This is a genomic window from Streptomyces sp. NPDC001568, from assembly GCF_042893755.1.
Taxonomy (GTDB): Bacteria; Actinomycetota; Actinomycetes; order Streptomycetales; family Streptomycetaceae; genus Streptomyces.
In genome coordinates, this window is record NZ_JBIAVF010000019.1 from 57672 (window position 1) to 115138 (window position 57467).

The following is a 57467-nucleotide window of genomic DNA, read 5'->3' on the forward strand; positions in this document are numbered from 1 at the left end:
AGCGCCGAGTGCTGGACGAGCGAGGCGAGGGTGAGCGGCATCGGGTACCAGGTGCCTTACGCGGGAGGGGAGGGAACGGGCGGGGGAGGTACGGGGACCCGCGGGGTGGGGCGGGCATCGGGGTTTTCGACGTGTCGTATGAAGGACCCCATTCGATTCTGCCACCCCGTACGGGTCCGCTCAGCCCTTCCCGGCCAGCCGCAGCAGCAGCGGAGCGGCCCGTTCCCCGCGTACGGAGGTCAGGGACAGCACCGCGCAGCCGGGCGGTACGGCGTGCGCGAGGTCGGAGGCCGACCAGCGTTCGCGCTCCACCTGGCGCACGGTCACCGCGTCCGTCGTGACGGCCTTGCCGGTGACCAGCTTGCGGAAGGCGTGGATGGCCCGGGTCAGCGGTTGGTCGGCGAAGACCGTCCGGTGCGTGACGTCGCGGGTCTCGACCCACTCGGTGCCCCAGGCCTCGGCGAAGCGCTTGCCGTCCCAGGTGGTCACCCCGGAGAAGGCCATCCGGCAGCCGACGGCGCCGAGCAGCGGGGTGCGCAGGACCTCCGGTACGTCGTCCAGGGTGCGCAGCGTCAGCAGTACCCCGGCGTTCGCGGACCGCAGCCGCTGTACGCCGCGCACGGTCTCGGGGGTCAGGGTGTGCGAGGCGTCGTCGAGGGCGAGGAAGGCGAAGAGCGAGCGGTCGGCGCGGGCCGCGGCGGCCGCGTTGAACTGGGCGAGGAGCAGCCGGGACAGCATCCGCGAGGCGTCGGCGTGCCCGCGCTCGGGCAGGTCGACGCGGACCCGGATCGGGTGCTCCAAGGCGCGCATGGAGAAGGGCCGGCCCTGGCCGCCGGTGTCGAAGAACCCGGCGAAGGCCGGCCGGTCGAGCAGGGCGAGCCGGTCCGCGAGGGCAGGGCCGGGGTCACCGTGGGCGCCGTGCTGACGGCTCCGGGCATCGAGCTCTCGGAGCATCGCGGGCCGCCCGGCACCCTCGGCGTCCTCCAGCGCGCGGCGGAGCGCGGCGAGGGCGGGCGGCAGCCCGTCGAGCAGCTCGCGCAACTCGGGCACGGCGGGGAACCGGCCGTGGGCGACGTGGAACGGCCCCAGCAGCTGTGCGAGCGCGGTGGCGGCGCGGCGCACGTCCACCCCGGGGACGTCCCCGACGAAGGCCTCGGCGAGGAGCGTGGCGGCCTCGTCGGGGTCGGCGGCGCCGCCGTAGAGGTCGAGGTCGTAGAGGGAACCGGGGTCCCCGACGCGGACGACGACGTCGTACGCCGCGTCGGGACCGAGCTCGGCCCCTGCCGCGCCGACGGCCACGACGGCGACCTGCCCGGCCAACGCCTGCAGGGCGAGGCTCTCCACGACCGGCCGCACCAGCCGGGAGGTCTTGCCGCTGCCGGACGGGCCGACTGCGAGCAGGGAGGTCCCGAGCACCCCGGGGTCGAGGGCGAGGGCGGTGCCGCGGCGCGCGTAGGGGTTGCGCTCGCCGTCCTCGACGGTCCCGAGCAGCACCTGCCGGACCAGCAGGTCGTGCCGGGCGGCACGCACGGGCAGGTCCCGCGCCCCGGACGGGTGCACGCAGGCCCCCGCCCCCTTCTCCCGCACGGACTCGGCGAACGCCTGCCGCCGCGCCGGATCCACCCGCACGGACTCCCAGGCCCGCCGGATCCGCGCGTAGTCGACGTCATTCATCCGCCCCCCGACCACCTCCCCCTCAAGCCGATCGGCAACATCCCCCAGCCCGGCCTGTCGCACCTGCGGCCAACGCGAAGCGTCGTCGGACCCATCGGGTTCGCCGTCATGGGGCTGCGGCTGCGGGGTCTGGATCCCACGAGCACCGGGCGCAGGAACGGCCTTCGGCCGGTAGAGACCCCACCAGGCGAAGAACAGGACGACCAGCACATAGATGGCGGTTTGGGCGCTGTCGACAAGGAACTGCGAACGTTCCCGGCCGACACCTTCCACGGGAAGCACGGAAAAGACGAGACTCCGCAGCGGTACGGCATCGCCTGCTACGAGCGCGATGGTGATCAAGGCCCCCACCGCCGCGGCCACCCCTTGAAACGATCGACCACGGGCGACGATCAGGCGCCGCCAGACGGTCGGCCACGCTCCGAGCTTGCCGAATCCGTAGAGCAGGCCGATCACAACCAGCATTTCGTACACCCGCATGGCGGCGTCACCGGCCGTGCCGAGCATCGGATCCCGTCCCAGGGGTGGCCACCAATCATTCGGCGTGACCAAGCGGGGCGGGACCCTCCAGTAAGGAACGTAGTTGTTGCTCAGGAGCGACCAGATCAGCGCGCAGGCCAGCAGCGAGATGACGGCACCGCTCAGCAACGCGCGCGCAGGAGCATCCACCGACTCTTCGTCGCCGCGGGGAACGTACCCCGGCCGCCACACCCCCGGCTCCGCCGTGGGCCTCGGCTTGCGGAGCCAGTCGGCGAAAGGCGAAGCCGCACCGGACCCGCGCACGGGAGCCGGAGGCCTCGTCGGCATCGGCGGCACCCCACCCGCCTCCCCCGCCGGCCGCGGCACCCGCCCCGCGCGGGTCGCCCGTCCCTCGTACGCACCGTCGGTGTCCATGAACCCCTGCCCCCTACCCGTGCCGTACCCGTGCCGTGCGCTGCGCTGCGGCGCTCAATCTAGTGCCCGGCCCCGACCTTCGGCCGTAGCCGGGCATGATCCACGAGACATCCACCGGACACCGCCGGATTCGTTCCTATGGCCGTCACGGACAAGGACACACCGACACCACTCCCGAACGGCGCATGCCTTACCCCCTTCCCCGGACCTAACCTGCGGACAAAGACACAAGTGCGTCCGAAAACACCCCCCAGGAGCCCCCTATGACCGCTGTCCCGCAGGAGCGCCGCATCGTCACCGCGATCCCCGGCCCCAAGTCGCAGGAGCTGCAGGCCCGCCGCCTTTCGACGGTGGCCGGCGGCGTGGGCTCCGTGCTGCCCGTGTTCACGGCCCGCGCGGGCGGCGGGATCATCGAGGACGTCGACGGCAACCGCCTGATCGACTTCGGCTCCGGCATCGCCGTGACCTCGGTCGGCGCCTCCGCCGAGGCCGTCGTGCGCCGCGCCTCCGCGCAGCTCGCCGACTTCACGCACACCTGTTTCATGGTCACGCCGTACGAGGGCTACGTCGAGGTCTGCGAGGCCCTCGCCGAGCTGACCCCGGGTGACCACGCGAAGAAGTCGGCGCTGTTCAACTCGGGCGCCGAGGCCGTCGAGAACGCCGTCAAGATCGCCCGTTCGTACACCAAGCGCCAGGCGGTCGTCGTCTTCGACCACGGCTACCACGGCCGTACGAACCTGACGATGGCGCTGACCTCGAAGAACATGCCGTACAAGCAGGGCTTCGGTCCGTTCGCCCCCGAGGTCTACCGCGTCCCGGTCGCCTACGGCTACCGCTGGCCCACCGGCGCCGAGAACTGCGGCCCCGAGGCCGCCGCCCAGGCGATCGACCAGATCAGCAAGCAGATCGGCGCGGACAACGTCGCCGCGATCATCATCGAGCCGGTGCTCGGTGAGGGCGGCTTCATCGAGCCGGCCAAGGGCTTCCTCCCGGCGATCGTGAAGTTCGCCAACGACAACGGCATCGTCTTCGTCGCCGACGAGATCCAGTCCGGCTTCTGCCGCACCGGTCAGTGGTTCGCGTGCGAGGACGAGGGCATCGTCCCCGACCTGATCACGACCGCCAAGGGCATCGCGGGCGGCCTGCCGCTCGCCGCCGTGACGGGCCGCGCCGAGATGATGGACTCCGTCCACGGCGGCGGTCTGGGCGGCACCTACGGCGGCAACCCGGTGGCGTGCGCGGGTGCGCTCGGCTCCATCGAGACCATGAAGGAGCTCGACCTCAACGCCGCGGCGAAGAAGATCGAGTCCCTCATGAAGTCCCGCCTGACGGCCATGCAGGAGAAGTACGAGATCATCGGCGACATCCGCGGTCGCGGCGCCATGATCGCGATCGAGCTGGTCAAGGACCCCGCGTCCAAGACCCCGAACCCGGAGGCGGCCGGCGCGCTCGCCAAGGCCTGCCACGCCGAGGGTCTGCTCGTCCTGACCTGCGGCACCTACGGCAACGTGCTGCGCTTCCTCCCGCCGATCGTCATCGGCGAGGACCTGCTGAACGAGGGCCTGGACATCCTGGAGACCGCGTTCGCGGGCATCTGATCCACGCTCCGCCCACGGGCCCCCGGTCCACGGGCATCTGATCGAACGATGGGAACGTTCGGTCGCAACATTCCGACCCTACCGGCGGTAACGGTCGGGCACTGTGAAGAAGCTGTGCGGGGCCGATGGCGGGAGCGCGTTCCCGCTGTCGGCCCCTCTTCCGTTGGCGTACGGTTTCTGCAGATGAGTGAGACAGACCGTTCGCGGGAAACCGAGGACGACACCAGTACCGGGCTTCCCCAGCGCCGTATTGGGCATGCGTTCGCGCACACTCCTCACCGATCGGACGGCCGTCCGCCCCAAACCCCCCGGGGCGCGCGGCAACCCGATCCGGGCGGCCGTCCCGGAACCATCCCCCCTGTTCCGGGACGGCCGGCCACTCTCCTCCTCGCGGGCCTCTGCCCCCTCCTCTTCGCCCTGATCACCTGGCAGGTCCTGGTGAACGGGCCACTGCTGGATCCCGATCGGGCCCTGAGCCGCGCGCTCGTCCGCACGGTCCCCGACGCGGTCACCGAAGCCCTCGCGGACCTGGGCAACGTGCCCGTCGCCCTGCCCGTGCTCCTCGTCGCGATGGCGTACGCCCTGCGCCGCGGGGACCGCCGCGGACCGCTCGTGGCCGCCGTGGCGATGGCCCTGGTGCCGGCGCTCGTCATCCCCTTCAAGGAGTGGACCGCCCGACCGGGCCCGCTGGAGCCCTGGGCCGCCGGCTACTTCCCCTCGGGCCACACGGCCACCGCCCTGACGGCCTATGCGGGCGCGGCCCTGCTCGTCGCCCCGTACGCACGCCGCGACTGGCCCCTGCCCCTCGCCGCGGCCCTGACCGCCCTGACCGCGACGGGCCTGATCCTGCGCGGCTTCCACTGGCCCCTGGACGTCCTGGCCAGCCTCCTCCTCTGCGCGCCCCTCCTCCTCTGCGTGCGCCGGGCGGTCTTCTACCGTCGCCCCTCCCCCGGGGCCGGCCGGCCGGGCTGACCCCGCCACGGGGCCGGGGCCGCGGAAATCCCCGCCGGAACGGCCGCGGGCCGCGACCCCGTGAGGTCGCGACCCGGGCATGGCAAGGGAGGTGGGGGTCAGCCCCCGAAGTAGGCGTCGAAGTTGCGGCTGAACTCCCAGCCGCCGAAGCGGTCCCAGTTGATGGACCAGGTCATCAGGCCCCGCAGGGCCGGCCAGGTCCCGTGGGTCTGGTAGGTGCCGCAGTTCTGCTTCTTGGTGAGGCAGTCCAGCGCCTTGGTCACCTCGGCCGGGGAGGTGTGGCCGTTGCCGGCGTTCGTGGTCGCCGGGAGGCCGATGGCGATCTGGTCGGGGCGCAGGGGCGGGAAGACGCGGGCGGTGTTGCCCGCGACGGGGAAGCCGGTGAGCAGCATGTCGTTCATGGCGATGTGGAAGTCGGCGCCGCCCATGGAGTGGTACTGGTTGTCCAGGCCCATGATCGGCCCGGAGTTGTAGTCCTGGACGTGGAGCAGGGTCAGGTCGTCGCGCAGGGCGTGGATGACGGGGAGGTAGGCGCCGGCGCGCGGGTCCTGACCGCCCCAGGGGCCGGAACCGTAGAACTGGTGGCCGAGCTGGACGAAGAACGTCTCGGGGGCCATCGTCAGGACGAAGTCGGGGCCGTACTTGGCCTTGAGGGTCTTCACGGCGGCGATCAGGTTGACGATCACGGGGGTGGTCGGGGCGCGGAAGTCGGTGTCGCCGGTGGCGAGGGAGAGGGAGTGGCCCTCGAAGTCGATGTCGAGGCCGTCGAGGCCGTACTCGTCGATGATCTTGCCGACGGAGGTGACGAAGGCGTCGCGGGCGGCGGGGGTGGCGAGTTGGACCTGGCCGTTCTGGCCGCCGATGGAGATCAGGACCTTCTTGCCCGCGGCCTGCTTGGCCTTGATGGCGGCCTTGAACTCGGCCGGGGACTCCACGTTCGGGCATTCGGCGACGGGGCACAGCTGGAAGCGGATGTCGCCCGAGGTGACGGAGGTCGGTTCGCCGAACGCGAGGTTGATGACGTCCCAGGAGGCGGGGACGTCGGCCATCCGTACGTAGCCGGAGCCGTTGGCGAAGCTCGCGTGGAGGTAGCCGACGAGGGCGTGCGCGGGCAGGCCGGGGCCGCCCGGGCCGCCGCCGTCGGGGGGTGTGGTGGCGGAGGCCGGGGCACTGCGCGGGGATTCGCCCGCCGCGTTCACGGCGCTGACCTGGAAGGTGTGCGTGGTGGCGGGGGCGAGCCCGGTGACCGTGGCGGAGGTGGCGGTGGCGGTCTGCGGGGCGGCGCCCGCGCGGTGGATGCGGTAGGAGGTGGCTCCGGTGACGGGGGCCCAGGTGAGGGCCACCGATCCGGCGGAGGTTGCGGTCGCGCTCAGGCCGGTGGGGGCGGCCGGGAGCTGGGGTTGGCCCGGACCGCCGGGGTCCGGGCCGATCAGGGTGACGCCGTCGGTGTGGTGGGCGGGCTGGCCGTACCAGCCGTGGGTCCAGACGGTCACCGAGGTGGTGGCGGGACCGGTGCGGAAGGTGGTGGTGAGCTGCTTCCACGCGCCGGCGCTCTGGGTCCAGACGGCGGGGTCGGTGGTGCCGGTCCCGGTCGCGCCGAGGTAGACGTAGGCGCCCTGCACCCAGGCGGCGAGTGCGTACGTCGAGTCCGGCTTGACGGTGACGGTCTGGGAGCAGCGGGCGTTGTCCTGGCCGGCCGGGGTGGCCCGGAGCGCCGAAGTTCCGCTGTGGACGGGGGTGGTGACGGCGGCTCCGCTGCCGCCGGAGCAGCTCCAGCCGTCGAGGCCCGCCTCGAAGCCGCCGTTGCGTACGAGATCGGCGTCCGCCGCCGCGGCCGGCGGGCCCGCGGCGAGGAAGCCGGCCGCCGCCAGGGCGGCGGCCGTAAGGATGGACCAGGCTCTGCGCACAACTGCCTCCGGGGCATGGGGGGATGGAGGGGGTCAGCGGCGCCCAAGATGGTCCAGACCAATGTGCTTGTCAAGGCTTCCGTCCCTCCCCCTCCCGCGGACCGCCGGCGGCCGAGGCCGCGGCGATCGCCGCGGCCTCGTGCATGGCGAGTTCCAGGACGGCCGGGTCGGTGAGGGTTCCGCTGCCGTCCGGGACCACCAGCCAGCGGACGCCGCCGGTCGCCCGGCCGGGGTACGGGACCACGATCCAGGTGCCGGGCCCGGCTCCCCGTACGCCGGTGCCGAGCCAGCGCGAGGCCGTCCCCGGGGGTACGAAGAAGCCCACCCGGGAATCCCCGAAGTCGGCCAGTACCGGCCCCGGTCCGCCGGGCAGCCGGCGCAGGACGTCCAGCGCGGCCCGCCCCAGCTCCCCCGGGAGGATGAGCACGTCCCAGCTCCGGCCGGCCGGGAGGAGGGTGACCCCGAGGGGGTTGCGCTCCCACTCCCAGCGGCAGGCATCGGGATCCGGCGCCACCGATACCAGCCATTCCACTGCCGTCTTGATCCCCGCGAGCGTCATCGCCCGGCCTCCGTTCGTCTCGTGCGGTGAGGGGTTCTCACCGGGAGAGAGCGGGGCCGGGCCCGGGTATGACGCGGGTTGCGCTACTCGGTGGTAGTGAAGCGGGTCACACGGTGATCGCGCGTGCGCCCGGCGCACGGCGGTCGGTTCATCCGTTGATCACCCGTCACCCGTCGATCACTCCTCATCCGTCCTTCGCCCGTCCGCCCATCGCCACCGGGACGATCGACGACGGGCGGGCCCGCCGCCGGTCAGCTGTCGAAGCCGAGTCCCAGGCGGTCCATCGCCTTGAGCCAGAGGTTGCGGTGCCCGCCCTTGGCGTCCGCGCGGGCCAGCGACCACTTCGTGAGGGTGATCCCGGTCCAGGCGAACGGCTCGGGCGGGAACGGCATCGGCTTGGAGCGCACCATCTCCAGCCGGGTGCGCTCGGTGGGGACGCCGTCCAGCAGGTCGAGCATCACGTCCGCGCCGAAGCGGGTGGCGCCCACGCCCAGTCCGGTGTAGCCGGCCGCGTAGGCGACCTTGCCGGAGTGCGCGGTGCCGAAGAAGGCGGAGAACCGCGAGCAGGTGTCGATGGCGCCGCCCCAGGCGTGGCTGAATTTCACCCCTTCCAACTGCGGGAAGGCGGTGAAGAAGTGCTCCGCGAGCTTGAGGTAGGTCTCGGGGCGGTGGTCGTACTCGGAGTCGAGCTTGCCCCGGTAGGGGTAGATCGCGTCGTAGCCGCCCCACAGGATCCGGTGGTCCCGGGTGATCCGGAAGTAGTGGAACTGGTTGGCGCTGTCCCCCAGCCCCTGCCGGTTCCGCCAGCCGATGGCGTCGAGCTGCTCCGGCGTCAGGGGCTCGGTCATCAGCGCGTAGTCGTACACCGGGACCGTGAACGGCCGGATCCGCTTGACCAGCGACGGGAAGATGTTGGTGCCGAGCGCGACCCGGCGCGCGAGGATCACCCCGTACGGGGTGCGTACGGTCATCGCTGCCCCGGCCGGGGCCAGCTTCAGGCCGGGGGTGTTCTCGTAGATCCGTACGCCCAGGTCCAGGCAGGCCCGCTTGAGGCCCCAGGCCAGCTTCGCCGGGTTGAGCATGGCGACGCCGTCGCGGTCCCACAGGCCGGCGAGGAAGGTCGGCGAGTTGACCTCGGCCCGCAGGGCGTCGCCTTCCAGCCACGTGGAGCCGTCACCGAGGCCGAGGCCGAGGGCCTCCTCGTGGAGCTCGCGCAGTTCCTCGACCTGGTGCGGTTCGGTCGCCACGTCGATCTCGCCGGTGCGCTCGAAGTCGCAGTCGATGCCGTAGCGGGCGACGGCCTCCTCGATGGCGTCGAGGTTGCGGGCGCCCAGCTCCTCCAGCTTCGCGAGGTCGTCGGGCCAGCGGGCCAGCCCGTTGGCGAAGCCGTGCGTGAGGGAGGCGGCGCAGAAGCCCCCGTTGCGCCCGGAGGCGGCCCAGCCCGCCTCCTTGCTCTCGATCAGGACGACGTCCCGGCCCGGGTCGCGCTCCTTGGCGAGCAGCGCGGTCCACAGGCCGCTGTAGCCGCCGCCGATGACGAGCAGGTCGCAGCGCTCGTCGGAGGTCAGGGCGGGCTGCGGGGCGGGCTTGCCGGGGTCGTCCAGCCAGTACGAGACGGGCTTCGCTTCGGAAAGAGAATTCGCGACACTACGCATGGCGACTGGGGCCATGTCTTCCAACTCCCTACAGGGGTCTACTTCGGTTGCGCCTTCTTGCGGCGGTTGCCGACCATCTGGCCGGCGAGGACCACCAGCACCGCGATGACGAACATCGCCGTGCCGATGACGTTGATCTGCACGGGCGTACCGCGCTGGGCCGATCCCCAGACGAACATGGGGAAGGTGACGGTGTTGCCCGAGTTGAAGTTGGTGATGATGAAGTCGTCGAACGAGAGCGCGAAGGAGAGCAGCGCACCCGCCGCGATGCCCGGGGCCGCGATGGGCAGGGTGACCCGCAGGAACGTCTGCACCGGACCCGCGTAGAGGTCGCGCGCGGCTTCCTCCAGGCGCGGGTCCATCGACAGCACGCGCGCCTTGACCGCGGCGACGACGAAGCTGAGGCAGAACATGACGTGGGCGATCAGGATGGTCCAGAAGCCCAGGCGGATGCCCATGTTGAGGAAGAGCGCGAGCAGCGAGGCCGCCATCACGATCTCCGGCATGGCCATCGGCAGGAAGATCAGCGAGTTGACCGCGCCGCGCGCCCGGAACCGGTAGCGCACGAGCGCGAAGGCTATGGCGGTGCCGAGGACGGTCGCGCCGATGGTGGCCCACAGCGCGATCTGGAGGGACAGGGCCAGCGAGCCGCACAGGTCGGCGACCCCGCAGGGGTCCTTCCAGGCGTCGAGCGAGAACTCCTGCCAGGAGTAGTTGAACCGCCCGGTGGGGTTGTTGAAGGAGAACAGCGTGACGACGAGGTTCGGCAGGATCAGGTAGGACAGCGTGCACAGTCCCGCGATGACGACGAGATGGCGGCGCAGCCAGGCCAGGGGCTTGTTCATCAGACCAGGTCCTCCGTTCCCGCTCGGCGGATGTAGACGGTGACCATGATCAGCACGATGGCCATGAGGATGAAGGACAGCGCGGCCGCTGTGGGGTAGTCGAGGATCCGCAGGTACTGCGACTGGATGACGTTGCCGATCATCCGGGTGTCCGTGGAGCCGAGCAGTTCGGCGTTCACGTAGTCGCCGCTCGCCGGGATGAAGGTCAGCAGGGTGCCGGAGACGACGCCGGGCATCGACAGCGGGAAGGTCACCTTGCGGAACACCGTGGCCGGGCGGGCGTACAGGTCGCCGGCGGCCTCGTGGAGGCGGGTGTCGATGCGCTCCAGCGAGGTGTAGAGCGGCAGGATCATGAACGGCAGGAAGTTGTACGTCAGACCGCAGACCACCGCGAGCGGGGTGGCGAGGACCCGGTCTCCCTCGGTCATGCCGAGCCAACTGGTGACGTCGAGGAAACCGATGCTGTTGAGGACGCCCACCACCGGGCCGCCGTCGGCCAGGATCGTCTTCCAGGCCAGGGTGCGGATCAGGAAGCTGGTGAAGAACGGAGCGATGACGAGCACCAGCAGGAGTCCCCGCCAGCGTCCGGCCTTGAAGGCGATCAGGTAGGCCAGCGGGTACCCGAGCAGCAGGCACAGCGCGGTCGCGGTGCCCGCGTAGAGCAGGGAGCGCAGGAACTGCGGGTAGTACTCGGTGAAGGCGTCCCAGTACGTGCTGAAGTGCCAGGTGACCTTGAAGCCCTCTTCGAGGGAGCCGGTCTGCACCGAGGTGGAGGCCTGGTAGACCATCGGCAGCACGAAGAAGACGAGCAGCCACAGGATGCCGGGGAGCAGCAGCCAGTACGGGATCAGTCGCTTGCGCAGCGAGGGCTTGTGCACCGCCGGCTCCGGCGCGGCCGGGGCGGGCGCCTGGGGCGGCGCGGTGGTGGCGCTCACGCGCTCTCCTCGACGGTCTCGACGCCCATCGTCCCCGCGAGCATGGACTGGGCCGCGTCCAGTCCGAAGGTGTGCTCCGGGTTCCAGTGCAGGACGACCTCGGCGCCGGGGACCAGGCGGGCGTCGCGTTCGATGTTCTGCGCGTACACCTCCAGTTCCGGGCAGACCGGGCTGTCGATGACGTACTGGGTGGAGACTCCGATGAAGGAGGAGTCCGCGATGCGCCCGGCGATGGTGTTGCGGCCCGCGGCGATGGTGTGCGCCTCGTCCGCGTGGACCAGGGAGATCTTCTCCGGGCGCACGCCGACCAGGAGTTTTCCGCCCGTGCGGGGCGTGGTCGAACATCGCGCGGCGGGCACTTTGAGGCGGGTGCCGGCCGAGCTGAGGGTGACGTCCGCGGCGCCCGCCTCCAGCACTTGCGCCTCGATGAGGTTGGAGGTGCCGAGGAAGTTGGCGACGAAGGTGGTCCGCGGGTTCTCGTAGAGGTCGGCGGGGGCGCCCAACTGCTCGACGCGGCCGCCGTTCATCACGGCGACCGTGTCGGCCATGGTCATGGCCTCCTCCTGGTCGTGCGTGACGTGGACGAAGGTGATGCCGACCTCGGTCTGGATGCGCTTGAGCTCCAACTGCATCTGGCGGCGCAGCTTGAGGTCGAGGGCGCCGAGCGGCTCGTCGAGCAGCAGGACCTGCGGGTGGTTGATGAGGGCCCGCCCGACGGCGACGCGCTGCTGCTGGCCACCGGACAGCTGGTGGGGCTTGCGCTGCGCGAACTGGCCGAGCTGGACCAGCTCCAGCATGTCGTCGACCTGCTTCTTGACGGACTTGACGCCCCGGCGGCGCAGCCCGAACGCGACGTTCTCGAAGATGTTGAGGTGCGGGAACAGCGCGTAGCTCTGGAAGACGGTGTTGACCGGGCGCTTGTACGGCGGCAGGTGCGTGACCTCGCGGTCGCCGAGGCTGACCGTGCCGGTGGAGGGTTCCTCCAGGCCGGCGATCATGCGCAGGGTGGTGGTCTTCCCGCAGCCCGAGGCGCCGAGCAGGGCGAAGAAGGAGCCCTGGGGGATGGTGAGGTCCAGCGGGTGCACTGCGGTGAAGGATCCGTAGTGCTTGCTGATACCGGCGAGGCGGACGTCCCCGCTCGCGGTCTTGTCAGTCATGGGCCTGGGCCTTCGGTGGTGTGTCGGAAGGGGCGGGAGGCACGGTGCGGCAGGGGGGCGCCGTGCGGGAGGCGGATCCGTCAGGCGCCGATGAGCTTGGCGAACTTCTCCTCGTACGCGGTCTCTTCCTCGCTCGTCAGGGAGCGGAAGGCGTGGGCCTTGGCGGCCATCGCTTTGTCCGGGACGATCAGCGGGTTGTCCGCGAGCGCGGGATCGATCTTGGCGAGCTCTTCCTTGACGCCTTCGACCGGGCAGACGTAGCTGATGAAGGCGGCGAGCTGGGCGGCGATCGGGGGCTCGTAGTAGAAGTCGATGAGCTTCTCGGCGTTGGCCTTGTGCCGGGCCTTCGCGGGGACCAGCAGGTTGTCGCTGGAGGTGATGTAACCGGGCGCGGGGATGGCGTACTTGATGTCCGGGTTGCCGGCCTGGAGCTGGATGACGTCGCCCGCCCAGGCGAGGCAGGCGGCGAGGTCGCCCTTGTCGAGGTCGGCGGTGTAGTCGTTGCCGGTGAAGCGGCGGATCTGCTTGGTGTCCACGCCCTTCTGGAGCCGGCCTATCGCCCCGTCGAAGTCGGCGGTGGTGAACTTCGCCGGGTCCTTGCCCTGGTCGAGGAGGGTCATGCCGACGCTGTCGCGCATCTCGGTGAGGAAGCCGACGCGACCCTTGAGGGTGGGGTCGTCCAGCATCTGCGTGACCGAGTCGACCGCCCTTCCGTCGGTGGCCTTGGAGTTGTAGGCGATGACGGTGTCGATGCCGGTCCAGGGGTAGCTGTAGGAGCGGCCCGGGTCCCAGTCGGGGCTGCGGAACTGCGGGATCAGGTTGGCGTAGGCGTGGGGCAGGTTCGCGGGGTCGAGCTTCTGCGCCCAGCCGAGCCGGATGATGCGGGCGGCGAGCCAGTCGGTGACGACGATCAGGTCGCGGCCGGTGTCCTGGCCCGCGGCCAGCTGCGGGCGGACCTTGCCGAAGAACTCGACGTTGTCGTTGATGTCCTCGGTGTACTTGACCTTGATTCCGGTGCGCTTGGTGAACTCCTCCAGCGTCGGACGGGACTTCTCGTCGTCGCTGGTGTCCATGTACTCGGTCCAGTTGGAGAAGTTCAGCTCCTTCTCCTGCGCCGAGCGGTCGTCGGAGGCCTGCGCCGCGTCGCCCTCCCGCTTGGCGGGCGGGATCCCGCAGGCGGTGAGGGCGGACAGGCCTGCGAGGGTGAGCGCGCCGACTCCGGACGCGCGCAGCAGGGAGCGGCGGGTGAGGGCGCCGCGCCCGCTGGTCAGACTGCGTCGCATCGCGGCGAGTTGCGCCGCCGAGAGACGGTCGGGCTCGAACTGCTCCATGCGCGTTGCCCTTTCGGGATGGGTGTGCCGCCGGTCGGGCGGTACTCGGCTATCGGTCCCCGAAGATCGTGCGGTGCCAGTCCTTCGCGGCGACCGCGGTGTTGTCGTACATCACGTGCTTGACCTGCGTGTACTCCTCGAAGGAGTACGAGCTCATGTCCTTGCCGAAGCCGCTCGCCTTGTAGCCTCCGTGCGGCATCTCGCTGATGATCGGGATGTGGTCGTTGACCCAGACGCAGCCCGCCTTCATCTCGCGGGTGGCCCGGTTCGCCCGGTACAGGTCGCGGGTCCAGGCGGACGCGGCGAGCCCGTACGGGGTGTCGTTGGCCAGGTCGAGGCCCTCGTCGTCGGTGTCGAAGGGCAGCACGACCAGGACCGGGCCGAAGATCTCGGACTGGACGACCTCGCTGTCCTGCGCGGCGTCGGCGATCAGCGTCGGCCGGTAGTACGCGCCGTCGGCGAGCTCGCCCGTCGGGATCTCGCCGCCGGTGACGACGGTGGCGTACGCGCGGGCCCGCTCCACGAAGGCGGCGACCCGGTCGCGCTGGGCGTGCGAGACGAGCGGGCCGAGGTCGGTGCCCGGCGCGAAGGGGTCGCCCAGGCGGACGGTCTCCATCAGCTCGGCGACCCGGGCGACGAAGGCGTCGTGCAGCGGGCGCTGGACGTAGGCGCGGGTGGCCGCGGTGCAGTCCTGGCCGGTGTTGATGAGCGAGGCGGCGACCGCGCCGTGCGCGGCGGCCTCCAGGTCGGCGTCGTCGAAGACGAGGAAGGGCGCCTTGCCGCCGAGCTCCAGGTGGAGGCGCTTGACGGTGGCGGTGGCGATCTCCGCGACCCGCTTGCCGACGGCGGTGGAGCCGGTGAAGGAGGTCATGACCACGTCGGGGTGGGCGACCAGGTGCTCGCCCGCGTCCCGGCCGGCCCCGGTGACGATGTTGATCACACCGTCGGGCAGGCCCGCCTCCTTCGCCGCCTGGGCGAACATCAGGGAGGTCAGCGGGGTCAGCTCGGCGGGCTTCAGGACGATGGTGTTGCCCGCGGCGATGGCCGGGAGGATCTTCCAGGCGGCCATCTGGAGCGGATAGTTCCAAGGGGCGATGGAGCCCACGACGCCGATGGCCTCGCGGCGCACGTACGAGGTGTGGTCGCCCGAGTACTCGGCGGCCGCCTGGCCCTGGAGGTGGCGGGCGGCGCCCGCGAAGAAGGCGGTGTTGTCGATGGTCCCCGGTACGTCGAACTCCGTGGACAGTTTGAGCGGCTTGCCGCACTGGAGGGACTCCGCGCGGGCGAAGTCCTCCGCCTGCGCGGCCAGCACGGCGGCCAGCCGGTGCAGGGCGTCCGACCGCTCGCCCGGGGTGGCGCCCGACCACCCGGGGAAGGCGCGCTTGGCGGCGTCGACGGCCGCGTCGACGTCCGCCGTGCCGGCGAGTTCGTACGTGAGGACGTCCTCACCGGTGGCGGGATCGATGATGGTGTGCGAGCGGCCCGAGGTACCGGGCCTGAGCTGCCCGTCGATGTACTGCGCGCCGTCTGCGAAGCGGTCCTTGACCTGGAAGCGGTTACCCATCACGCTCTCACGCTCTCCGTAGCTACAGCTCGAACCGTAGCTACAGCTCGAATTGAGTGCCGATCCTGGCAGAGGTGTTCCCCTCCGCCAAGGGATTCCGTTGTTGCCTTTTGATTACGCGACGGAATCGGTCGACCATGTGTCGAGGCACGCCCGAAATCCCGTACGAAGTGTCCGTGGTGACTGTCAGACTCGCGTGCATGGAGATGGTCGACAAGTTGATCGAGCAGGTCAGGCGCGGTGAGAAGGTCAAGTACCTGCCGTTCTGGGGGCACCGGGCGCGGCCGGACGGACAGCTGGGGCCGAGCTGCCTGAGCCAGTGGTGGCCGTCCACCTTCACTGTGGGTGACGTCCGGTACGCCACGGCCGAACACTGGATGATGGCGGGCAAGGCTCGGCTGTTCGAGGACCCGGAGGCGGAGCGCGCCGCGCTGGAGGCCGGGAGCCCCGCGCAGGCGAAGGCGGCCGGGCGGCTGGTGCGCGGGTTCGACGACGCGGTGTGGGTGCGGGAGCGGTTCGCGCTGGTCGTCGAGGGCAGCGTCCACAAGTTCGCCTCGGACCCGGCCCTGCGCTCCTACCTGCTGGGCACCGGCACCCGGGTGCTGGTCGAGGCGAGCCCGATGGACCGGATCTGGGGCGTCGGACTCGCCGCCGACGACGAGCGGGCGCTGGACCCGGCCCGCTGGCGCGGGCTGAACCTGTTGGGCTTCGCCCTGATGGAAGCCCGGGAACGGCTGCGCGCGGGCGCCGCGTGACGGGGCCGGAGCGGCAACGGGTCGCCGCCGTCATCATCCGGGACGGGTGCGTCCTGATGGTCCGCGAGCGCGGCAGGGGGCCGTCCGGTCTGCACGACGGACCCGAGTACTGGACCCTGCCCGGCGGCGGCGTGGAGCCCGGCGAGGACCTGGTGGCGGCCGTGCGCCGGGAGGTCGCCGAGGAGACCGGCCTGCGCGCCCTGGAGGTGCGGTGGGCGTACGAGGCGCCCTACCCCTCGGGGTGGACCGTCTGCTTCCGGGTCACGGTGGCGCCCGGGGAGCCCCGGCTCGGCGTGGACCCCGACCTGGAGTGCCCCTGCCCCCGGATGGTCGGGCTCAGCTGGGTACCCCTGGCGCGGAGCGCGCCGGACGGGCCCTACATGGTGGCGACCCTGCTGTCGGCCGTCCCGGACTGACCCCGCACCGGGGCCGTCGGGAACGGGCCGGGCGCGCGTCCGCGCACGGGGTGGCAGGCGCGACGAGGTCGGACGGGCGCGGGGTTGGACGCGCAAGGGGGCAGACGCGCACGGGGACAGACGCGCAAGGGGTCGGACGGGCGCGGGATCAGACGCGCTCGCGGACGTCCGAGACCGAGGGCGGGTCGCCGCCGTCGTACCCGTCGGAACCGTCGTCGGTGGCGTCGAACACGACCAGCAGGGTCATCACCAGGCCCAGCACGATGCCCACGGAGCCCAGGATGACGCCGGCCATGGCCATGCCGCCACCGCCGGCCTGGCCGCGGCTCGCCCTGCCCCAGCCCAGCGCGCCGAAGACCACCGCGGCGATGCCCAGGGCGATCGAGCCCACCATCGTCACGCAGGCGACCACGGACAGGATGCCGAGCACCAGCGCGGTCACGGCCATGCCGCTGCTCGCCGGCGGTGCCTGGGGCGGGTACGCGTACGCCGGTTGCCCCGAGTACGCGTACCCGCCGGCCGCGGGCGCCGGGTACTCGGGGTACCCGTACCCCGGCGCGGCGGGGTACCCCCGGCCCGCGGGATCCGGCTGCGCCGGGTACCCGTAGGCCGGTGTCGCCCCGGGGCCGGACGCGGCGGGCATCGGTGTCGTCGGCGACCCGTACGGCGCGGGCGAGGCGTAGCCGGAGGGGCCGGGCGCGCCGGGTATCCCGGTCATGGTCACCTGCTCGTGCACCGGCGCCACCGGCGGTCCGCCCGGGCTCGCCGGCGCGTTGCCGGGGTACGCCGCCCGCTGCTCGGGCGGCGCCCACGGATCCCTCGGTTCTGGGCTCTGGTCGGTCATGCGGCGCCCCCCTTCTCGTACAGCCATGCTAGGCGCTGACGCCGACACCCCCCGGCGCTGCCTACGATGAAGCCGACCTGACCGCACCCGCGTCCATACGGAGGCATCCATGCCCGACCTGCACCCCTTCATCGCCGGGCTGCCCAAGGCCGAACTGCACGTCCACCACGTCGGCTCGGCCTCCCCGCGCATCGTGGCCGAACTCGCCTCCCGCCACCCCGACTCGAAGGTCCCGACCGATCCCGAGGCGCTCGCCGACTACTTCACCTTCACCGACTTCGCCCACTTCATCGACGTCTACCTGTCGGTCGTCGACCTGGTCCGTACCCCGGAGGACGTACGGCTGCTGACGTACGAGGTGGCGCGTGACATGGCCCGGCAGAACATCCGGTACGCCGAACTGACCATCACCCCGTACTCCTCCACCCGCCGCGGCATCGAGGAGAAGGCCTTCATGGAGGCCATCGAGGACGCCCGCAAGGCGGCCGAGTCCGAGCTCGGCGTCATCCTGCGCTGGTGCTTCGACATCCCCGGCGAGGCCGGACTGGAGGCGGCCGCCGAGACCACCCGCCTCGCCGTCGAACTGCGCCCCGAGGGCCTGGTGTCCTTCGGACTGGGCGGCCCCGAGATCGGCGTCCCGCGCCCGCAGTTCAAGCCGTACTTCGACCGGGCCCGCGCCGCCGGACTGCACAGCGTGCCGCACGCCGGCGAGACCACCGGACCGCAGACCGTCTGGGACGCCATCCACGAGCTGGGCGCCGAGCGCATCGGCCACGGCACCACCTCCACCCAGGACCCGGAGCTGCTGGCCTACCTCGCCGAGCACCGCATCGCGCTGGAGGTCTGCCCGACGTCCAACATCGCCACCCGCGCCGTGACCGACCTCGACGCGCACCCGGTCAAGGAGATGGTGGCCGCGGGCGTGCTCGTCACCATCAACAGCGACGACCCGCCGATGTTCGGATCCGACCTCAACAACGAGTACGCGGTGGCCGCCCGCCTCCTGGACCTCGACGAGCTCGGCCTGGCACAGCTCGCGAAGAACGCCGTGGAGGCCTCGTTCCTGGACGCGGCCGGCAAGGCGAAGCTGAGCGCCGAGATCGACACGTACACCGCGGCTTGGCTCGCGCGCTGACCCAACTGCCCTCGGCTGCCCCGAGAATGGGGGCATGAGCACCCTCACTGCCGTCGGGCACCGCGGCGACCCCTACCGTTTCCGTGAGAACACCCTCGCCTCCGTCCGCTCCGCCTTCGCGCTGGGGGCGGACGCGGTGGAGGTCGACGTACGGCTCACCCGCGACGGGGTACCCGTCCTGCTCCACGACGACACCCTCCTGCGGCTGTGGGGCCACGACGTACGGCTCGACGACGTCACGGCCCCGCAACTCAAGGAGCTGACGGAGGGCAGGGTCCCGACCCTGCGGGACGCCCTGATGGCGGCCGGGGCCGGCCGGTTGATGATCGACCTGCCCGGCGCCTCGACCGAGGCCGTGCGCGCGGTCGTCGGCCTGGTGCGCGAGTGCGGGGCGGGCGAGCGGACGTACTACTGCGCGGGGCCCGACACCATGTTGGCGGTGCGCGCCGCCGATCCGGGTGCGGAGATCGCGTTGACCTGGACGACGCTGTCGCCGCCGCGCCGGGTGCTGATCGACGCGGTGGCCCCGCGCTGGCTCAACTACCGGTTCGGGCTGGTCGACCGGGCCCTGACACAGGCCCTGCACCGGGACGGTTTGCTCGTCTCGGCGTGGACCCCGGACACCAAGCGGTCGATGCGGGCGCTCGTGGCGGCCGGCGTGGACTCGATCACCACCAACCGGCTGGACGCGCTGGCGGCCGTGCGCGCCGGCCTCGGCCGTTGACGCCCGGGTGATACGCGGGCTGACTGACCGGGTCCGGCGCGCCGATCCCCGGTGGCAGGACCTCGGACTGACCCTGCTGGTGCAGTTGGTCTCCAGCATGCCGTTCGTACTGCCGGACCAGCCGGGCGGGTCGCCCAAGAGCTGGGTGGCGTACGCGTTCACGACGGCCGGCCTGCTGCCGCTGATCTGGCGGCGGCGGGCTCCGGTGACGGTCCTGGCGGTCATCTGCGCCGTCGGCTTCGGCTACAACCTGGGGATGGACGGGCCGGGGCAACCACTGCCCTACGGTCCGCTGGTCGCCTTCTACACCGTGGCCGTGTGCTGCCCGCGGCGGACCAGGCTGGCGGTGTCCGCGGCCGTCGTGGTGGCGTCCTGCCTCGCCGTGTACTGGAACACCGGGACGGCCCGCGAGTTGGTCTTCACCCTGTTCGTGGGCGGCTCCGCGTACGCGCTGGGCCGATCGAGGCACACCCGTCAGGCGTACACGGCCGCCGTCGAGGACCGGGCGGAACAACTGGAGCGTGCGAACCGGATCGAGGCGGAGCAGGCGGCGGCGCGCGAACGGGCGCGCATCGCACGGGAGATGCACGACATCCTCTCGCACGCGGTCAGCATCATGATCGTGCAGGCCGAGGCGGGTCCGGTCGCGGTGCGCCGCGCTCCGGCCCGCGCCGAGGCGGCCTTCGAGGCGATCGCGGAGACGGGCCGGGACGCGATGGCGCAGCTGCGGACCATGTTGGGCGTGTTGCGCACGGACGAGTCGGCCCCGCGGGCGCCGCAACCGGGGATCGGGGCGTTGCCCGCCCTGCTGGACCGGGTGCGGGCGAGCGGGCCGAGGGTGTCGTACGAGCGGACGGGCACGGTCCGCGAACTGCCGGCGGCGCTGGAGGCGACGGTGCACCGGGTGGTGCAGGAGGCGCTGACCAACGTGGTCAAGCATGCCGGGGCGGCATCGGTGGACGTACGACTGGAGTACGGCCCGACGGAGCTGACGGTGACCGTCGCGGACGACGGCCGGGGCCCGGGCGGGGCGACGCCGGGCGCGGGGTCGCCGACGTCGTCCGGCTCCGGGTCGTCCGGCGGGCACGGGTTGATCGGCATCCGCGAGCGGGCGGCGGCGCACGGCGGAACGGCCTGGTCGGGGCCGGGGCCGGGCGGCACCGGGTTCCTGGTGCGGGTGGCTCTTGTAACGTCGCAGCCGGAGGTGGGGACGTGACGATCCGTGTGGTGGTGGCCGACGACCAGGAACTGGTCCGCAGCGGCTTCGCGATGATCCTGGACGTCCAGGAGGACATCGAGGTCGTGGCGGAGGTCGGGGACGGGGCGGCGGCCGTGGAGGCCGTGGCGCGACTGGCCCCGGACGTGGCCCTGCTGGACATCAGGATGCCGGTGCTGGACGGGATCGAGGCCTGCCGGAGCATCACGGCGAGCAGCACGTGCCGAACGGTGATGCTGACGACCTTCGACTCGGACGAGTACGTGTACGAGGCGCTGCACGCGGGGGCGAGCGGGTTCCTGCTGAAGGACGTCCGACGGGACGACCTGGTGCACGCGGTCCGGGTGGTGGCGGCGGGCGAGTCGCTGCTGGCGCCTTCGGTGGCGCGGCGGCTGATCGAGGAGTACACGGCGGCGACGGCCCGGCCGTCGGCCGCTCGGGAGCTTTCCGCACGGCGGCTGGAGGCGCTGACGGCCCGGGAACGGGAGACCCTGCTGCATCTGGGGCGGGGGCTGTCGAACGCGGAGATCGCGGTGGCACTGGTGGTGAGCGAGCACACCGTGAAGTCGCACGTGGGCAACGTGCTGGCGAAGCTGGGACTGCGCGACCGGATCCAGGCGGTGATCTGCGCGTACGAGACCGGGCTGATAGCGGCGGGGGCCGGGGCGGTGGCCTCCGGGGCGGGCGGGTTCGGGGCGGTGGGTTCTCCCTCTCGGGAGTGAGGGGGCGGCGTGTCCACTCCCCCGCGTCGGTGAGTTGTCGTACCGCTGAAGACCCCTCTCATCGGGGATCCGCAACCACCCCCGTGAGCAGCAACATGGTGGTCATCGGGGCATCGAGCCCCAAGGACCGCACCACGGGGGAACCACCATGAACGCAACGACCCGCACCACGTTGATCGCCGCCGCCCTGCTCATGGGGATCGCGTCCGGCCCGGCCGTCGCGGCGCCCGCCACCGCGCCGGCGTCGACGTCCTCGGCCGCGCCGGCGGCCACCCCCGCGCCGCCCACGTTCTCCACCCCGCCCGACGCGGCGGCGCTGGCGCAGGCCATCGCGGGCCTCAGAGCACGGCACGAGGGGGCGACGGCCGCCCTGGTGCGGGTGGGCGGCGCGAGCGGCGAGTGGCGGGGCGCCTCCGGTGTCGCGGACATCCGTACGGGGCGCCCGGCGATCGCCGAGGGCCGCTTCCGGGCCGGTTCGGTGACGAAGACCTTCACCTCGGCGGTGGTGCTCCAGCTGGTCGCCGAGGGCCGACTGCGCCTGGACGGGACGGTGCAGGAGTACCTGCCGGGCCTGCTGCCGGCATCGTTCAAGCCGGTCACCGTGCGGCAGTTGCTGAACTACACGAGCGGGATCCGCCCCGCCGACGGCCCGGGCGACACCTTCGAGGAGGCGTACGCCCACCGGTTCGACGTGGAGGATCCGCACGCCCTCATCGCCAACGCGGTGGCCAAGGGCCCGGAGTTCGACCCGGGAACCAAGCAGCACTACCTGAACATCGACTACACGATCCTGGGCGTACTGATCGAGAGGGTGACCGGCACGTCCTACGACCAGGCCGTGACCGCCCGGATCCTCAAGCCCCTGGGCCTGCGGGACACTTCGCTGCCGAGTAGGACCCAAACCCGCATACCGGGTGCGCACAACCGGGGCTACCAGGCGGTGCCGCTGCCCGACGGCGGCCGGAGGTTGGTCGACGTCTCCGTGTGGGGCTCCTCCCGGGAGTGGGCGGCCGGGGACCTGATATCGACCACGGCGGACCTGGAGCGGTTCACGAAGGCCCTGTTCGGCGGCCGTCTGGTGCCGACGGCGCAGTTGGAGGAGATGTTCACGGTGCCCGCCGTGCCGGACTTCGAGACCGGGCAGCCCGCGGAACTGACGGCCGGCATGAAGCGGTTCGTCCTGCCGGGCGGCAAGGAGGCCTGGGGCAAGACGGGCGGCCGGCACGGCTACAACACGTTGATCGGGGGGACCCGTGATCTGTCGCGCACCCTCGTCTACTCGGTGAACTCCACCGACGCCAAGGGCCGGGACATGAACAAGGTCGCCGAGGCCATCGCGTACGCGGCGTTCACCAAGTAGCCGGTCGAGGACCGGGGTTACGACTGGGGCTGCGCCTGCGGCGTCGGGGGCAGCGCCGCCGGCAGCGTCTCGGGAGGCAAGGTTGCGGTGGGCAGGGTTGCGGTGGGCGGGAGTCCGACCGACAGGGCTTCCAAGCGCTTGATCATGCGGCGCAGGATCAGCAGCGGTATCACCCCGAAGACGCCGAACGACATGTCGATGACCGACCACCAGAAGGGGATGCCCCGGACGGGGGCGCAGATCAGGGCGAGCGGGATGATGCCGGCGCAGGCCACCATGCCGGCCTCGACGATCCAGATGTTGCGTACGGGGTCGCGGTGGACCCCGTAGAAGAAGACGGCGATCACCAAGTGGGCGAAGGCCAGCCAGTCGGTGCCGTAGAGGAGGAAGGGGTACTCGGCATCGGCCCGGATGAGGCCGTCACCGACGCGCTGGAGCCATTCGTTGGAGACCAGGGCGTTGGCCCACCGGAGCTCGGTGACGAGCGGGAAGGCGGTGAGCCCGCTCAGGACGAGGCAGTCGAGGAACAGGGCAAGCCAGGCACGGATCCGCCGCTCAAGGGCGCTTCTCTCGCTCATGGAAGCCACCCTACTCCCGTAATTGAACACGTTCAGCCACTCTCGTGAACGCGTTCAATTCAGGGGCGAGGTGGGGCCATGACAGGGGGAACCGACAGGCAGGGCGGGGCACATGGGCAGGGTGGGGCTCAGCGGCGGGACGGCCCGGTCGGGCTCACAGGCCGACGATGGAGTTCCAGCGCCGGGCGAGGGTCCGACGTTCGACCGAGGAGATGTCCCGGGCCACGACGAGGCGTTCGCGCATGTCCTCGTCGGGGAAGATCAGCGGGTTCTCGGCGAGTTCGGCGGTCTCCTTGTCCGGGGAGCCGGCCAGTACCTCGCGGGCCGCGGGCACGGGGCAGACGTAGTTGACGGCAGCGGCCAGCTCCGCCGCCACCTCCGGGTCGTAGTAGTGGTCGACGAGGGCCTCGGCGTTGGCCTTGTGCCGGGCGAGGTTGGGAATGAGCAGGCTCTCCGCCCAGAGCTCCGCGCCCTCCTCGGGAACCACGAACTCGATGTCGGGGTTGTCCGCCTGGAGCTGGATGGCATCACCGGAGTAGGCCTGGCAGGCCAGGACGTCCCCCTTGCTCAGGTCGGAGGTGTAGTCGTTGCCGGTGAAGCGCCGGATGTGCTTCCTGCGCACCAGTTCATCGACCTGGTCGCACATCCGGTGGAAGTCCGATTCGGTCCACCGCGTGACGTCGACGCCGTTGCCCTGCATCAACAGCGCGAAGGACTCGTCGAGCCCGGAGAAGAGCGTCACCTTGCCCGCCAGGTCCGGCTTCCAGAGGTCGTTCACCGACTTGATCTCGCGGCCCAGCGCCTTGCGGTTGTACGCGATGCCCGTGATGCCCGACTGCCAGGGGACGGTGTGCAGTCGACCCTCGTCGAAGGCGGGGGAACTCAGCTGCGGGTCGAGGTACCTGGTGACGTTGGCCTGCGTCGAGCGGTCCATCGCCTGGGCCCACCCCAGGTGGACGAAGCGGGCGGCCATCCAGTCGCTGACGACGACGAGGTCGTGCCCGGTGGCCTGGCGGTTCATCAGCGCCGGGCTGATCTTGCCGAAGAACTCGTCGTTGTCGTTGATCTCCTCGGTGTACCGGACCTCGATGCCGGTCCGCTCGGAGAAGGCGTCCAGCGTCGGGCGGCTCTCCTCGTCCTCCTCGCCGGTGTCGATGTAGAGGGGCCAGTTCGAGAAGGCGACGCTCCGGTCCCGGGCGGAGACGTCCTCGCCCCGGCGCCGCTCCTGGGGGACGTAGGCGGCGGGCACGCCGCAGCCGGTGAGGGCGGCCAGCAGGCCCGTGGCACCGAGGCCGCGCAACGCCGCGCGGCGGGAGAAGGCGAGTTCAGGCATGCGCACAGCCTCGGACACGCCGAAGGGGCGGGCAATAGACAAGGTGTCTACTGCCCGCCCCCTCAGAGCCCTGCGGTGATCAGTGTGATCACCGCTCCGGACCGGCGTGCCGTGATCAGCCGTCGAGCGAGGTCATGACGTGCTTGATGCGGGTGTAGTCCTCGAAGCCGTAGGCGGAGAGGTCCTTGCCGTAGCCGGACTTCTTGAACCCGCCGTGGGGCATCTCGGCGACGAGCGGGATGTGGGTGTTGATCCACACGCAGCCGAAGTCGAGGTTCTTGGACATCCGCATCGCGCGGCCGTGGTCCTTGGTCCACACGGAGGAGGCGAGGGCGAACTCGACGCCGTTCGCGTAGTCCAGGGCCTGGGCCTCGTCCGTGAAGGACTGGACGGTGATGACGGGGCCGAAGACCTCGTTCTGGATGATCTCGTCGTCCTGCTTCAGGCCCGAGACCACGGTCGGGGCGTAGAAGTAGCCCTTGTCGCCGACGCGGTGGCCGCCCGCCTCGACCTTGGCGTGGGCGGGGAGGCGCTCGATGAAGCCCGCGACCTGCTTGAGCTGGTTCGGGTTGTTCAGCGGGCCGTAGAGCACGTCCTCGTCGTCCGGCTGACCGGTCTTCGTGTCGGAGGCGGCCTTGGCGAGCGCGGCCACGAACTCGTCGTGGATCGACTCGTGCACGAGCACGCGGGTCGCGGCGGTGCAGTCCTGACCGGCGTTGAAGTAGCCGGCGACCGCGATGTCCTCGACGGCCTTGGCGAGGTCGGCGTCCTGGAAGACGACGACGGGAGCCTTGCCGCCCAGCTCCAGGTGGACGCGCTTGACGTCCTTGGACGCGCTCTCGGCGACCTGCATGCCCGCGCGTACCGAGCCGGTGATGGAGGCCATCGCCGGGGTGGAGTGCTCGACCATGGCCTTGCCGGTCTCGCGGTCGCCGCAGACGACGTTGAAGACGCCCTTGGGCAGCACGGAGTCGATGATCTCCGCCATCAGGACGGTGGAGGCCGGGGTGGTGTCCGACGGCTTGAGCACCACGGTGTTGCCCGCGGCGATCGCCGGGGCGAACTTCCACACGGCCATCATCATCGGGTAGTTCCACGGCGCGACCTGCGCGCAGACGCCGACCGGCTCGCGGCGGACGATGGAGGTCATCCCGTCCATGTACTCGCCGGCGGAACGGCCTTCGAGCAGGCGGGCGGCGCCGGCGAAGAAGCGGATCTGGTCCACCATCGGCGGCAGTTCCTCGCTGGCCGTCAGGCCCAGCGGCTTGCCCGTGTTCTCCGACTCGGCGGCGACCAGCTCGTCCGCGCGCGCCTCGAAGGCGTCCGCGATCTTGAGCAGGGCCTTCTGCCGCTCGGACGGGGTCGTGTCGCGCCAGCCCGGGAAGGCGGCAGCGGCGGCGGCCATGGCCGCGTCCACATCGGCCTGGCCGGACAGGGGGGCCGTCGCGTACGCCTCGCCGGTGGCGGGATTGACCACCTCGGTGGTCCGCCCGTCGGCGGCGTCCTTGAACTCCCCGCCGATGTAGTTGCGCAGACGACGCAGTTCGGTGGTCACTACAGCCACTCTCCTGATCACATGTCCAATGATTGAGACGAATCCCCAGCCTAGCCCCTCGGGTGACGCTTTCGACAGAGCCAGACACACCGAACTACGAAATCCGCGTAATCGAAGACCTCACACAACGGATTTCATCGCCTACGGGTTGCGGAACAGACGACTCCTCGTGCACAGTGAGGTCGTGGTCAGTCGAAGCGCAGATTCCAGGAACAGACAACCGTCCCCTTCGGTCGATGCTGTGTCCCTGGCGATCATCGAGCAACTGCAGGAGGACGGTCGCCGTCCCTATGCATCGATCGGCAAGGCCGTCGGCCTGTCCGAAGCGGCCGTACGCCAGCGCGTACAGAAGCTGCTCGACCAGGGAGTCATGCAGATCGTCGCCGTCACCGACCCGCTCACCGTGGGTCTGCGACGCCAGGCCATGGTCGGCATCAACGTCGAGGGAGACCTCGACCCGGTGGCCGACGCGCTGACCGACATGGCCGAGTGCGAGTACGTGGTGATGACCGCCGGGTCGTTCGACCTGATGGTGGAGATCGTCTGCGAGGACGACGACCACCTGCTCGAAACGATCAACAAGAAGATCCGCACGCTCCCCGGCGTGCGATCAACCGAAAGCTTCGTTTACCTGAAGCTGAAGAAGCAGACCTACATGTGGGGAACCAGATAACCGTGAGCCAGGACCTCTCCAAGACCGCGTACGACCACCTGTGGATGCACTTCACCCGCATGTCGTCCTACGAGAACTCCCCCGTCCCCACCATCGTCAAGGGCGAGGGCACCTACATCTGGGACGACAAGGGCAAGCGCTACCTGGACGGCCTCGCGGGCCTGTTCGTGGTCAACGCCGGTCACGGCCGCAAGGAACTGGCCGAGGTCGCCTACAAGCAGGCCCAGGAACTCGCGTTCTTCCCCATCTGGTCGTACGCGCACCCCAAGGCCGTCGAGCTCGCCGAGCGCCTCGCCCACTACGCCCCCGGTGACCTGAACAAGGTCTTCTTCACCACCGGTGGCGGCGAGGCCGTCGAGACCGCCTGGAAGCTCGCCAAGCAGTACTTCAAGCTCCAGGGCAAGCACACCAAGTACAAGGTCATCTCGCGTGCGGTCGCCTACCACGGCACCCCGCAGGGCGCCCTGTCCATCACCGGCCTGCCGGCCCTCAAGGCCCCCTTCGAGCCGCTGGTCCCCGGCGCGCACAAGGTGCCGAACACCAACATCTACCGCGCCCCGATCTTCGGCGACGACCCGGAGGCCTACGGCCGCTGGTGCGCCGATCAGATCGAGCAGGAGATCCTCTTCGAGGGCGCCGACACCGTCGCGGCCGTCTTCCTGGAGCCGGTGCAGAACGCCGGCGGTTGCTTCCCGCCGCCGCCCGGGTACTTCCAGCGCGTCCGCGAGATCTGCGACGAGTACGACGTGCTCCTCGTCTCCGACGAGACCATCTGCGCGTTCGGCCGCCTCGGCACGATGTTCGCGTGTGACAAGTTCGACTACGTGCCGGACATGATCACCTGCGCCAAGGGCATGACCTCGGGCTACTCCCCGATCGGTGCCTGCATCATCTCGGACCGCCTCGCGGAGCCCTTCTACAAGGGCGACAACACCTTCCTGCACGGCTACACCTTCGGCGGACACCCGGTGTCCTCCGCGGTGGCGCTCGCCAACCTCGACATCTTCGACAAGGAAGGCCTGAACCAGCACGTGCTGGACCAGGAGGGCAACTTCTTCAACACCCTGAAGAAGCTGCACGACCTTCCGATCGTCGGCGACGTCCGCGGCAACGGCTTCTTCTACGGCATCGAGCTCGTCAAGGACAAGGTCACCAAGGAGTCCTTCACGGACGAGGAGACGGAGCGCGTGCTCTACGGCTTCCTCTCCAAGGCCCTCTTCGAGAACGGCCTGTACTGCCGCGCCGACGACCGTGGGGACCCGGTCATCCAGCTGGCCCCGCCGCTGATCGCGGACCAGGGCACCTTCGACGAGATCGAAGGCATCCTGCGCTCGGTGCTCACCGAGGCGTGGACCAAGCTGTAACAGCACCCGGTACGACCGCCCGGTCCGACAACGACCGCCCGGCGCACGACCGGTCCGAGCACGACCGGTCCGAACACACGGCCCGGATCCTCCGTTCGAGTGAGAACGCGGGGGTCCGGGCCGTGTGCTGTCACCATCCAAGCGGTTCATCTCTTTACATCTCATTGCGGCGCCAGTGACTGAAAGGGCTCCGCTTCGTTCCCCCGGACGGAGGTGTACGCCATGGTGGCTCCACCGGACACTGCCCCGCCTGACAATGACGTCCTGTGGGCACGGTCCCTGCACTACTCCCACAGCGGTTCCCCCGGCCTGATCGGGGTCTCCGTGGAGGTCCGGCAGGGCGAGATCCTCGCCGTGACCGGCCCCCGCGGCAGCGGGAAGACGACGCTGCTGCGCTGCCTGACCGGACAGCTGGTCCCCGAACAGGGCGAGGTCTGGTTCAACAGCGTTCCCGTCCACACCATGGGAGCCCTGGCCCGCGAGCGCCTGCGCCGCGACCGGTTCGCGTGGATCGGGCCCGAACCGCAACTGCTGCCCGAGCTCAAGGCGTGGGAGAACGTCGCCCTGCCCCTGTTGCTCGCAGGCTCCCCGCACCGCGCCGCGAAGCACGCCGCCTGCGAATGGCTGGAGCGCCTGGACATCGGGGCCTTCGCCCGCAAGCGCCCCGGCGCCCTGAACCGGGCCGAGTCCCAACGGGTCGCCCTGGCCCGGGCCCTCGTCGCCGAGCCGGCCGTGCTCTTCGCCGACGAGCCGACGGCCCCCCTGCACCGCGCCGAGCGGACCCTGCTGCTGCGCACCCTCACCACGGCGGCCCGCTCGCACGGCATCACCGTGCTGCTGGCCACCCACGACGAGGAGACCGCCGCCGCGGCCGACCGCACCACGGCCCTGCTCGACGGCCGCCCGGCCTCCGCCGCGGCCACACCCCCTCAGGCGACGGAGGACCAGGCCGCGTGCTCGCTCTCCGCCTAGCCCGCGGTTCCCGGCCCCTCGTACAGATGCGGCGGCTGCTCGTCGCCGCCGCGTCGGCCGGCACCGGGTTCCTCTTCCTGTACGTCCTCGCGGGTGCGATGGCCCGGCCCGCCGGATCGTTCCCCCGCCTGCTGTGGGCCCTGGTGCCGCTGGCCGCCACCGTGCAGTTCGCCGTGGCGGTGGCCCGGACCGACCCGGCGACCCGGCCCCGGCAGGGGCTGGACGCCGTCGGACTGGGGCCCGTACGCCTCGGCCTGGCCGCGGCCGTCTCCACCGCGGTCGCCTGCACCCTGGGCAGTCTCCTGGCCCTGGCCGCGTTCCTGCACCTGCGGGGCGAGCTGACCGGGCTGCCCTTCGACGGGGCGGGCGCCCGGCTGCTCCACGCCGAGCAGCCGCTGCCCGTGGCCGCCGCGCTCACCCTGCTGGCCCTGATCCCGCTGACCGCCTCGGCCGCCACGGCCCTCGCCCTGCGCCACCGGGCCTCGCCCGCCGGGCCCGCTCCGCTGACCGGGGTGCCGTGGGGCGTCGCGCTCACCGCGTGCGGACTGTCCGTCGAGGCCTACACCGGCCCGGACGGCGCCGCGATGCCGGCGGGCTGGGTCCTGATCGTCGCCGGGCTCGCCCTCGCCGGGCCGGGACTGGCCTACACCTGCGGAACCCTCGTACAGGCCGCCCGCCCGGGCGCGCTGCGGCTGCTGGCCGGACGGGCCCTGCAGGAGGAGGCGCCCCGACTGGGTCGGCCCCTCGGGGTGCTGTGCGCGGTCGCCGTGGCCGTCCTGACGGCCCTGGCCCTGCGCGACGGGACCGGGCCGCTCCCCCCGCTGGGTCCCCTGACCTGGCCGGCCGCGGCCCTGGTGGCGCTCTGCGCGGCCGCGACCCTTCTCACATCGGCGGTCGAGTCCAGGCAGTCCCGGTCCGCCGCCCGGGCCGCCCTCCTCGACCTCGGAACCCCCGGAACGGTGCTGCGTACGGCCGCTACGGTGCGGGCCGGCGCACTCCTCGCGGTGTGCCTCCCGCTCAGCTGGGGTGTGGCGCAACTGACGTCCCTGGCGTTGACGCGCTGACGGAAACGGCCCTTAGTGTGGGCCGAATGGTCAACGCAGACATCGAGATCGAGACGCTCGCCGAATTCGACCGCGTCGTCGCCAGGGGTTCCCTGAGCGGCTACCGGGTCCAGTCGGTCAACCTGTTGGAGCGGACCTTCGCGCTGTTGTCGGCCGACACCTCCGCGGCGGTCTTCCTCGGCTGCCCGATGGAGCCCGACGCCTCGGTGAAGGTCCGCGCCGACGGCGCGCTCGTCTTCCCCCCGGTACCGGACCTGCCGTTCAACCCGTACCGGGGCCTGCTCTACACCGCCGAGGAGCTGTTCTCCGGGCTGGACGAGGGCTACGAGGCGACCCCGGACGCCCAGGCCTACGCCTGGTTCCAGGAGACCGGGACCGACGGCGACGTCTTCTCCTCGATGCTGCGTTCCATCCACGACGACGCCGTGTCCGACGCCCTCGACGAGCACCTGAGCGGCGCCCGGGTGGTGGGCGTGATGGGCGGCCACGCGATGGCCCGCGGCGGTACGGACTACCGCGGCGCGGCGGAGCTGGGCCGAAACCTCACCCGGTCCGGGTTCACGGTCGCCACCGGTGGCGGCCCCGGCGCCATGGAGGCCGCCAACCTCGGCGCCTACCTGGCTCCGGCCGCCGACGAGGCCCTGCCCGAGGCGCTGGAGCTGCTGGCCGAGGTCCCTTCCTTCGTCCCGTCGGTCTCCGACTGGGCCCGCGCGGCCTTCGCCGTACGGGAGCGCTGGCCCGACGGCGGCGACTCGACCGGGATCCCGACCTGGTTCTACGGACACGAGCCGCCGAACGCGTTCGCGGGCCACATCGCCAAGTACTTCGCGAACGCCACCCGCGAGGACGGGCTGCTGGCCCGCTCCAACGCGGGCGTGGTGTTCCTGCCGGGCGCGGCCGGCACCGTCCAGGAGATCTTCGACAACGCGACGCCGAACTACTACGCGTCGCGCGGGGAGCCGACCCCGATGGTCCTGGTGAACCGTACGCACTGGACCGAGCACCTGCCGGCCTGGCCGCTGCTCACGGCGCTGGCCCGGGGCCGGGCGATGGAGTCCCGGATCGCGCTGGTGGACTCGGTGGACGAGGTCCCGGCGGCCCTCGCCGCAATGGGCTGACCCGCGGAGGCAACTTCTCCTGCGTTTCTCACGTCTGGCAGAGGTAACGCGAAAACCTGCCAGACGTGAACGGAGCCCTCTGTGCTCATAGGCCTGCTGACCGCTGTCGCGGCGTCCATCTGCTACGGCACGGGATCCGTCCTGCAAGCCGTGGGCTCGCGGCGGGCGGCCCGGATGTCCCCGGCCGCCGCCGGGGTGACCGCGCACGGCGGACCCAACCTGACTTCCACCGCCAAGGCGGCGATGACCTGGGAGTTCATCGTCGGCACCATTCTGGACTTCGTGGGGTTCGGGCTCGGCGCGCTGGCCGCGCGCATGCTGCCGCTCTTCCTCTCGCAGACGGTGATCAGCGCCAACCTGGTGATCACGGCCGTGCTGAGCGTGAAGATGCTCGGCATCCGGCTCACCCGCAAGGAGTGGACGTCGATCGGCGTCGTCTGCACGGCGTTGGTGCTGCTGGCCACGGCGGCGGGTCACGAGGGCGGCCACCACGCGCCGATGTCCACCCACTGGTGGCTGCTGGGGATCACCCTCTTCCTGATGATCGGCGGCACGGTCGCCGTCCGGCTCCTCGGCGGGAACGCGGCGATCCTGGCGGGTCTGCTGTCCGGGCTCGGCTTCGGCGCGCTGGGCGTCGGCGTCCGCATCCTGAACGGGATCGACCCCTTCGACCTCGGCGCCCTCCTCGGCGACCCGGCGCTGTACGCGATCCTCGCGGCCGGCTTCGGCGGCATGTACCTGCACACCGTCGCCCTGCAGATCGGCTCGGTGAACGGCGCGACCGCGGCCCTGGTCGTCGGCGAGACCGTGCTCCCCGGAGCCATCGGCGTGCTCTGGCTCGGCGACGCCTCCCGGCCGGGCCTGGCCTGGCTGGCCGTACTCGGCTTCGTCCTGGCGGTGGCCGGCGCGGTCGCCGTGGCCTGGTTCGGCAAGCACGGCGCCGAGGAGGACGAGCCCGCGGGGACGCTCAAGGCACCCGTCCCCGAACCGGTCCGGTAACCCGGCGCCTCGACACCTCGGCACCCCTCGGAGCCCTTCACCCGCCCGGCCGCCCCCTGGTGGCGGCCGGGCCGCCGCCGGCGCTTGCTGGACGGGGGAGAGAGCGAGAGGTCCATGGAGGAGTCCACGACCGCGCGGTTGCGCACGCCCCGGGCCGCCGGCACGGCCGGAATCGCCTTCGCGGTGCTGCTCGCGGGGGCGATCACGCTGATGCGCATCGCCGTTCCCGAAGGCGGCTCCCCCGACGCCCAGGTCGATCCCGATGACCGGTGGGCGGTACGGCTGGCCCTGGAGATCGTCCCGTTCGCCGGGATCCTGTTCCTGTGGTTCATGGGCGCCCTGCGCGCCCATGCCGGGGAGGCCGAGGACCGTTTCGTCTCCACCGTCTTCCTCGGCAGCGGCATCGTCTTCGTCGCCACCCTGTTCGTCGCCGCCGGCGCCGCGGGCACCGTGCTCCAAGAGGGCACGGACACCGCCTTCGGCCGCGACTACGCGTACACGATCCTGACCACGTACGCGATGCGCATGGCGGCCGTCTTCGTCTTCGCGACCTCCAGCATCGGACGCCGGCTGGGGATCTTCCCGCGCCCCCTGGCCCTGTTCGGGTACGTGACCGGGTTGGTCCTGATCGTCATCGGCTCCGGCGTGCCCTGGAGCGAGATGATCCTGCCCGCCTGGGCGCTGATCGTCGGTGCCTACATCGTCCGCTCCGCTCGGCGTTAGGCGCCGGTGCGGACCGCCCCCGCCCAGCGGGCGGACCCCGCCCCGCCCGTGCATATTGGATGGGAAAGCTGCGGGGGACTCGGGAACGAACGGGATGTTCGGGCCACGGAAGGGCTGGTGCCTCATGAGGCTTGTCGTCGACCTCAACCGCTGTCAGGGATACGCGCAGTGCGCGTTCCTCGCTCCCGACGTGTTCTCCATGCACGGCGACGAATCGCTGCTCTACAACCCCGAGGCGGACGAGGAGCAGCGCGAGAACGTCATGCGCGCCGTCGCCGCCTGTCCCGTCGGGGCCATCCTCATCGAGCTCGACGATCGGGACCTGTCGGCGCTCACCCCGGAGGCACAAGGTGCACGCTGACGGGAACCTGGAACGGCTCAAGCGCGACGGACGCATCGTCGTCGTCGGCGCTTCCCTCGCCGGCCTGCGGGCCGCCGAGACCATGCGCGACAAGGGCTTCACCGGTTCGCTGACGATGATCGGCGATGAACCGTACGAACCCTACGACCGGCCGCCGCTGTCGAAACAGGTCCTGCTGGGCAAGGCGGCCGCGGACCACACCGCGCTCCCCCGGCGCCGGGACATCGGCGCCGAGTGGCGGCTGGGGGTCCCCGCCTCGGGGCTGGACATGGCGGGCCATCGGGTCCTGCTGGCCGACGGCGAGGCGGTCGAGTACGACCGGCTGCTCATCGCGACCGGGGTACGGGCCAGGCCGTGGCCCAACGAGGAGGAGGGCGCGCTCACCGGCGTCTTCGTCCTGCGCACCCGTGACGACGCGGTCGCCCTGGAACGCAGTCTCGCGGCCGGTCCACGTCGGGTGCTGGTGATCGGGGCCGGATTCACCGGATCCGAGATCGCCTCGGCCTGTCGGGAACGCGGCCTGCCCGTCACCGTGGCCGAACGCGGGGCGGCGCCGCTGGTCGGCGCGCTCGGCGGCGTCATCGGCGAGGTCGCGGCCGAGATGCACCGCGAGAACGGCGTCGACCTGCGGACCGGGATCATGGTGACGGGCCTGGAGGGTGACCCGGCCGGCCGGGTCCGTGCCGCGCACCTGTCCGACGGGTCGACCATCGAGGCCGATGTCGTGATCGTCTCCCTCGGTGCCCAGCGCAACACCGAATGGCTGGCCGGTTCCGGACTGGGCGCCGGTCCGCGCGGCATCGCCTGCGACGCGGGCTGCCGGGCCTTCGACATCCGGGGCATCGTCACCGACGACATCTACGTGGCGGGTGATGTGGCACGCTCCCCGCACGCCCTGTTCGGGTACCAGTTCCTCTCCCTGGAGCACTGGGGCAACGCCGTGGCCCAGGCCGAGACGGCGGCGCACAACATGCTCAGCGAGAGCGCGGACCGCCGCCCCCACATGTGGGTGCCGGCGTTCTGGTCCTCCCAGTTCGGCGTCAACATCAAGTCCGTCGGGGTGCCCTCCATGGGGACCGAGATCATGATCACCCAGGGTTCGCGCGCCGAGCGGCACTTCGCCGGTGTGTACGGCTACCAGGGCCGGGTGATCGGGGCGGTGACCTTCGACAACTGCCGTTGGCTGCCGTTCTACCAGCAGATGATCGAGGCCACGACGCCTTTCCCGCCGCCGTTCCCGACCGTGGACCGCAGGCCCGAGGGGCAGAAGCCGATGCCCGCGGACTTCCCGGACCCGTCGGTGCCGACGCACGGCCCGACCATCACCCTCAGCGGGTACTCCCCGGACGACCGGAAGATGACCTTCACCCCAGCCCGCCACTGACCGCACGTGCACCGCCCGCCCTGCCCCGAGGATCCCGAGGAGCACGAGGACCTGCCATGACACAAGCCATCCTGCGGGAGATCATGGACTACGCGAACCGCGCAGATCCGTATCCGCTGTACGAAAAGCTCCGCGAGACGCCGGTGGCCCACGACGGGGACGGGCCGTACGTGATCAGCACGTACTACGAGATCCAGAGCCTCCTCCACGACCCGCGGATCAGCTCCGACGCGAGCAACCTGGCGTCCACCGCGAGCGACCCGCTCGCCGGGGGCGAGGAGGAGGGGACGACGCTGCCGCCGTCCTTCCTCAAGCTCGACCCGCCCGACCACGACCGGCTCCGCCGGATGACGAACCGGCCGTTCGGCCCGCCGCACTCCCCGCACAAGGTGCACGACATGCGGGACGAGCTCTGCGGCATCGTGTCCGGCCTGATCGACGGCATCGTCGCCGCCGACTCGATGGACCGGATCGACCTGGTCGACCAGTTCGCCTACCCGTTCCCGGTCACGGTGATCTGCCGACTGCTCGGCGTACCCCCCGAGGACGAACCGCGCTTCCACGTGTGGGCCGACACCATCGCCGCCAGCCTCGACCCGGACCCGGACGCCGACCCGACGAAGCGCCGCGTTCCGGCCGACGCCCGGATGGAACTCGGCATGTACCTGGCCGGACTGATCGAGGAGCGCCGCAAGAACCCCGGTGACGACATGCTGTCGCACCTGGCGACCGCGGACGGGCCCGACGGCGCCATGACCACGATCGAGGCGTTGAGCACCTCGGCGCTGCTGCTGATCGCGGGCCACGAGACCACGGTCAACCTGATCACCAACGGGATGCTGACCCTGCTCCGGCACCCGGACGTCCTGGAGCGGCTGCGCCAGGACCCCGAGCTATCCGTTCCGATCGTCGAGGAGCTGCTGCGCTTCGAGCCGCCGGTGCAGTTGCTGCCGCAGCGCACCACGCTCTCCGAGATCGAGGTCGCCGGCGTGACCATCCCGAAGGGGGCCTCGCTCTGGCTGGTGCTCGCCTCGGGCAACCGCGACCCGAAGAAGTTCGAGAACCCGGACCGCTTCGATCCCGATCGCGCGGACATCCAGCACCTCGGCCTCGGCAGCGGCATCCACAGCTGCTTCGGGGCGCCGTTGGCCCGGCTCGAAGCCCAGCTGGCGCTCAGCGAGCTGGCCCGCCGACTGGTGAACCCTCGGCTGCTGGAGGACCCGCCGCCCTACCGTCAGAACGCGGTGCTGCGCGGCCCCCGCCACCTGCCGATCGCCTGCGACGGCATCCTCGACTGATCCCCCGCGGCGGCGCTCCGAACGGGTCCACCGGATCCCGTCGGAGCGCCCGCGTGCGCACCCCGATCCCGAACGCCGCACCGGCAGCCGGCGGGCCTCAGCCGGATCCCGTCGGCAGCACGACCACCTCGGCCGGGGCGAAGGCCACCGACACGCGGTCGCCCACCGCCGGCGCCCCGGCCGGCCCGCACTCTGCCTCCAGTTCGGGTCCCGCCTCGGGTCGCAGCAGCAGCGCCACGTGCGTTCCGCGGAAGGTGCGGGACAGCACCTCGCAGCGCAGCCCCTCCTCCCGCAGGAGCACCCCGGCGGGCCTGATCAGCAACTGCCGTTCGCCCTCCGCCGACCCGACCGGTACGGGGACCTTGCCCCAAGGGGTGGCGGCGCCCCCCGCCGACACCGTCGCCGGGACCACGTTCTCGAAGCCGAGGAACCTGGCGACGAACTCCGACGCGGGCCGCTCCCACACCTCCAACGGAGTGCCCGCCTGGGCGATCCGCCCGTCCCGCATCACCACGACCCGGTCGGCCAGCGCGAAGGCCTCCCCCTGGTCGTGGGTCACCGCCAGCACGGTCGTGCCGAGCCGGGAGAAGAGCCCCTGGAGCTCGACGACGAGCCGCTCGCGCAGCCCCCGGTCCAGCTGGCCCAGCGGCTCGTCCAGCATGAGCAGCCGCGGTGAGGGGGCCAGCGCCCGGGCCAGCGCCACCCGTTGCTGCTCGCCCCCGGACAGCGAGGCGATGGCCCGGCCCTGGGCCCCGGGGAGCCCGACCAGCTCCAGCAGTTCGGCGACCTGGCCCTCGTAGGCGCGCTTCGCCGAGCCGCGCATGCGCAGGCCGAAGGCGACGTTGCCGCCGACGTCGCGGTGCGGGAACAGCTGGTGGTCCTGGAACATCAGCCCGACGCCCCGCCGGTGCACGGGCACCCCGGCCTGGTCGGCGCCGCCCAGCAGGACCCGGCCGGCCGACACCCGCTGGAGACCGGCCACCACCCGCAGCAGGGTGGACTTGCCGCTCCCGCTGGGCCCGAGCACGCACACGGTCTCGTGCTCGGCGACCTCCAGGTCGACGTCGTCCACGACCGCGCGTTCGCCGAAGCGGACGGTCGCCCCTTCGAGGCGGAGCAGGGTCATCAGAACTCTCCCGAGGTCTTGTCGGGTCGCAGCCGCTCCAGCACCAGCAGGGACACCGCGCACACCAGCATCAAGATCGTGCTCAGGGCCATGGCCTGCCCGTAGTTCAGCTCACCGGCCCGCCCCAGCAACCGGGCGACGGCGACGGGCAGGGTCGGACTGTCGGGACGGGCGATGAACACGGTCGCCCCGAACTCGCCGAGGGACACCGCGAAGGCGAAGCCCGCCGCGATCAGCAGCGCCCGCCGCACCAGTGGCAGGTCCACCTCGCGCCAGGCCCGCAGCGGGGACGCGCCCAGTACGGCCGCCGCCTCCCGCAGCCGTCCGTCCACGGCCCGCAACACCGGCAGCATGGTCCGTACGACGAAGGGCACCCCGACGAGCGCCTGTGCGAGCGGCACCAGGATCCAGGAGGTCCGCAGGTCCAGCGGGGGTTCGTCCATGGTGATCAGGAAACCGAAGCCGACGGTCACGGCGGACACCCCGAGCGGGAGCATCAGCAGCGCGTCGAAGCCGCGTACGAAGCGCCCCCCGCGCCGGGTCAGCGCGGCGGCGGCGAGCCCTCCGATGAACAGGGCGATGGCGGTGGCGGCCAGCGCGTAGCGCAGCGAGTTCCCGATCGCCTCCAGCGGCGGGACCAGGAACGTTCCGCCGCCGGAGCCCGCGTCCTGCAGGGCCCGGTAGAAGCCGAGCCCGTAGCCGCCGGGGGCGTCGAAGGACCGCTCGACCAGTACGCCCAGGGGCAGCACGATCAGCAGCGCCACCGTCACCAGCACCCCGCCGAGCAGCCCCCGCTGGGCCCAGCCGCGCGGCCGGTGCGCCGTCCGCGCCGGGTCGACCAGCCGCAGCGCGGTCTCCCGCCGGCGCACGGTCCAGGCGTGCAGGGCGAGGATCGCGCCGACCGCGGCGAACTGCACCATCGTCAGGACGGCGGCCGTCGGCAGGTCCAGCAGTTGCGCGGTCTGCCGGTAGACCTCCACCTCCAGGGTGGAGTACGCCGGACCGCCCAGGATCTGCACGACGCCGAAGGAGGTGAAGGTGAACAGGAAGACCATCAGCGAGGCGGCGGCGACGGCCGGCCCGAGCGCGGGCAGCGTCACCCGGCGCCACGCCCCGAAGCGTCCCGCGCCGAGGACCCGGGCCGCCTCCTCCTGACGGGGGTCGAGCTGGGCCCAGAGCCCGCCGACCGTACGGACGACGACGGCGTAGTTGAAGAAGACGTGCGCCAGCAGGATCGCCCAGACCGTGGTGTCGAGGCGTACGCCCCACAGCTCGTCCAGCAGTCCGCCGCGCCCGACCAACGCGAGGAAGGCCGTGCCGACGACGACCGTCGGCAGCACGAACGGAACGGTGACCACCGCGCGCAGCAGTTGTTTGCCGGGGAACTCGAAGCGGGCGAAGACGTACGCCCCGGGCAGCGCGATCAGCAGGGTGAGCAGCGTGGAGGCGAGCGCCTGCCAGGTGGTGAACCACAGCACGTCGGCGATGTCCGGCCGCGCCAGGACCTCGCCGATCCGGCCGAACTGCCAGCCGGAGTCCGTCCTGAGCCCGCGGCCGACGATCGCGGCCACGGGGTAGGCGAAGAACAGCCCGAAGAAGACGAGCGGCACCGCCATCAGGCCCAGCCTGACGGCGGTGGCCCGCCCGCCCTCCTTCGGGGAGCTCCCGCGCGCTACTTCACGACGAGCGAGGACCATGCCTTGACCCACTGCTCACGGTTCTTGGCGATGGCGTCCGGGGTGACGTTCTCCGGCTTGTCGATCACCACACCGTGCTTCGTGAAGATCTCCGGCAGCTGCGCGTCCTTGACCACCGGGTTCACGAACATCTGGAGCGGCATGTCCTCCTGGAACTTCTTGCCCACCAGGAAGTCGAGGAGCGCCTTGCCGCCCTCGGGGTTCTTCGCGCCGTTCAGCAGGCCCGCGAACTCGACCTGGCGGAAGCAGGTCCCGGTGGAGACGCCCGTGGGGGCCTCGGCCGGCTGCGGCTCGCCGTAGAGCACCTCGACCGGCGGGCTGGAGGCGTACGAGACGACCAGCGGACGGTCGCCCTTGGCCTTCTTGCCGCCCGCGGAGCCCGAGAACCGCTCGTTGTAGGCCTGCTCCCAGCCGTCGACGACCTCGACGCCGTTGGCCTTGAGCTTGCTCCAGTAGTCCTTCCAGCCGTCCTCGCCGTACTTGCCGACGGAGGCGAGGAGGAAGCCGAGACCGGGCGAGGACGTCGCGGCGTTCTCGGTGACCAGCAGGTTCTTGTACTCCGGCTTGATCAGGTCGTCCAGCGTCTGCGGCGGGGCGAGCTTCTTGTCCGCGAAGTACTGCTTGTCATAGTTGACGCAGATGTCGCCGGAGTCGATCGGCGTGACGCGGTGCTGCGGGTCGAGCATGAACTCGGACTTGATCCCGTCCATGCCCTTGACCTGGTACGGGGTGAAGATCCCGTTGTCGAGGGCCCGCGAGAGCAGCGTGTTGTCGACGCCGAAGAAGACGTCGCCGCGCGGGGAGCCCTTGGTGAGGATCTCCTGGTTGAGCGCCGCGCCGGCGTCCCCGGACTTCAGCCGCTTGACGGTGTAGCCGCTCTGCTGCTCGAACTCCTTCAGGACCGAGTCGGTCACGTTGAAGGAGTCGTGGGAGACGAGGGTGACCGTCTTGGACTTCGGGGCGTCGCCGGCGCCGGCGGTCTTGTCCTTGGCCTCGCCGCCGCAGGCGCTGAGCGTGGTGACGCCGAGCGCGGCCGCGAGCGCGGCGCCCGCGATCCTCTGGGTGGTGCTCACTGGTTGATTCCTCCTGGGATGACCAGGAGAAGACGCGGCCCTGCCCGGCGCTCTGCGAGAGCGGACGCCGGGCAGGGCGCAACAGCATGAGTGGTGACCGAACTTCCTACCCCGAATGACCGGGGCGAGGTTCAGAGGGTCTGCGGATGACGGATACCGCACTCTCAGCGCTGTGGCGCTCCCCTGTCGGAATATGAAATTGGTTCGGCCACAGGGTACCCCGCGGCCGAATGTGATCGACCATGGCCGATTTTCGGCCCTATCGCTCCGAGGCGGCCAGCTGGCCGCAGGCGCCGTCGATCTCCTGGCCGCGGGTGTCCCGTACGGTCACGGGCACGCCGTGGCGGGCGATGGCCTCGACGAAGGCCTTCTCGTCCTCGGGCCGCGAAGCGGTCCACTTCGAACCCGGGGTCGGGTTCAGCGGGATCAGGTTGACGTGGACGCGCTTGCCCTTGAGCAGCTTGCCGAGCAGGTCACCGCGCCAGGCCTGGTCGTTGATGTCGCGGATCAGGGCGTACTCGATGGAGATCCTGCGGCCGGACTTCTCGGCGTACTCCCAGGCCGCGTCCAGCACCTCGCGGACGTTCCAGCGGGTGTTCACCGGCACCAGGGTGTCACGCAGCTCGTCGTCGGGGGCGTGCAGCGAGACGGCGAGCCGGCACTTGAAGCCCTCGTCGGCGAACCGCAGCATGGCCGGGACCAGGCCGACGGTGGAGACGGTGATCCCGCGCTGCGACAGACCCAGGCCGTCGGGCTCCGGGTCGGTGAGGCGGCGGATGGCGCCGACGACGCGGTTGTAGTTGGCGAGCGGCTCGCCCATGCCCATGAAGACGATGTTCGACAGGCGGGCCGGTCCGCCCGGAACCTCTCCGTCGCGCAGGGCGCGCATGCCGTCGACGATCTGGTGCACGATCTCGGCGGTGGAGAGGTTGCGGTCGAGACCTGCCTGGCCGGTGGCGCAGAACGGGCAGTTCATGCCGCAGCCGGCCTGCGAGGAGATGCACATGGTGACCCGGTCGGGGTAGCGCATCAGCACGGACTCGACGAGCGTGCCGTCGTGCAGCTTCCACAGGGTCTTGCGCGTGGTGTCGTTGTCGCAGCTGATGTGTCGCAGGACGTTCATCAGGTCGGGCAGCAGCTCCTGCTGGAGCTTCTCCCGGGAGGCCGCGGGGATGTCGGTCCACTCCGCCGGGTCGTGGGCGTAGCGGGCGAAGTAGTGCTGGGACAACTGCTTGGCCCGGAACGGCTTCTCACCGATCGCGGCCACCGCCTCCCGGCGCTCGGCCGGGGTGAGGTCGGCGAGGTGCCGGGGCGGCTTCTTGACCCCGCGAGGGGCGACGAAGGTGAGCTCTCCCGGAACGGGGCGGGCCATGGCAGGTACTCCTTGTAAGACGAAAGGCGCGCCGCAGAAGCAGCGCGCCCTTCAAGAGTAACCGCCCGACCCGGCCGGAGCTTTTCTTCCACTGCCGCCCCGGTACCGCGGGGGCCGGTGGATCAGCCGGCGATCAGCAGCGGATCGGCCGACCTCACCCGGTGCCGACGAAGGCCGCCAGCAGCAGCCACACGACGGGGGCGGTCGGCAGGAGCGAGTCGAGCCGGTCCATGATGCCGCCGTGACCCGGCAGCAGCGTGCCCATGTCCTTGATGCCCAGGTCCCGCTTGATCATCGACTCGCCCAGGTCGCCCAGGGTCGCGCTGACCGCGACGGCCAGACCGAGGACCAGGCCCTGCCACCAGGAGCCCCCGTCGATCAGGAACTCCATGCACAGCGCGCCGGCCGCCATCGCGAAGGCCACGGCGCCGAACAGTCCCTCGCGGGTCTTTCCGGGGCTGATGCGCGGCGCCAGCTTCGTCTTGCCGAAGCGCCAGCCCACCGCGTAGGCCCCGGTGTCGCTGACGACGGTCAGCACCAGGAACGTGACCACGCGCTGCGGGCCGTCGTCCGCGGTGAGCAGCATCGTGACGAAGGTGGCCAGGAAGGGCACGTAGAACGCCGCGAAGACGCCGGCGGTGACGTCCTTGAGGTAGTCCTCGGGCGGTTCCGTCATCCGCCACACCAGGACCGCGAGCGCGGTCAGGGCCATCGCGACCCAGGCGCCCTCGGCCCCGCGGACGTAGCCGGCGATGACCATGGCGGCGCCACCGACCGCGAGCGGGACCAGCGGCGCCTTGATGCCCTTCTTCTCCTGGAGCCGGGAGGTGAGCTCCCACAGGCCCACCACGACCGCGACGACGACGACACCGACGAAGACGGCCTTGACGATGAACAGCGAGGCGAAGATCACCGCTCCGAGGCCGACGCCGACCCCTATGGCGGCACGCAGATCCCGCCCCGCGCGCTTCTTCTGCGGCGGCGGGGAGGCGTCCTGCGGTGCCTGCGAAGGCGGAGGCGGAGGGCTGGGCATGGGCTCCTGCAACGGCGTCTCGGCGCGGAGCGGGGGGCCGCCCGCGAAGGCGGCCCCCCGATCGCGTGCTTCCCGGTCGTCGAAGGCACGGCCGGCGGCATCGGGCACGATGGGCATGGGCCGAGTGTGCGGGCCCACCAGCGCATCGTATGCGGGACCCGCCGGAACCGGCTCCGTGGCCCAGGGAGAGTCGTTCATCAGACCTCGAGGAGCTCGGCTTCCTTGTGCTTGAGCAGCTCGTCCACCTGCGCGACGTACTTCGCGGTGGTGTCGTCGAGCTCCTTCTCGGCGCGACGCACCTCGTCCTCGCCGGCTTCCTTGTCCTTGACGAGCTTGTCGAGGGCGTCCTTCGCCTTGCGGCGGACGGCGCGGATGGAAACCTTGGAGTCCTCGGCCTTGGTGCGCGCGACCTTGATGTACTCCTTGCGGCGGTCCTGCGTCAGCTCGGGGAAGGTCACCCGGATGATGCGGCCGTCGTTGCTCGGGTTGACACCGAGGTCGGAGTCGCGGATGGCCTGCTCGATGTTGCGCAAGGCGGACGCGTCGAACGGCGTCACGATCGCCATGCGCGGCTCGGGCACCGCGAAGGAGGCGAGCTGGTTGATGGGCGTGATGGCGCCGTAGTAGTCGGCCACGATCTTGTTGAACATGGCCGGGTGCGCACGACCCGTGCGAATCGCGCCGAAGTCTTCCTTGGCGACGACGACGGCCTTCTCCATCTTCTCCTCGGCCTCGAGGAGGATTTCTTCGATCACCACGTGCTCCTGCATGTCAGATATGGATGGTTCAGGCGGGCGGGGCGGTTCGGGCCGCCCGGACCGGGCCCGGTGAGGGGCCCGGATGCGGGTTCAGGCCCGGGTGCCCTGGTCGCTCACGAGCGTGCCGATCTTCTCACCCTTGACGGCGCGGGCGATATTGCCCTCGGCGAGGAGTTCGAAGACCAGGATCGGGAGCCGGTTGTCGCGGCACAGCGTGATGGCGGTGGCGTCGGCGACCTTGAGGTCCCGGGACAGCACCTCGCTGTACTCCAGCGCGTCGAACTTCACCGCGTCCGGGTTGGTCTTCGGGTCGGAGTCGTAGACCCCGTCGACGCCGTTCTTGCCCATGAGGAGGGCCTCGGCGTCGATCTCCAGGGCACGCTGGGCGGCCGTGGTGTCGGTGGAGAAGTAGGGCATGCCCATGCCGGCGCCGAAGATGACGACGCGGCCCTTCTCCAGGTGCCGGACGGCACGGAGCGGGATGTACGGCTCGGCGACCTGGCCCATGGTGATGGCGGTCTGAACCCGGCTGTCGATGCCTTCCTTCTCCAGGAAGTCCTGGAGGGCGAGGCAGTTCATGACGGTGCCGAGCATGCCCATGTAGTCGGACCGCGCACGGTCCATGCCGCGCTGCTGCAGCTCGGCGCCGCGGAAGAAGTTGCCGCCGCCGATGACGATCGCGATCTCCGCGCCGTCACGGACCACGGCCGCGATCTCACGGGCGATGGCGTGCACGACGTCGGGGTCGACACCCAGTCCGCCGCCGCCGGAGAAGGCTTCGCCGGACAGCTTCAGCATGAAGCGGCGACCCTTCTTGCCGTGGTCGCTCTTGTCGTCGGAAGCGGTGTGGGGGTCCACGCCCTGATTCATGGGGATCTCCTCGTGCACATACGAAGAAGGCCATTGCCGGTGGGTCCTCGCGGTTCCCTCTTCGGCAATGGCCTCCTCGTCAGATCTGCGGTCGCCTCGCGCGTGCGCGGACGACTGCTTCAGACCCTACCGGGGTCCGGTGTCCGTCGCGTACGGACGGACTCAGATGCCGACCTTGATGCGCGCGAAGCGCTTCAGGGTGACACCGGCCTCGTCCAGAACCTTCTGGACGGACTTCTTGTTGTCCAGCGCGTACGGCTGGCCAAGGAGCGTGACGTCCTTGAAGAAGCCGTTGACGCGGCCCTCGACGATCTTGGCGATCGCGGCCTCGGGCTTGCCCTCGGCGCGGGTGACCTCTTCGGCGACGCGGCGCTCGGACTCGACGACGTCGGCCGGAACCTCGTCGGCGGTCAGGTACTTCGGCGCGAACGCGGCGATGTGCTGGGCGATGCCCTTGGCCAGTTCGGCGTCGGCCTTGTCCAGCTCGACCAGGACACCGATCTGCGGGGGCAGGTCGGGCATGGTGCGGTGCATGTAGGAGGCCACGAAGGCACCCTGGTACTGCGCGAAGCGGTCCAGGACGATCTTCTCGCCGAGGTTGGCGTTGGCCTCGTCCACGAACGCCTGGACGGTCTTGCCGGCCTCGATCTCGGACGCCAGCAGCGCCTCGATGTCGGCCGGGGAGGTGGCGGCCACGTGGGCGGCGAGCTGGTCGGCGACGACCAGGAACTTCTCGCTCTTGGCGACGAAGTCGGTCTCGCACTTGAGCTCGAGCAGCACACCGGAGGTGGCGTCGGCGGCGATCAGGGAGGTGACGGCACCGTTCTCGGCGGAACGGCCCTCGCGCTTGGCGACACCCTTCAGGCCCTTGACGCGCAGGATCTCGTTGGCCTTGGTGACGTCACCGTCGGCCTCGACGAGCGCGTTCTTGCAGTCCAGCATGCCGGCGCCGGTGAGCTCGCGGAGCTTCTTGACGTCAGCGGCGGTGTAGTTCGCCATGAGTCTGTGATTCTCTCTCGAAGTCGTAGATCTACGGGTGAACGGCGGAGGAGTCGCGCTCGTGGCGCGGCTCCCCCGCCGTCATCGTCCGTGCTGCGAGTGCCCGGCGGATGAACGCCGGGCTCTCTCAGAGGGTCAGGCCTGCTCGGCGTCGGCGGCCGGAGCCTCGACGACGGCCTCGGCCGCGGGGGCCTCGACAGCGGCGTCGGCCTCGACGACGGCCTCGGCCGCGGGGGCCTCAGCCGCAGGGGCCTCGGCGTCGTCGGCCTTCTTCTCGCCCTCGAGCAGGTCGCGCTCCCACTCGGCGAGCGGCTCGGCAGCGGCCTTCTCGCCCGGCTTCGAGTCACCGGTGGCGGCACCGGAACGGGCGATGAGGCCCTCGGCGACGGCGTCGGCGATCACGCGGGTGAGCAGGGTGACGGAGCGGATCGCGTCGTCGTTGCCCGGGATCTTGTAGTCGACCTCGTCGGGGTCGCAGTTGGTGTCGAGGATCGCGACGACCGGGATGTGGAGCTTGCGCGCCTCACCGACGGCGATGTGCTCCTTCTTGGTGTCGACGATCCAGACGGCGCTGGGGACCTTCGACATCTCGCGGATACCACCGAGGGTCTTCTCCAGCTTGATCTTCTCGCGGGAGAGGACCAGGAGCTCCTTCTTGGTGAGACCCGAGGCGGCGACGTCCTCGAAGTCGATCGCCTCAAGCTCCTTCAGACGCTGGAGGCGCTTGTAGACGGTGGAGAAGTTGGTGAGCATGCCACCGAGCCACCGCTGGTTGACGTACGGCATGCCAACGCGGGTCGCCTGCTCGGCGATGGCCTCCTGGGCCTGCTTCTTCGTACCGACGAACATGATGGAGCCACCGTGCGCGACGGTCTCCTTCACGAACTCGTAGGCGCGGTCGATGTACGACAGCGACTGGAGCAGGTCGATGATGTAGATGCCGTTGCGCTCGGTGAAGATGAAGCGCTTCATCTTCGGGTTCCAGCGACGGGTCTGGTGACCGAAGTGGACGCCGCTTTCCAGCAGCTCCCGCATCGTTACGACGGCCATGGCCATCTCCTTGGTTTTCTCGGTTTGGTTCCTGACGCCCCGACGCGCCCTGCCCCGAAAAGGGACCGAGAGGCGCTTTCACCCGACCTGGTACGGGTCGGTGCTGGGGCGTGCGAAGTCGACCCGGTGACCCGGATCGCCACAAGAAGTGTACGGGACCCACCGGTATGCCGGGTGACGCGGTTGTCCACACCCCGGCGGTCGTCCACAGGCACGCACGCCCGCACCCGGGGAGGCGGGAGGCTGTGCGACATGCCGAAACCGCTGCTCACCCTGCTCCTGACCCTGGTCACCCTGCCCCTGGCCGCGGGCGTCCGGGCCGTGCCCCCCGCCCCGGCCCCACCCCCGGCGGCCCGGGCGCTGCCCCCGTCCACCGTCCCCGCGAGCGCCCCCCTGCCCCGGGCGCCGACCTCGGGGGTACGCCCGTTACCGCCGCCGTTGTCCGTGCTGCGTTGGTGGGATCCGCCGCCGTCGCCGTACGCCGCCGGGCACCGGGGCGTGGACCTGACCGCCCCGGTGGGCGCGCAGGTGCGCGCCGTCGGCCCGGGTCGGGTCCACCACGCGGGGCCGGTGGCCGGCCGCGGGGTGCTCTCGCTCACCCTCCCGGGCGGCCTGCGCACCACCTACGAGCCGGTCCGGCCGTTGGTCGCGGAGGGCGAGACGGTGGAGGCGGGCCAGGTCGTGGCGGTCCTCACCGCGGGCTCCCACTGCGCGGCCCCGTGCCTCCACTGGGGCCTGCTCGCGGGCGAGGACCTCTACCTCAACCCCCTCACCCTGCTCCCCCGCCCCGCGCCCCGCCTGCTCCCGACCAAGGACCCGGCCGCTGCCGGGGTCCCTGCGTACGAAGGTCTCGCGCCGAGCGCCCCCGAACGGCGCGGGGCGGGACGGGCTCGGCCCACCGGGCGGGGGATCGTCCCGAACGCTTTCCGGGCCCGGATCTCATCCCGCGGCGATGAGCAGGACCACGCGTCGCGGGCCTCGACCGGGCCGGCGGAGCGAGGGCCGCGCACCGGTCCGGAACCTCAGCCGCGGACGCCCCGCAGGGCCATGGCGACGGCGGCCTCGGTGACCACGACCGGGTCCTCCGCGGCGCCGAGCTCGATGCGGCGCACCGCCGCGTCGACGACGCCCTGCAACAGCATCGCGGCCAGTCGCGGCTCGCCATGTCCCAGCGCCGCCAGGGCCTCGACGATCATCGCCACCAGGCCGCCGTGCGCGGCGCGGATCTTCTCCCGCGCGCCCGCGTCGAGCTCGCTCGCGGAGATCGCCACCACCGCCCGGTGCCGCCGGTCCCCGACCAGCCCCAGTTGGCTGCGCACGTACGCCTCGATCTTCGCCTCCGGCGCCTGCGCCGACTCCATCGCGGCTTCGATCTCTGCGGCCCAGACGGGGAAGTCCACGGCGCACAACTCTTCGACGACCGCCGCGCGCGAGCGGAAGTACTCGTACACGGAGGACCGGGCGAGGCCGGTGCGTTCCGCGAGGGCGGGGAAGGTCAGCGCTTCCGTCCCGCCTTCGGACAGCAGGGAGCGCGCGGCGTCCAACAGGGCGCCGCGCTGCATCGACCGGTGCTCGGCCACGGAGGCCGCTCGAATCCTGGGCACGTGACCACTCTACGGAGGTTCCGCGAGGTCATCACGGCCTGTTCGGCTCAGCGGCCCACATCGGCCAGCTTCGCGCGCAGCTGGAGGACCGATTTGGTGTGGATCTGACTGACCCGGCTCTCGGTGACGCCCAGGACGTTGCCGATCTCGGCGAGCGTGAGGCCCTCGTAGTAGTAGAGGGTCACCACCGTCTTCTCCCGCTCGGGCAGGGTGTTGATGGCGCGGGCGAGCAGCCGCCGCAGTTCCCGGTCCTCGGCCACCGCCACCGGGTTGTCGGCGGCGTGGTCCTCCAGGGTGTCCATCAGCGAGAGCCGGTCGCCGCCCTCGCCCCCGACGTGCAGCAACTCCTCCAGGGCCACCACGTTGGCCAGCGACAACTGGCTGAATACCGTGTGGAGTTCCTCCACCGCGATGCCCATCTCCGCGGCGACCTCACTCTCGGTGGGGGTGCGCCGCAACTGGGCCTCCAGCGTGGCGTACGCGCGCTCCACCGCCCGCGCCTTCTGCCGCACGGAGCGCGGGATCCAGTCCAGCGCCCGCAGTTCGTCGATCATCGCGCCGCGGATCCGGGTGATCGCGTACGTCTCGAACTTGATGGAGCGCTCGATGTCGAACTTCTCGATGGCGTCGATCAGGCCGAAGACCCCGGAGGAGACGAAGTCGGCCTGCTCGACGTTGGGCGGCAGGCCCACGCTGACCCGGCCCGCCACGTACTTCACCAGCGGTGAGTAGTGCAGGATCAGCTGCTCCCGCAGCCGCTCGTCACCCGAGTCCTTGTATGAGCGCCACAGGACCTCCAGGGACGAGGGCGCGGTGGACCGCACGCTGCCACGAGCAGCGGGGGGCACCGCAGCGCGGTCGGACCCTGAGGTGTGCTGGGGCATGCTTCGCCTTTGCCGGAGCCGGATTCCTTGGGAGCGTAGCGTGACGGAAGTGTCGCGGTGCGCGAAGAGTACGGGATGGCAGGGGGCCGCATGGGCGCCCGGACTCGCGCGGGCGGCCCGGGACCGGCGCCTTGCGCTCGGCCCCGGCGGCTGCCACCGGGAAGACCGCGTCTCTCATCGGCGTCACTCTTTCACCGGAACGCCCCAGGTCAACGACCGCCTCGCCGGGTGGCTCCCGATTGCACCCCCGCTCCCGGCCCGCGCCTGGTCAACTGCCATGCGTCGCCCTGCCGTTCGACGAACCCCAGGGAGTGAAGTTCGTACAGTCTGCCGATGACTTCATCGGTGCCGGTGCCCGCGGCGAGGGAGATCGCGTCGAGGTCGGCCGGTCGGCCGGCGGGCAGGGCTTCGAGCACCCGTGCGGTGTCCCGGTCCAGGAGGTCGCGGGCGAGTACCGGGCCGCGCCGCTCGGGCGCCAGCTCCCCGATGGCGCCGACCAGTTCGACGACCTCGGCGGCGTCCGTCACCAGCAGGGCCTCGCCGCGCAGGAGTTCGTGCACCCCGCCCGACAGTCCGCTGGTCGCGGGCCCGGGGACGCCCATGGTCAGACGGCCGAGTTGTTGCGCCCGCCGGGCCGTGACCAGGGAGCCGCTGCGGTGCGCCGCCTCCACCACGACGGTGCCCCGGGTGAGGGCGGCGATGACGCGGTTGCGCAGCACGAACCTGCTCGCCGTGGGGTGGCTGCCCGGCGGCAGCTCGCCGAGGACGAGCCCCTGGCCGGTGATCCGACCGAGCAACTCGGCATGTCCGCGCGGGTAGGCCACGTCCACCCCGCAGGCCAGCACCGCCGCGGTGGCGCCGCCCGCGGCGAGCGCGCCGCGATGGGCCGCGGCATCGATCCCGTACGCCGCACCGGACACCACGACCCAGCCTCGCTCGGCGAGCCCCGCTGCCAAGTTCTGCGCCATGTGCGCCCCGTACGGGGTGCAGGCTCGGGCTCCGACGACGGCGACCGAACGCAGCGCCCAGGTACGCAGGTTGGGCCTGCCGCGCAGCCACAGGCCGACCGGCCGCGCGTCGCCGAGGTCGTCGAGTTGGGTCGGCCACTCCGGGGAGCCGGGGCAGACGAACCGGCAGCCGGATTCCGCCGCCTCCGCGAGATCCCGTCGGGGATCGGCGGCGGCTGCCCGTCCCCGGTATCCCGCGAGCCGCTGCGGCCCGACTCCCGTCAGGACGGCGGCCTGCGGCCCGGGGCCGGTCAGCAGCCGCATCAGCCCGACGGCGCCCCGGTCGCGGAGCCAGCGCCCGCCGCGCTCGTCCCCGGGCTCCAGCACCCGGGTCAGCGCGGCCCGGGCCAGCAGTTCCGCATCGGGCCCGCCGGGCAGGTCCGGCTCGTCGGCGCTCACGACGCCGCCTCCGAGGCGAGCACCGCGCCGCGGGCGATCCCGGTGCGCAACTCCAGCGCGACGGCCACGTCCAGCGCGTCGGGGCGGTCCCGGCCCCGCAGGTCGGCCACGGTCCAGGCGACCCGTAGCACCCGGTCCAGCCCCCGGGCGGTGAGCAGTCCGCGCTCCATGTCCCGCTCGGCCGCCGCCAGGGCGCCGGGTCCGGCGGGCCAGCGGGTGCGCAACTCGTGCCCGGGGACTTCGCTGTTGAGCTTCCACGGCGTCCCGGCGAGCCGGGCGGCGGCCCGCTCACGGGCTTCCCGGACCCGGTCGGCGACGGCGGCGCTGCTCTCTCCCCTCCCGCCGCGGCCGAGGAGGTCGCAGCGGGTGACCGGCTCGACCCCGATGCGCAGGTCGATCCGGTCGAGCAGCGGCCCGGACAGCCGGGCCTGGTAGCGCCGCACCACCGAGGCGGGACATTCGCAGCCGGACCCGAGCGCCGTGTGCCGCCCGCAGGGACAGGGGTTCGCCGCGAGGACCAGCAGGAACCTGGCCGGCAGCCGCACGACTCCGGCGGCCCTGGCGATGACCACGTGCCCCGCCTCAAGGGGTTGGCGCAGGGCGTCCAGGGCCTTGGCGCCGAACTCGGGGGCCTCGTCCAGGAACAGCACGCCCCGGTGGGCCAGGGACACCGCCCCGGGCCGGGGGATGCCGGCCCCGCCGCCGACGAGGGACTGCATGGTCGCGGAGTGGTGCGGCGCGCAGTACGGGGCCCTGCCGACGAGGGGTTCCCCGGGCGGCAGGATGCCCGCGACGGAATGGACGGCGGTGACCTCCAGGGAGTCCTGCCGGGTGAGGGGCGGGATGATCCAGGGGATGCGCTCGGCCAGCATCGTCTTCCCGGCGCCCGGAGGCCCGCTCAGGAACAGGTGGTGGCCCCCGGCGGCCGCCACTTCCAGGGCCCGGCGGGCCCCGTGCTGCCCGGCGACGTCGGCGAGGTCCGGGTGGTCCCCGGTGTCGCCCGCGCTGCGGGAGAGGCCCGTACCGAGTCCGGCGCCCGGCAGGGCGAGGCCCGCGAGCATGGCGTCGGGTCGCCCCGCCCGGTCGGGCGGCTCCTCGTCGGGCACTTCCCCGTCGGTCAGCACCGCGATCAGTTGCCGCAGGCTGCGCACGCCCAGCACCGACACGTCCGGCACGAGGCAGGCCTCCGCGGCGCACTGCTGGGGCACCACCACCTGCCGGTATCCGGCCTCGGCGGCGGCGAGCACCGCCGGCAGGATCCCGCGGACGGGGCGGACGCGGCCGTCGAGGCCGAGCTCGCCGATGAGGACGAGGTCGGCGATGACGGCGGGGTCGATCACCTCGGCGGCGCCCAGGACGGCCACCGCGACGGCGAGGTCGAAATGGGCTCCCGCCTTCGGCACGGACGCCGGGCTGAGCCCGACGGTGAGCTTCTTCTGCGGCCACTGGGCGCCGGAGTTGACCGCTTCCCTGATGATTGGATGTGTTCAAGCGTGTCAGGGGAGGGGTCAGTTGAGCGAGTGGCATGTGGTGTGGGTGCCGGATCCGGGGCGGTGGAGAACGCTGCCGAGGGATGGTGTCCTGGGGGTACAGAACCTGCCTGAGGCGGTGGCCCGGATTGGCCTGCGGCCGGGCGACCCGGTGTACATAAGACCGGACGGCATGGTGGAACGGGATTTCCTGGATTTCGTTCGGTCTGATGTATTCCGGAATCTGGAACGGGAAACGAAGCGGAATTACGGAACGGATTACCGGCCTCTGCTGACTTTCTTGTCGTCGCGCGGGGTGTCGTGGCGGGGGGCGACGCCGCAGGATCTGTCGGACTACCGGCACTGGCGGTGCGATGCGCCGGAGAACCCTGGCCGCATCAGCGGGACCAAGTGGAACCGGGAGGCGGCGGCGTTCACCAAGCTGTTCAAGTGGGGGAAGGTCTACCCGCTGCCGGTGGATGTCTCCCGGCCCGAGGACCGGGCTGCGGACTCGGTCAGCTCTCGAGTGTCGTGGTTGACGCCGCGGACGTGGGGCTTGTGGCTTGACGTCGGGCTGCGTGGCCACACCCGCGCCGGTCTCGCGGCGCCGGGATGGGAGTCGCGCACAGAGCTGCGCAACACGAGCTTCGTGCAGCTGCTGCTCAGCTCGGGTCTGCGGCGGCAGGAGGGCGGTTCGCTGCTCACCTTCGAACTGCCGACTCAGCGCCTGCGCCACGGCCGGTACATGCACGGCCGCATCGCGGGCGCGGTGACGAGGTCGAAGAACAGCCGGACGTACTACGCGTCGGTGGATTCTGTCGGCCAGGTGGAGAGCTACGTGGAGTCGGAGCGGGCGTGGGCGGTGCAACGCGCTCAGGCGGAAGGCCGCTACGAGCGCCTGCCGATGATGAGGCTGGTCACGAAGGTGACGCGTGGCCTCAAGCCGAAGGTCGAGTGGGTGGACTCGGGCGGCGTCGTCGGCGGACAGGAACTGAGCCGTCTGAAGTGGCGTGAGCGGCAGTGGCTGTTCCTTGACGGGCCGGACGGGCCGGAGCCGGCGTGGTTGTGGCTGACCGAGCAGGGTCTGCCGATGGATCCGGACCGCTGGAACGGCGTGTTCAGGATGGCGAACCTGCGCTGCGAAGAGGCCCTGCTCACAGAGGAGGAACGGAAGATCCGGCGGCAGTTCCGGCTAGCGGAAGTACAAGGCAAGACCCCGTACGCAACGCCGCACTCCGCCCGGCACTCGATGGCCCTCTACATGCTGATCTTGCTGAACGAGCTGTTCGAGAAGCGCTACGGACTGACGAAGAAGGACCGGCGGGACTTCGCCCTGCTGTTCGGCGACCCGTGGTGGCTGGTCAAGACCCTCTTGGGGCATATGGACGTGGAGACGACAAAACGCCACTACCTCGCGCCCGTCGCTCACCTGCAGCTGGAGTCGATCCTCGCCGCTGCGGAGACCACCGACGAGGGGGAGGACAACGAGGACCTGGACGGCGTGTTCGCGAGGCTGGCGCGGGAGACGGCTGGCATTCAGGACATCGACGCGCTGATCGGGGTGGCCTCGTGAGCGGGCGGGGACGGCGGGCTGTCCCGCCGCCGGCTGACCACCATGTCGAGCCTCCGCTGGGCCCGGATGGGCTCGTGGTCACGGTCACCAACAAGGCCGGCTACGAGAAGAAGTACGACTTCGCCGAGCTATCGGTCGCAGAGCCGATGCAGCGGTCGCTGGCCAGGGCATTCGCCGCCCGGTCCCGTAACTGGAACAGCCTCAGAACCGCCCACAACAATTGGTCGAAACTCGTACTCTTCGCGGGATTTCTGTCCGGGCTGGACAGCCCGCCAGAGGATCTGAACGGTCTGACCGTCTCCATGCTGCAGAGCTGGCGGGACGAGAACATCGGCACCAACAACGGCAAGGCCAAGCTAGGCGTGATCCGCAGGTTGCTGCAGCAGGATGCCCGGCTGGCCGTCGGCCCGGTGGCGGAGGAGCTGGCCCGGCGGATCCCCAGGTCGACACCAAGCAAGCAATCTTATGGGGAGGCCGAGCGGGATCAGGTGGTGCTGACGGCTCAGCGTCAGTTCCGTTCGGCGTGGCTGCGGATCAGCGAGAACACGCGTCTGCTGGACAGGTGGCGGGCGGGCGACGTCACCGAAGGTAGTCGTGAATGGAAGATGGGGCGGATCCTCGACCAACTCGCCCGCACCGGGGACGTCCCGCGCACTCGCTACCCGCGCGGACAGTATGGGGTGACGCACTACGTGCTGCTGGGCGGCAGAGCCCCGGAGAAGACCTGGGGGCGGCTGTTCCTGATCCCTGCGGAGCTGACCGCGCTGGCGGTGCTGTTGACCGACCGGTTTGGGTGGAACCTGTCGCAATACGACCGGATGCCGGTGCCCACGACAGCGCCCTCGTCTGGGGAGAGGGCCTCGGTCACCTATCAGGTTCAGATCGAGAAGCACAGAGCGGGCCAGGGACGATGGTTCTCCACCGAGAACATCACCGACTCAGGGGCCGATTCGCCCGGGCGGCTGATCACTCAGGCTCGGGAGGCCACCGTTCACGGCCGCGCGCTGGCCAACCATCTGAAACCGGGCATGGATCTTCTGATGGTCGCTCGTGCTTATCAGCGCGAGAAGAAGCACACGGACCTTGACCGCCCCGCTCAGATATGGCCTCTGACCTTCGGCGTCTCCGACAGGATGAGCAAGGCGTGGGCCAGGAACAACGGGCTGAGCGGGGCGCCGTTCCAGCGGACCCGCCGCACGACGACTACGGGCCAGGGCCGTCCGTTGCAACACACCCAGGGCACCCACGAGAGTGTCTACGTGCTGCCCGACAAGCATGTCCAGCGAGCTTCCCGTGACGTGTTTGCAGACGGAGCCAGCGAGGCTCGGGAAGAGGCCCGGGCCTCGGTCTTCGGCGGGAAGGTCACGGACAAGCCCGACCCGGAGCACCAGGAGACGGCGACGGTGGACTGCGAGGACGAGGAGTCCAGCCCTTGGCCGGCTCCCGCGGGGGGCTGCGGAGCGGACTTCCTGCTCTGCCTGGCTTGCCCCAACGCCCACGTCCACCCCGGCCATCACCCGCGGCTCGCTCACCTGCACCAGCAGATCCTGAGCCTGCGGTCCGTCATGGACGACCGCATGTTCCGCGAGCGTTGGAACGCGCATCTGCTGCGGCTGGAGGACCTGCGCGAAAAGGTCGGCTTGGCCGCCTGGGCGGCAGCCCTGGCACGCGTCAGCAACACCGACCGCACCCTTGTCCGGCTCCTGCTGAAGGAAGACCTCGCCCCGTGACCAGCCTCGCCGTCGAGGACGATCCCTACATCCTGCCCCTGCCCGTCCCGGACAGTCTGGTTGTGCTGTCTCAGTGGATCAGCCCCGGCAACACGCACTACAACGGCCGCTACTGGGAGGCCGTCTGGCCTCTGGCCCCGCTCATCGACAACCCCGGCACCAGGCTTGTCAAGATCCACTGGAAGCGCTGCCCGGCGCCTCTCCTGGGCCAGATGAAGCTGGTGACCTGGACGATGGTCAATGGCCGGCTCCGGGCCACTCACCTCAAGAGTCGCGGGGCCTCGGCCCGGGCCCGGGGATCCGCGCTGGACATTCGAGACACGCACAACGAGTGGCTACGGCTGTCGCGCTGGCTGCACAAGCACCGCATCAGCAGTCTCGCCGACTGCACCGAGGATGTGTGGCGGGCCTATATATCCGAGCGCCTCACGGGTCTCTCCCGTGACCACGCGGAGAAGACGTGCTCCCGGCTGACTGATCTATGGGCGTTCGACCAGCTCAGCGCCCAGAGAACCGGCATCGCCCGGCCTCCGTGGGATTTTGAGGGAGTCGATGACTTCCTCCCCGAGGCCGATGGGGCGGCGCGAGGAGAGAACAGCACGGAGCCGCTGGATCCGAAGGTCCTCGGCCCGCTGCTGGTCTGGGCGATCCGATTCGTCGAGGACTTCGCCGACGACATCCTCGCAGCATGGGCTGAGAGACGGCGTCTGATCGCCGTGGCTACGGCCAACAGGGCCAGCCCGGAGGGGCCGGCGGCTCTCTCGGAGTTCCTCCTGACCCGCGTTCGGGCAGGTGACACCCTGCCGGCTGTCGGGCAGCCGGGCCAGTACAGCCTGGCCCGCTTCTACGTCTCCGCCCTCACTGGCGCGAGCCCTAGCCAGGTCGATCGGTTCAGGCAGCGACACCAGCTCTCCGCCGTGGTCGCCGAGCGGCCAGGTCCGTGCCCTTTGCCAGTGCCGGTCACCGGGCGGATCGGTGAGAACCCCTGGCGCGAGTCCATCGACTTCGATGAAGCCGCCGAGCTGATGCGGCATCTCGGGACGGCTGCAGCGATCGTCTGCCTCTACTTGACCGGCATGCGTCCGCAGGAGCTGCAGGGTCTGCGGTCAGGATGCTGCCGTGATCCTGAGCCTGCCGCCGACGGCGCCCCCGGACGGCACCTGATCCGCAGCCAGCACTTCAAGAACGTCACTGACGGCGACGGCAACCACGTGTCTGCGGGCGAAGAACGCGCGGTCCCCTGGACCGCTATCCCTCCGGTCGTCCACGCCATCCGCGTGCTGGAGCGCATGGTCCCCGTCGGCGAGCTCCTCCTCAGCTCCACTCACCACGACATCCCCGGTCAGCGCAACTACCACGGCGCTTTGAAGAACAGTGCGTTGAATAAGCGGATCGAAGACTTCGTGGCCTGGGTGAACCGCGAGGCCGGGTCCTTGGGTCTGCCCGATCAGGTAGTTGCCAAGGACCCGCACGGCGCAATCGGCATGTCGCGGTTCAGGCGGACTCTAGCTTGGCACATCGCCCGGCGTCCGGGCGGTCTGATCGCACTCGCAGTCCAGTACGGGCACATGCGCACGGTTCTGAACGCTCGCACCTCCAGCGGCTACGGCTCTCGCAGCCGTGGTGGCATCCACAGCGTGCTTGACGTCGAAACCGCTCTCGCCGCCGCGGACACGGCTGCCCAATTGCGTGACCGCATGGCCGCCGGAGAGAAGGTGTCCGGGCCGGCCGCCCGTCGGGCCATCACTGCCGCCGCCACAACCCCGCGGTTCGAGGGCCGGATCGTTCCCCAGACGTTCGCGAAGAAGGCCGCCAAGTTCTTGGCCCGGGACGGTGTCGTGCTCTATGACAACCCGGACGCGTTCTTGATCTGCGCGTTCAAGCACGACAACGCGCTCTGCGAACCCGAGCCAGGAGCGACCGCGCCGAGGCAGTACGCCTGTCAGTCCGGCTGCGGCAACACCGTCCGCACCGATACCCACGCCCACCGAATGCGGGAGCGGGCCGACGAGATCGACCAGTTGGCCGCCGCCGCCCCCGAGAAGATAGCCAAGCGTCTGCGGTTCAACGCCAATAGGCTCCGCGCCACCGCCGACACGCACGACGCCACCGCCCAGACCGCCGAGGCCCTGACATGAATCAGCCGCACCAGGACGAGCGCACGCGCATCCGCGAGGCGATGGACCGGCTGCTGGCCGGGAAGGCCACCGCATCCAACGGCAGCCTCACCGCCGCCGCGCTCGCCGCCGAGTCCGGCATCCATCGCATGGCCCTCTACAAGCGGCACGCGGACCTGAAGAACGAGTTCGAAGAGCGCGTCCGCACGGAGACCAAGCAGGTCCCGGAGACGGAGAAGCAGCTGCGGGCGACCGTCGCCAAGCTCAGGAAGACCATCGCAAACCAGCGAGCCGAGCTCGAAGAGCTCCGCCAGCTGGTGACCAGCCTGACCCTCGCCAGCGCCGTACTCACCCAGGGGCTGGACGCACCGACAGAGCCCGTCCCAGCACCGGACAATGTCATCCCGTTCCGTCCGCCAACCAGCTAAGCCGACGGCCGTGCTCAGCCGTCCCCCGTTCGAACGGACGGCTGAGCACATAAGTCCGTACGCGATGGCGCACAAGGAAGTCGTGCATGACTGGGGACGTTCGCCCGTACTTCCCCCTCGAGGAGGTGGGGGGAAGTACGGGGATACGTGCTCAGGCGGCGATGCCGAGTTCGGTGCGGGTGCGGTGGATGAACTCGCGGACGGCCGGCTCGCGCCGCCAGGGGGCGAGGGCGGTGTTGAACTCGCGGACGTAGTCCTTGGCCCGGGAGGACTGGACGCGGGCGAGGATGTCGACGGAGCGGTTGCCCAGCTCGAGGCCGTGGTCGAGGTCGCGGGCCTGAAGGTGGGCGGTCCCCACGATCGCGAGCCGCATCCCCACCGAGCGGGTGAACACCCCGGATGGCATCGCGGCGGCCCGCTGGTTCCAGGCCAGGGCGGCCTTGGGGTTCTTCAAGTCACGGAAGACCTCGGCGGCGTCCGCCGAGAGGCGGGCATGGTGATAGAAGTCGATCCAGGCGGGCTCTGAGCCGCTGGCGGCGTCGGCCTGGCTCAGGAGGTCCTCGGAAGCCGCGAGGGCCCGTGAAGCGGCCCTG

At 71.1% G+C, this 57467-nt stretch carries 51 protein-coding genes, 1 pseudogene and 1 riboswitch (2 of these 53 cut by a window edge); of the genes and pseudogenes, 24 read left to right on the top strand and 28 right to left on the bottom strand.

Annotated features, from left to right (window positions below; genetic code table 11):
- A protein-coding gene (locus tag ACFY0I_RS30440; protein WP_388901836.1) for a PucR family transcriptional regulator crosses the window boundary here: on the bottom strand, positions 1–41 show its 5' end (the start). The gene continues 1540 nt to the left of window position 1, outside the view; the window shows 41 of its 1581 coding nt (coding positions 1–41); its start codon is at positions 39–41; its stop codon lies off the left edge, out of view.
- A 139-nt stretch (positions 42–180) separates the two neighbouring features.
- Positions 181–1674 carry an ATP-binding protein gene (locus ACFY0I_RS30445; protein ID WP_388901837.1) on the bottom strand — a complete coding sequence of 498 codons (1494 nt, stop codon included), beginning with the start codon at positions 1672–1674 and terminating at the stop codon, positions 181–183.
- A 1157-nt stretch (positions 1675–2831) separates the two neighbouring features.
- On the opposite strand from ACFY0I_RS30445, the gene gabT reads away from it, so the two are divergent.
- On the top strand, positions 2832–4166 hold the full coding sequence (gene gabT, locus ACFY0I_RS30450; protein ID WP_388901839.1) for a 4-aminobutyrate--2-oxoglutarate transaminase: 1335 nt from the start codon (positions 2832–2834) through the stop codon (positions 4164–4166).
- A 438-nt stretch (positions 4167–4604) separates the two neighbouring features.
- A complete protein-coding gene (locus ACFY0I_RS30455; protein WP_388901841.1) occupies positions 4605–5138 on the top strand; it encodes a phosphatase PAP2 family protein in 534 nt (177 codons plus the stop codon).
- A gap of 98 nt (positions 5139–5236) precedes the next feature.
- On the opposite strand, the gene ACFY0I_RS30460 is transcribed toward ACFY0I_RS30455, so the two are convergent.
- The 8 genes from ACFY0I_RS30460 to ACFY0I_RS30495 form a co-directional block, all read right to left on the bottom strand.
- Positions 5237–7027: a chitinase gene (locus ACFY0I_RS30460; protein ID WP_388901998.1), complete on the bottom strand. Its 1791-nt coding sequence runs from the start codon at positions 7025–7027 to the stop codon at positions 5237–5239.
- A gap of 88 nt (positions 7028–7115) precedes the next feature.
- Positions 7116–7604 (bottom strand): hypothetical protein, encoded by a 489-nt coding sequence (locus ACFY0I_RS30465; RefSeq protein WP_388901843.1) that lies wholly within the window; start codon positions 7602–7604, stop codon positions 7116–7118.
- Between the two features lie 251 nt (positions 7605–7855).
- A complete protein-coding gene (locus ACFY0I_RS30470; protein WP_388901845.1) occupies positions 7856–9274 on the bottom strand; it encodes an NAD(P)/FAD-dependent oxidoreductase in 1419 nt (472 codons plus the stop codon).
- A gap of 23 nt (positions 9275–9297) precedes the next feature.
- Entirely contained in the window at positions 9298–10104 is an 807-nt protein-coding gene (locus tag ACFY0I_RS30475) for an ABC transporter permease (protein WP_281207335.1), read from the bottom strand.
- A complete protein-coding gene (locus tag ACFY0I_RS30480; protein ID WP_388901847.1) occupies positions 10104–11039 on the bottom strand; it encodes an ABC transporter permease in 936 nt (311 codons plus the stop codon). The genes ACFY0I_RS30475 and ACFY0I_RS30480 overlap by 1 nt, the downstream gene beginning before the upstream one ends.
- On the bottom strand, positions 11036–12196 hold the full coding sequence (locus ACFY0I_RS30485) for an ABC transporter ATP-binding protein (protein WP_388901849.1): 1161 nt from the start codon (positions 12194–12196) through the stop codon (positions 11036–11038). The genes ACFY0I_RS30480 and ACFY0I_RS30485 overlap by 4 nt, the downstream gene beginning before the upstream one ends.
- An 80-nt stretch (positions 12197–12276) precedes the next feature.
- Entirely contained in the window at positions 12277–13527 is a 1251-nt protein-coding gene (locus tag ACFY0I_RS30490; RefSeq protein WP_388901851.1) for a spermidine/putrescine ABC transporter substrate-binding protein, read from the bottom strand.
- A 49-nt stretch (positions 13528–13576) separates the two neighbouring features.
- Entirely contained in the window at positions 13577–15091 is a 1515-nt protein-coding gene (locus ACFY0I_RS30495; RefSeq protein WP_388902000.1) for a gamma-aminobutyraldehyde dehydrogenase, read from the bottom strand.
- A gap of 200 nt (positions 15092–15291) precedes the next feature.
- Here ACFY0I_RS30495 and ACFY0I_RS30500 point away from each other — a divergent pair, with 200 nt between their 5' ends.
- A complete protein-coding gene (locus ACFY0I_RS30500) occupies positions 15292–15846 on the top strand; it encodes an NADAR family protein (protein WP_388901853.1) in 555 nt (184 codons plus the stop codon).
- Positions 15843–16262 carry an NUDIX domain-containing protein gene (locus tag ACFY0I_RS30505; RefSeq protein ID WP_388901855.1) on the top strand — a complete coding sequence of 140 codons (420 nt, stop codon included), beginning with the start codon at positions 15843–15845 and terminating at the stop codon, positions 16260–16262. The genes ACFY0I_RS30500 and ACFY0I_RS30505 overlap by 4 nt, the downstream gene beginning before the upstream one ends.
- 148 nt (positions 16263–16410) lie before the next feature.
- On the opposite strand, the gene ACFY0I_RS30510 is transcribed toward ACFY0I_RS30505, so the two are convergent.
- Entirely contained in the window at positions 16411–17106 is a 696-nt protein-coding gene (locus tag ACFY0I_RS30510) for a DUF4190 domain-containing protein (RefSeq protein ID WP_388901857.1), read from the bottom strand.
- 109 nt (positions 17107–17215) lie between these two features.
- Between ACFY0I_RS30510 and ACFY0I_RS30515 the strand changes: the two genes are divergently transcribed.
- From ACFY0I_RS30515 to ACFY0I_RS30535, 5 genes are all read left to right on the top strand, one after another.
- Positions 17216–18241: an adenosine deaminase gene (locus ACFY0I_RS30515; RefSeq protein WP_388901859.1), complete on the top strand. Its 1026-nt coding sequence runs from the start codon at positions 17216–17218 to the stop codon at positions 18239–18241.
- 34 nt (positions 18242–18275) lie between these two features.
- Positions 18276–18965, top strand: coding sequence for a glycerophosphodiester phosphodiesterase (locus tag ACFY0I_RS30520; RefSeq protein WP_388901861.1), 690 nt, complete (start codon positions 18276–18278; stop codon positions 18963–18965).
- A 7-nt stretch (positions 18966–18972) separates the two neighbouring features.
- Positions 18973–20181: a sensor histidine kinase gene (locus ACFY0I_RS30525; RefSeq protein ID WP_388901863.1), complete on the top strand. Its 1209-nt coding sequence runs from the start codon at positions 18973–18975 to the stop codon at positions 20179–20181.
- Entirely contained in the window at positions 20178–20903 is a 726-nt protein-coding gene (locus ACFY0I_RS30530; protein ID WP_388901865.1) for a response regulator, read from the top strand. Before ACFY0I_RS30525 ends, ACFY0I_RS30530 begins: the two co-directional genes overlap by 4 nt.
- A 148-nt stretch (positions 20904–21051) precedes the next feature.
- Entirely contained in the window at positions 21052–22263 is a 1212-nt protein-coding gene (locus tag ACFY0I_RS30535; RefSeq protein ID WP_388901867.1) for a serine hydrolase domain-containing protein, read from the top strand.
- Positions 22264–22280: 17 nt separating this feature from the next.
- On the opposite strand, the gene ACFY0I_RS30540 is transcribed toward ACFY0I_RS30535, so the two are convergent.
- The 3 genes from ACFY0I_RS30540 to ACFY0I_RS30550 all read right to left on the bottom strand — a co-directional run bounded on the left by ACFY0I_RS30540 (position 22281) and on the right by ACFY0I_RS30550 (position 25729).
- Complete coding sequence (locus ACFY0I_RS30540; RefSeq protein WP_388901869.1) at positions 22281–22841, bottom strand: hypothetical protein; 561 nt, start codon at positions 22839–22841, stop codon at positions 22281–22283.
- 154 nt (positions 22842–22995) lie between these two features.
- On the bottom strand, positions 22996–24174 hold the full coding sequence (locus ACFY0I_RS30545) for a PotD/PotF family extracellular solute-binding protein (RefSeq protein ID WP_388901871.1): 1179 nt from the start codon (positions 24172–24174) through the stop codon (positions 22996–22998).
- Between the two features lie 115 nt (positions 24175–24289).
- Positions 24290–25729, bottom strand: a complete 1440-nt coding sequence (locus ACFY0I_RS30550) for a gamma-aminobutyraldehyde dehydrogenase (protein WP_362875982.1) — start codon at positions 25727–25729, stop codon at positions 24290–24292.
- A 169-nt stretch (positions 25730–25898) separates the two neighbouring features.
- On the opposite strand from ACFY0I_RS30550, the gene ACFY0I_RS30555 reads away from it, so the two are divergent.
- The 10 genes from ACFY0I_RS30555 to ACFY0I_RS30600 all read left to right on the top strand — a co-directional run bounded on the left by ACFY0I_RS30555 (position 25899) and on the right by ACFY0I_RS30600 (position 35685).
- Positions 25899–26402: an Lrp/AsnC family transcriptional regulator gene (locus tag ACFY0I_RS30555; RefSeq protein ID WP_281207348.1), complete on the top strand. Its 504-nt coding sequence runs from the start codon at positions 25899–25901 to the stop codon at positions 26400–26402.
- Positions 26387–27766, top strand: a complete 1380-nt coding sequence (locus tag ACFY0I_RS30560; RefSeq protein WP_388901872.1) for an aspartate aminotransferase family protein — start codon at positions 26387–26389, stop codon at positions 27764–27766. The genes ACFY0I_RS30555 and ACFY0I_RS30560 overlap by 16 nt, the downstream gene beginning before the upstream one ends.
- A gap of 222 nt (positions 27767–27988) precedes the next feature.
- Entirely contained in the window at positions 27989–28738 is a 750-nt protein-coding gene (locus tag ACFY0I_RS30565; protein WP_388901874.1) for an ABC transporter ATP-binding protein, read from the top strand.
- On the top strand, positions 28720–29802 hold the full coding sequence (locus ACFY0I_RS30570) for a hypothetical protein (RefSeq protein WP_388901875.1): 1083 nt from the start codon (positions 28720–28722) through the stop codon (positions 29800–29802). Before ACFY0I_RS30565 ends, ACFY0I_RS30570 begins: the two co-directional genes overlap by 19 nt.
- Positions 29803–29828: 26 nt before the next feature.
- Positions 29829–30920, top strand: coding sequence for an LOG family protein (locus ACFY0I_RS30575; RefSeq protein WP_388901877.1), 1092 nt, complete (start codon positions 29829–29831; stop codon positions 30918–30920).
- 81 nt (positions 30921–31001) lie between these two features.
- Entirely contained in the window at positions 31002–31919 is a 918-nt protein-coding gene (locus tag ACFY0I_RS30580; RefSeq protein ID WP_388901879.1) for a hypothetical protein, read from the top strand.
- 114 nt (positions 31920–32033) lie between these two features.
- Positions 32034–32642: a hypothetical protein gene (locus ACFY0I_RS30585; protein WP_388901881.1), complete on the top strand. Its 609-nt coding sequence runs from the start codon at positions 32034–32036 to the stop codon at positions 32640–32642.
- A gap of 124 nt (positions 32643–32766) precedes the next feature.
- Positions 32767–33003 carry a ferredoxin gene (locus tag ACFY0I_RS30590; protein ID WP_388901883.1) on the top strand — a complete coding sequence of 79 codons (237 nt, stop codon included), beginning with the start codon at positions 32767–32769 and terminating at the stop codon, positions 33001–33003.
- Positions 32993–34387 carry an NAD(P)/FAD-dependent oxidoreductase gene (locus ACFY0I_RS30595; protein ID WP_388901885.1) on the top strand — a complete coding sequence of 465 codons (1395 nt, stop codon included), beginning with the start codon at positions 32993–32995 and terminating at the stop codon, positions 34385–34387. The genes ACFY0I_RS30590 and ACFY0I_RS30595 overlap by 11 nt, the downstream gene beginning before the upstream one ends.
- A gap of 56 nt (positions 34388–34443) precedes the next feature.
- Positions 34444–35685 (top strand): cytochrome P450, encoded by a 1242-nt coding sequence (locus ACFY0I_RS30600; RefSeq protein ID WP_388901887.1) that lies wholly within the window; start codon positions 34444–34446, stop codon positions 35683–35685.
- Between the two features lie 97 nt (positions 35686–35782).
- Here ACFY0I_RS30600 and ACFY0I_RS30605 read toward each other — a convergent pair whose 3' ends face one another.
- From ACFY0I_RS30605 to rpsB, 9 genes are all read right to left on the bottom strand, one after another.
- The gene (locus ACFY0I_RS30605) at positions 35783–36811 is read right to left on the bottom strand and encodes an ABC transporter ATP-binding protein (RefSeq protein ID WP_388901889.1); all 1029 of its coding nucleotides are present in this window, start codon (positions 36809–36811) and stop codon (positions 35783–35785) included.
- Positions 36811–38427, bottom strand: coding sequence for an ABC transporter permease (locus ACFY0I_RS30610; RefSeq protein WP_388901891.1), 1617 nt, complete (start codon positions 38425–38427; stop codon positions 36811–36813). Before ACFY0I_RS30610 ends, ACFY0I_RS30605 begins: the two co-directional genes overlap by 1 nt.
- Positions 38428–38483: 56 nt before the next feature.
- Positions 38484–39581 carry a thiamine ABC transporter substrate binding subunit gene (locus ACFY0I_RS30615; protein WP_388901893.1) on the bottom strand — a complete coding sequence of 366 codons (1098 nt, stop codon included), beginning with the start codon at positions 39579–39581 and terminating at the stop codon, positions 38484–38486.
- Between the two features lie 85 nt (positions 39582–39666).
- A riboswitch (TPP riboswitch) is annotated at positions 39667–39776 on the bottom strand.
- 64 nt (positions 39777–39840) lie between these two features.
- Positions 39841–40953 carry a 23S rRNA (adenine(2503)-C(2))-methyltransferase RlmN gene (rlmN, locus tag ACFY0I_RS30620; RefSeq protein ID WP_362875907.1) on the bottom strand — a complete coding sequence of 371 codons (1113 nt, stop codon included), beginning with the start codon at positions 40951–40953 and terminating at the stop codon, positions 39841–39843.
- A gap of 154 nt (positions 40954–41107) precedes the next feature.
- Positions 41108–42184: a phosphatidate cytidylyltransferase gene (locus tag ACFY0I_RS30625; protein WP_388901895.1), complete on the bottom strand. Its 1077-nt coding sequence runs from the start codon at positions 42182–42184 to the stop codon at positions 41108–41110.
- Positions 42184–42741, bottom strand: coding sequence for a ribosome recycling factor (gene frr, locus ACFY0I_RS30630; RefSeq protein WP_388901896.1), 558 nt, complete (start codon positions 42739–42741; stop codon positions 42184–42186). The genes ACFY0I_RS30625 and frr overlap by 1 nt, the downstream gene beginning before the upstream one ends.
- Positions 42742–42834: 93 nt before the next feature.
- Entirely contained in the window at positions 42835–43614 is a 780-nt protein-coding gene (gene pyrH / locus ACFY0I_RS30635) for a UMP kinase (RefSeq protein ID WP_281207363.1), read from the bottom strand.
- 162 nt (positions 43615–43776) lie between these two features.
- The gene (tsf, locus tag ACFY0I_RS30640) at positions 43777–44613 is read right to left on the bottom strand and encodes a translation elongation factor Ts (RefSeq protein ID WP_388901898.1); all 837 of its coding nucleotides are present in this window, start codon (positions 44611–44613) and stop codon (positions 43777–43779) included.
- A gap of 135 nt (positions 44614–44748) precedes the next feature.
- Complete coding sequence (gene rpsB / locus ACFY0I_RS30645; RefSeq protein WP_388901900.1) at positions 44749–45663, bottom strand: 30S ribosomal protein S2; 915 nt, start codon at positions 45661–45663, stop codon at positions 44749–44751.
- A gap of 252 nt (positions 45664–45915) precedes the next feature.
- On the opposite strand from rpsB, the pseudogene ACFY0I_RS30650 reads away from it, so the two are divergent.
- A pseudogene (locus tag ACFY0I_RS30650) lies at positions 45916–46347 on the top strand (peptidoglycan DD-metalloendopeptidase family protein); the annotation flags it as partial.
- A 338-nt stretch (positions 46348–46685) separates the two neighbouring features.
- Here the strand turns inward: ACFY0I_RS30650 and ACFY0I_RS30655 are convergent.
- From ACFY0I_RS30655 to ACFY0I_RS30670, 4 genes are all read right to left on the bottom strand, one after another.
- Positions 46686–47243, bottom strand: coding sequence for a TetR/AcrR family transcriptional regulator (locus ACFY0I_RS30655; protein ID WP_388902001.1), 558 nt, complete (start codon positions 47241–47243; stop codon positions 46686–46688).
- A 71-nt stretch (positions 47244–47314) separates the two neighbouring features.
- Positions 47315–48151 carry an RNA polymerase sigma factor WhiG gene (whiG, locus tag ACFY0I_RS30660; protein WP_388901901.1) on the bottom strand — a complete coding sequence of 279 codons (837 nt, stop codon included), beginning with the start codon at positions 48149–48151 and terminating at the stop codon, positions 47315–47317.
- A 209-nt stretch (positions 48152–48360) separates the two neighbouring features.
- Positions 48361–49557: a DNA-processing protein DprA gene (dprA, locus tag ACFY0I_RS30665; protein WP_388901903.1), complete on the bottom strand. Its 1197-nt coding sequence runs from the start codon at positions 49555–49557 to the stop codon at positions 48361–48363.
- Positions 49554–51035, bottom strand: coding sequence for a YifB family Mg chelatase-like AAA ATPase (locus ACFY0I_RS30670; protein WP_388902002.1), 1482 nt, complete (start codon positions 51033–51035; stop codon positions 49554–49556). The genes dprA and ACFY0I_RS30670 overlap by 4 nt, the downstream gene beginning before the upstream one ends.
- A 34-nt stretch (positions 51036–51069) precedes the next feature.
- Between ACFY0I_RS30670 and ACFY0I_RS30675 the strand changes: the two genes are divergently transcribed.
- The 4 genes from ACFY0I_RS30675 (at position 51070) to ACFY0I_RS30690 (ending at position 56874) form a co-directional block, all read left to right on the top strand.
- Entirely contained in the window at positions 51070–52599 is a 1530-nt protein-coding gene (locus tag ACFY0I_RS30675) for an integrase (protein WP_388901905.1), read from the top strand.
- Between the two features lie 74 nt (positions 52600–52673).
- On the top strand, positions 52674–54329 hold the full coding sequence (locus ACFY0I_RS30680; protein WP_388901907.1) for a hypothetical protein: 1656 nt from the start codon (positions 52674–52676) through the stop codon (positions 54327–54329).
- Positions 54326–56467 carry an integrase gene (locus ACFY0I_RS30685; protein WP_388901909.1) on the top strand — a complete coding sequence of 714 codons (2142 nt, stop codon included), beginning with the start codon at positions 54326–54328 and terminating at the stop codon, positions 56465–56467. The genes ACFY0I_RS30680 and ACFY0I_RS30685 overlap by 4 nt, the downstream gene beginning before the upstream one ends.
- Entirely contained in the window at positions 56464–56874 is a 411-nt protein-coding gene (locus ACFY0I_RS30690) for a hypothetical protein (RefSeq protein ID WP_388901911.1), read from the top strand. Before ACFY0I_RS30685 ends, ACFY0I_RS30690 begins: the two co-directional genes overlap by 4 nt.
- Positions 56875–57025: 151 nt before the next feature.
- Here the strand turns inward: ACFY0I_RS30690 and ACFY0I_RS30695 are convergent, their stop codons facing one another.
- Positions 57026–57467, bottom strand: the end of a protein-coding gene (locus ACFY0I_RS30695; RefSeq protein ID WP_388901913.1) for a sporulation protein. The gene runs 953 nt beyond the window's last position; only the last 442 of its 1395 coding nucleotides appear in the window; its start codon lies beyond the right edge, outside the window; it ends in the stop codon at positions 57026–57028.

Bases quoted from the DNA above. Each gene is read 5' to 3' on its own strand.
- ACFY0I_RS30445 (WP_388901837.1), bottom strand. From the start codon at position 1,674: ATGAATGACGTCGACTACGCGCGGATCCGGCGGGCCTGGGAGTCCGTG.
- gabT (WP_388901839.1), top strand. From the start codon at position 2,832: ATGACCGCTGTCCCGCAGGAGCGCCGCATCGTCACCGCGATCCCCGGC.
- ACFY0I_RS30465 (WP_388901843.1), bottom strand. From the start codon at position 7,604: ATGACGCTCGCGGGGATCAAGACGGCAGTGGAATGGCTGGTATCGGTG.
- ACFY0I_RS30470 (WP_388901845.1), bottom strand. From the start codon at position 9,274: ATGGCCCCAGTCGCCATGCGTAGTGTCGCGAATTCTCTTTCCGAAGCG.
- ACFY0I_RS30475 (WP_281207335.1), bottom strand. From the start codon at position 10,104: ATGAACAAGCCCCTGGCCTGGCTGCGCCGCCATCTCGTCGTCATCGCG.
- ACFY0I_RS30485 (WP_388901849.1), bottom strand. From the start codon at position 12,196: ATGACTGACAAGACCGCGAGCGGGGACGTCCGCCTCGCCGGTATCAGC.
- ACFY0I_RS30490 (WP_388901851.1), bottom strand. From the start codon at position 13,527: ATGGAGCAGTTCGAGCCCGACCGTCTCTCGGCGGCGCAACTCGCCGCG.
- ACFY0I_RS30495 (WP_388902000.1), bottom strand. From the start codon at position 15,091: ATGGGTAACCGCTTCCAGGTCAAGGACCGCTTCGCAGACGGCGCGCAG.
- ACFY0I_RS30500 (WP_388901853.1), top strand. From the start codon at position 15,292: ATGGAGATGGTCGACAAGTTGATCGAGCAGGTCAGGCGCGGTGAGAAG.
- ACFY0I_RS30510 (WP_388901857.1), bottom strand. From the start codon at position 17,106: ATGACCGACCAGAGCCCAGAACCGAGGGATCCGTGGGCGCCGCCCGAG.
- ACFY0I_RS30515 (WP_388901859.1), top strand. From the start codon at position 17,216: ATGCCCGACCTGCACCCCTTCATCGCCGGGCTGCCCAAGGCCGAACTG.
- ACFY0I_RS30520 (WP_388901861.1), top strand. From the start codon at position 18,276: ATGAGCACCCTCACTGCCGTCGGGCACCGCGGCGACCCCTACCGTTTC.
- ACFY0I_RS30535 (WP_388901867.1), top strand. From the start codon at position 21,052: ATGAACGCAACGACCCGCACCACGTTGATCGCCGCCGCCCTGCTCATG.
- ACFY0I_RS30540 (WP_388901869.1), bottom strand. From the start codon at position 22,841: ATGAGCGAGAGAAGCGCCCTTGAGCGGCGGATCCGTGCCTGGCTTGCC.
- ACFY0I_RS30545 (WP_388901871.1), bottom strand. From the start codon at position 24,174: ATGCCTGAACTCGCCTTCTCCCGCCGCGCGGCGTTGCGCGGCCTCGGT.
- ACFY0I_RS30565 (WP_388901874.1), top strand. From the start codon at position 27,989: ATGGTGGCTCCACCGGACACTGCCCCGCCTGACAATGACGTCCTGTGG.
- ACFY0I_RS30575 (WP_388901877.1), top strand. From the start codon at position 29,829: ATGGTCAACGCAGACATCGAGATCGAGACGCTCGCCGAATTCGACCGC.
- ACFY0I_RS30585 (WP_388901881.1), top strand. From the start codon at position 32,034: ATGGAGGAGTCCACGACCGCGCGGTTGCGCACGCCCCGGGCCGCCGGC.
- ACFY0I_RS30590 (WP_388901883.1), top strand. From the start codon at position 32,767: ATGAGGCTTGTCGTCGACCTCAACCGCTGTCAGGGATACGCGCAGTGC.
- ACFY0I_RS30600 (WP_388901887.1), top strand. From the start codon at position 34,444: ATGACACAAGCCATCCTGCGGGAGATCATGGACTACGCGAACCGCGCA.
- ACFY0I_RS30605 (WP_388901889.1), bottom strand. From the start codon at position 36,811: ATGACCCTGCTCCGCCTCGAAGGGGCGACCGTCCGCTTCGGCGAACGC.
- ACFY0I_RS30610 (WP_388901891.1), bottom strand. From the start codon at position 38,427: ATGGCGGTGCCGCTCGTCTTCTTCGGGCTGTTCTTCGCCTACCCCGTG.
- rlmN (WP_362875907.1), bottom strand. From the start codon at position 40,953: ATGGCCCGCCCCGTTCCGGGAGAGCTCACCTTCGTCGCCCCTCGCGGG.
- ACFY0I_RS30625 (WP_388901895.1), bottom strand. From the start codon at position 42,184: ATGAACGACTCTCCCTGGGCCACGGAGCCGGTTCCGGCGGGTCCCGCA.
- pyrH (WP_281207363.1), bottom strand. From the start codon at position 43,614: ATGAATCAGGGCGTGGACCCCCACACCGCTTCCGACGACAAGAGCGAC.
- tsf (WP_388901898.1), bottom strand. From the start codon at position 44,613: ATGGCGAACTACACCGCCGCTGACGTCAAGAAGCTCCGCGAGCTCACC.
- rpsB (WP_388901900.1), bottom strand. From the start codon at position 45,663: ATGGCCGTCGTAACGATGCGGGAGCTGCTGGAAAGCGGCGTCCACTTC.
- whiG (WP_388901901.1), bottom strand. From the start codon at position 48,151: ATGCCCCAGCACACCTCAGGGTCCGACCGCGCTGCGGTGCCCCCCGCT.
- ACFY0I_RS30690 (WP_388901911.1), top strand. From the start codon at position 56,464: ATGAATCAGCCGCACCAGGACGAGCGCACGCGCATCCGCGAGGCGATG.